This window comes from Psychrobacter maritimus (assembly GCF_029953575.1).
GTDB lineage: Bacteria > Pseudomonadota > Gammaproteobacteria > Pseudomonadales > Moraxellaceae > Psychrobacter > Psychrobacter maritimus.
In genome coordinates this window covers 1,787,815-1,845,485 of sequence record NZ_CP124526.1, presented here as the reverse complement: position 1 = coordinate 1,845,485, position 57,671 = coordinate 1,787,815, and the positions used below count along the sequence as shown (strand labels likewise).

Below are 57,671 nucleotides of genomic sequence, written 5' to 3'. Positions count from 1 at the left end.
TCTTCACCGATTTGGTCGCGCCATGCGGTCATACCACCGACGCGGCCGTTATGTAGAGTCGTCAAGATATTTGTCGCCTCACCGCCATATAACCAGTCATTATCGGTAAGATTTGGATAGCCTGCCGCACCTTTGGCGTTAGAGCCATGACAAACTGCACAGTTCTGTAAGAACAAGCGACTACCAACCTTCAATGCATTCGGGTTTTCAGCCAGCTTTTCTATATAAGGTGCCAACTCGGCCACTTTCTCGTCGATTTGAGCCTGTAGCTCTGCTGGTGGCTTCTCACTATGACGCAGGGTTGCTTGCATCTCAGAAAGCGTTGCTAGGGTTTTTGTTGCACCGCTCGCATCAGCCTTGGCCAAAATGTTTTGCTCAAAGTTATCGGTAAATACTTTGTTATTACTTTCAAGTTCGCTGTTCAACTCGTTATGAGAAGTCCATGGTAAGGTTTTGCCATCCACTTCTACGGTTGTAATACCTTCCCACTTTGATGGAAAGATAGCAGGGAAAAATATCCAGTATGCAACGGCCCAAATGATTGAGCCAAAAAATATCACTAGCCACCATTTAGGGAGTGGCTTATCGTATTCCTGAATGCCATCGTAAGTGTGACCAGTGGTACCGTCTTCCTCTACTTCTGGCTTGTACTTCAAAACCATTAGCAAAACACCGAGGATACCCGCCCAACACATAATACTTAGTATGGTGATCCAAGAACTCCAAAAAAATGTCATCGTTTATCCTTATTGCGCTGCTCTTCAGACAAAGATTCGATATCTTCGTCATCAAGCGCAAGTTGTGCATCTTCTTCGAAGCGTTTTTTGTTTTTTGGCGAATACGCCCACCATGCAACGCCTACGAAGGCAATAAAGGCAGAAACGGTCGCAATTGTTTGTAATTCACCAATACCCATTAGCGCTGTCCTTCCATCGCGGTACCTAACTGCTGTAAGTAGGCAACCAAAGCATCAAGCTCAGTGGCACCAAGTACAGCATCTGGTGCGCCTTCGATATCTTCTTCAGTATAAGGCACACCGAAGCGATCGCGGAATAGACGCATTTTGGCTTGAACATTGCTACCATTAACTTCATTGGTTGCAAGCCAAGGGAAACCAGGCATTACTGATTCAGGTACTAAAGAACGTGGCGCAATCAGATGCTGTTTTTGCCAGTCTTCAGAATAGCGTCCACCGACACGTGCAAGGTCAGGACCAGTACGTTTTGAACCCCATAAGAATGGATGGTCCCACGTTGATTCTGCAGCACGCGAATAAGGTCCATAACGCTCAACTTCAGCACGTAACGGACGAATCATTTGGGTATGACAGACGTGACAGCCTTCACGAATGTAGATGTCACGACCTTCAAACTCAAGTGCAGTCCATGGCTCCATGGCGGGAAGGGGAGCGTTCACCCCACCTTCTTCAGGACCCTTGTTATCATAAATCAGCGGTACGATTTCGACGAGCGTTGCAAAGCTAATGGCAATGACAATACCGATAACCAACAAGCCGGTATTTTTTTCAATAATTTCATGCGGTGTACCAGACATGATCGCTCCTTATACGTTAGCTGCCGAAGGTTTATCAACACTAGGTTCATGATCTGTTGGGTCAGCGATATCTACAGGCTTACCTTCTGGCATTTGCAGTGTTTTATAAACGTTATATGCCATAACAAACATACCCGATACATACAATAGGCCACCAAAAGCACGACCGATATATGGGAAATGTGAGAACTCAACCGTATCAACGAAGCTGTACACCAACGTACCGTCTGGGTTGGTCGCAAGCCACATCATGCCTTGGCCAATACCTGAAATCCACATAGAGACGATATAGAAGATAGTACCTGCTGTTGCCAACCAGAAATGCGTGGTGATTAAGCTGATTGAGTACATTTTTGGTTTGTTATAGATACGTGGTAACAGTACGTATAGCGAACCAATGGTAATCATACCAACCCAGCCAAGCGCACCTGAGTGTACGTGACCTACAGTCCAGTCAGTGTTATGAGATAAGGCGTTGACGGTCTTAATAGACATCATTGGACCTTCAAACGTCGACATCGCATAGAACGACAATGCCACAATCATAAAGCGAATGATCGGATCGGTACGTAACTTATCCCAACTACCTGATAGCGTTAGTACCCCGTTAATCATACCCCCCCAAGATGGTGCAAATAGGATGATTGAGAATACCATTGCTAATGACTGTGTCCAATCTGGAAGCGCTGAATAATGCAAATGGTGACCACCAGCCCACATGTATGATGCAATCAATGCCCAAAAGTGAACGATAGATAAACGGTAAGAATAAATAGGACGACCAATCTGTACTGGAACGAAGTAATACATCATCCCAAGGAAAGCGGCCGTTAAGTAGAAACCTACCGCATTATGTCCGTACCACCACTGCACCATCGCATCAGTTGCACCGCCAAATAACGAATAAGATTTAAACGCACTAACAGGGATAGCCATACTGTTTACGATATGCAGTAGAGCAATCGTAATAATAAAGGCCGCAAAGAACCAGTTAGCCACATAAATATGTGAGGTTTTACGTTTGATTAGCGTACCGAAGAAGACGATGGCGTAAGAAATCCACACCAAGGCAATCAAAATATCGATCGGCCACTCAAGCTCGGCGTATTCTTTGGTAGACGTTAACCCTAAAGGCAGGGTGATAACGGCGGCGACGATAACCGTCTGCCAACCCCAAAAGGTGAACCAGGCCAAATAAGGCGCAAATAGCCTCGTTTTACAGGTACGCTGGACAATATAGTAAGACGTTGCGAACAGGGCAGAGCCACCGAACGCAAAAATGACCGCATTGGTGTGGAGCGGTCTTAGGCGACTAAATGTCAACCATGGAATGTCAAAGTTGAGTGCTGGCCATGCTAACTGTGAAGCAATGAACACACCAATACTCATGCCGACGATGCCCCATATCACGGCCATTATCGTAAAGAATCTTACGACAGTGATTTCATATTCACGGTCAACTGGGGCGACTGCTGTGTTTTGTAAACTCATTGGATGATTCCTTTACAGCCCGAATTATCAACAGAATTAACTAACTCTCCGCGGCAGCTGTCTTATAAAAATTTATAAGCAGACAATGATTGCGGTACATGCTATTTTTTGACTACTCTTATCAGTCTTGCCATTATTAACTATCAACTTCGCTAGTTATCAGCTATCGCTGATGAGTAGAGGACGGCGATAAAAACGCACTGCGCTCACAGCTAGTCGATAGTAGGATTGTTAATAAACGGTCATATTTGATAAGAGAACGTGCCTTCCTTGAGCATCAAACATCTATTGAGGCTGAGTATGTATCTTAATTATTACTGATAAAAACAGTATGAACGAAGATAGATACTGATATTCAACTGGCGCTAAAAAGCTTATGCACCATCAATGTATGCTAGCGGCGGCTGACAAAAAAACATGTTTACGTAATGTTTAGTTAAAACTCCCGACTCTGTTTAAGGGTATTGTAACGCAAACCTAATCAAATATCATCAGAACTATGCGCCAAAATACAAACTCTTTGGTAAAAATACGCGCCAACAACTTAATATTGCAGCATTATGCTCCCATTTTATACCCAATTTCCCTACTATTCTAGGGGTGAAAAAACATAGTGCTAACATAGCAAAAATACAAACTTATCAGAAAAATTTGTAACCATGACGACATTGAACCTTTAAGAGGCTATAAATAAGTTTTACTTATTATCAAGTCGCATCTTATAATGGCGCTGAACAGTATTGCTGACAGGACGTTTTTATGCTTCTGTTAACAATTATTTTAATCATTGAAATAGCGGTCAGTCTTATGCCTTTAACGGCACAAGCTGTCCATACATAAGCTTTTTATACATGAATTTTTTATAAATGAGCTTTTCATAATAGGTATTAAGGATAATAATATGGCAGTTTTTTTGACAGACGAATGGTTTGAGCAAGTTGAGCAAATGGGTCAAGAAGCCGGTGAACTAAATCTACCACCAGCATTGGCTAATATGATTGTGAACCTAAAAGTATCTGATACTGAGCAAGATATCGAAGCCAGTTTTGCTAATGGTTTATTACATCGCGGCTTAAATGACGCAGCGACGACGACTTTATTGCTTGATCGCAGCATCTTACAATCAATCATCACTGATTTTGATACCAATGAAATCATGGGCGCCTTTATGGGTGGTAAAATCCGTGTTGAAGGCGATATGTCACAATTGATGGCAGTACAAACGGCGCGTCCTAGTGCTGAGCAAAAAGAGCTTTATAGTCGTATTAAGTCAATGACTACCATGGCTTAATGGTTTGTCTTGAGTTTTATAAAATATAACGCTTAATATAAAAAAGCCCTTAATATTAATTAAGGGCTTTTTTATTGACAAATTTAACAGTATAGGACTGTATTAAATTAGCTGGCTTTTGATTGTTGCGCGCTTGCTTGCGATTCTTGATTTTCTTTATAAATCGCTGCTTGTAACCAGATATTCGCCTGTACATAGTCATGAACTTGGATAGCAGCAGTGGTTGAAGTTTTAGGCGCACCAATACGGATTACAAATGGGTCAGCATCTTGCTCACGCAGTACCACCACATCAAATAAGATGATGGGCTTACCATTAAACAGCGTTTCTTGCTTACCAAGCACCTGACCTTGACACCAAGCTTCATCTTCTTGCCCTAAGGTATCACCAAACAGGTAAGCGCACATATGACCTAAGTTAATCTCAACCGGTGCCATTTGTTCTTTGGTCTCTGGCTGCCACGCTTTGATTTGCTCTTGTAAATCATCGGGCATTTTTCCATCGTTGGCGGCGACAATGTCGTTAAAAGCGCGATGGTAGCGAATGGCTTCTTGGTCTTCGACCATAATCACTTCGTCTTGTTCACTCAGCTTAATCTCATGCGCCCAAGCACTGAAATTCACATAATACGCCATATCCTGCTGATATAAATGACGGTTGGCCGTATAAAGCTGGTCAAAAGCATAGATGATGCTGCCATCAGCGGTGCGTAAGCGTAATACCGCATCATGGGTATTGTCATTGACAATCATACGTTCGATTTTGCACGTCAGCCCATAAGGGCTATCGACACAAGGGTAGGCATTGATAAAGCATTCAGGCTTGCCATCTTTCATCGCCAGCACTTGATTGATATGACAAGGCTGATCTTCAGATAGCAGCAAACAGCTGTCTTTGGCACTGACATTGCTGTTAAGCCCTTTCGGCATAGCAGCTTTTTCAATCATCTTTTGCAGCCATTCTGGCACGTCTTGACTCATGTCATCGGTCAAAATGCGCCAATGATCGGCGTGACCGGCAGACTGCTCGTCAGATAGAGTGATTTTGGTGGGGGATTGGATATTTTTATATTGATAATTAATGGTCATGAATATACTCAAACTTAAGTCAGCCATGAGGTTTGGGTCTAAAACTGTGATTGCTGACCATTATCCAATATGTGAGCGGATTGGTTTATGATAACCAGCAATGTCGTCAGTAAAGAGGCAACAAACAACAATGAGGGGTTAATGACAATTGTCCTTAGCATACAATATATAGGTATAGACGCAACTAATAGCAAGCCCCCTCATGAAAAATAATGTTAAAAGTTGAGTTTTTATTAAAAAATACCGGCAGTTTGCGCTAATGACTGGCACATATAAGTCAAATTGTGTCAAACTAGCTCCTTTTTGACAGCGGCATTTTGCTGGTCATAACCCCTGTTTTTGTGTTCGATTGATATGTTTTTGCGGCAACTGTCTTAGTCAATGTAATGCTACTAGGCGGTTGTTGCATCTGGTTTTATAACATAAATAAAGTCGCACGTGGATAAGATAAAGAGTTTGAATATGTTTCGTCCTTTAGCGTTATTTATCGGCTTACGGTACACCCGAGCAGAGCGTAGTAATGGTTTTATCTCCTTTATATCGCTGATTTCAATGATTGGTCTGACGCTTGGCGTGGCGGTATTGATTACCGTGCTATCGGTCATGAATGGTTTTGATCGGGAGCTAAAGACTCGTATTTTGGGTATGGTGCCACAAGCGACGGTGATCTCAACCGAGATTATCGGTGATTGGAAGCAGGTGGCAGATAAGATCAAAGAAGATCCAGAGGTCGCCGCCGTTGCGCCTTTTATCCAGCTGCAAGGTATGCTGACCTCCAACGGTCAAGTGGCTGGGATTATGGTCACCGGCGTCGATCCTGAATACGAGAAAAACGTCTCTATCATCAACGAGCATATGGTAGAAGGCAGTATTGATACCTTGCAAAACGGTGAGTTCAGTATTGTGCTTGGTGAAGAGATGGTGCAATCTTTGGGGCTGCGCTTAGGCGATAAAGTGACGTTGGTGTTGCCAGAAGCGTCGCCATCACCAGCAGGTGTGATACCGCGCTTTAAGCGTTTTACGGTGACGGGTATCTTTACCATCAGCCCTGAAGTAGATAGCCTGATGGCGTTTATTCCGATGGGTGACGCGGCAAAATTACTGCGTCTGCCAGAGGGCGCGCAGGGCATTCGTATGAAGCTTGACGATATCTTTAACGCACCGATGGCCGCCCAACGAGCTGCTGCCATTGCCCCTGAGCAGTTATATCCTAGCGATTGGACCCAAACGCACGGCAATCTGTTCGGTGCGATTCAAATGGAAAAAGCCATGGTTGGCTTGCTGTTATTCTTAATTATTTTAGTTGCGGCTTTTAATATTGTCTCAAGTTTGGTGATGCTAGTCACCGACAAAAAAGCCGATATCGCCATTCTAAAAACCTTTGGTGCTTCACCGCGTCTGATTACCCATGTCTTTATGGTACAGGGTGTGGTCATTGGTTTTATCGGTACGATTGCAGGCACGATACTCGGCGTTATCTTTGCCCTGACCGTCAGTGATATTTTGGGCTTTATTAATAATAGCTTTGGTTTGAATTTATTTGATGCTTACTTTGTGAACTATCTGCCATCGCAGCTGCGTTTGACCGATGTGGTGCTGATTACCAGTGCGTCATTTGTATTGAGCTTTTTGGCGACCATTTATCCAGCACGCCGAGCGGCTAAAATTCAGCCCGCGCAAACGCTACGTTATGAGTAATATATAGGCGTTAATGCCATGATAAATAAAATAAAGGAAGCGCTATGTCTGCGATTTTAAAAGCGACCAATATTAATAAAATTTACGATGAAGGGGCGGTGAGTACCCAAGTATTGACGGGCTTAGATTTGACCGTCAATGCTGGTGAACGCATTGCGATTGTCGGTACCAGTGGTTCAGGAAAAAGCACCTTGTTGCACTTGCTCGGCGGACTTGATACGCCAACCAGTGGTGAAGTCTGGCTACATGGGCAGCTGCTAAATACCATGAATGAGACTGAGCGCGGCGCGATGCGTAACAAGCACTTAGGGTTTATTTATCAGTTTCATCATCTATTGGCGGAATTTACTGCGGTTGAAAACGTCGCTATGCCGCTGCTGATGCGCCCAAAAATGTCGACTACTGAAGCGCGCCAACAAGCGATAGATATTTTAAACAGTGTTGGTCTTGAGCACCGTTTGGCGCACAGGCCAGGTGAGCTATCAGGCGGTGAGCGTCAACGTGTGGCGATTGCCCGCGCGCTGGTGACTAAGCCATCGCTTGTCTTGGCCGATGAGCCGACCGGTAACTTGGATTATGACAATGCTCAAAGTGTGTTTGGGCTGTTATCCGAGCTGCAAAGTACGATGCAAACGGCGCTGTTAATGGTGACGCATGACCGTAGTTTGGCAGCACTTGCTGACCGTCAGCTATTATTGCGTAATGGTCATTGGGAAGATTATTAAACCTTTAACCTTTCATTTTAAACAATGTACTAAATAATATTCTTAACCGTTTCTTCTAAAAGTTGCATGATTGCCGTTACTAAGCAGTAGCATGATAGGGTTAGAATTTTTATAAAAATAAGATAACAAATAGGCTGTATAGGGCAGCCTTATTCATTAAGTAAGGATGGATAGTATGAATAAAGACGATGACCCGATTGAAGCATTTGGCAGTATCGAAGAAGGTAATGAGCCCTTAAAGCCTTATATGGATCCAACGTTGTTCGACACCATTGATAAGCAGGCACAAATAGAGTTGCTAACGCCAGTTTTTGACTCGATTACTTTAGCGGGTGTCGATTACGACTTAAAGGCGCAAGATAGTGCGACTGGCAAGCGCTATACGCTGCTTAAAGATGAGAAGGTGATAGATGTCTTTGTGATGGATACCAATCTTACTGATAATATTCTCAATGCTATCGAAAAACATAAAGAGCAAGAAGGCGAATTATAACGCCGCCTAAAATTTGGGCAATGATTTTTATAAAATGCTGCTATTTTTATCGTATGACTGGTGCTGAATGAATCGTTATAAATGAGTAATAGTTGTTAGTGCTTAGGCGTTTCGTCAGAGGAGTTCTGCTGGCGTTTTTGCCAGCTGGTGACGGTCTTATAGCGCCAGATGGCTTTAAACGCCAAACCGCATACAATGCTGCTAACGATGGCTAAAATCGTGAGTCCTAAACAGAACGCCGTCAGAGATACCGTGCCTTTATAAGTAATAAAGGGATTAGCGCCATCTGACAATGCCCATAAGCTAAAATCAGCAATCATACTGCCGATAAGCCGCAAACTAATCATCGGTACGTCAAGGATTTTGGCACCGACATAGTAGCCAGCATAAAAGACCGGTAAGCTGGTCACTGGATTGGTAATCCAAGTCAGACCGAGCGCCATCGGGACATTGGCTCGAAAAATGAGCGCGCCGATTAATGCCAGTAACATTTGTCCTGGCAGCGGAAAAAACGCGCTAAGCACACCGATATAAACCGCTTTATTTAGACTATGGCGATTAAAATGCCACAAACGCGGGTCAGCAAGCTGCGGCGCAAACAGTTTTAATGTGCGACTGGCTAGGATTTTTTCAGGGGTAGGAAGTAGGTCTTTCAGACGTTTGTTTGGCACAGAATCGCCTTTACTCGTTATCTACAGCCCGCTCAATCATAATGATGGGCTGGTATGCAGTGATATTATTGATAAAAAATACAGGTAAGGATGTTATCAGAAAAGCAGGAAGATAATGTTGGATAATCACTATCGCAATATTTCTGCTCAGTATAGGGTAATAGCAGGATAAATGCCATCGCTTGACGGTTCGGTCTAACATTAAGGCTATCGTCAATCATCATTTATCATACAGCCTATACTTATCATACAGACTATCAAGCAAGGAGCGCTGGTGTACTGGTTAATTGGTAGCTTGATAATCATCGTTATGATAGGCGTTTTAGCCGTTGCTGATAGCATGCCGCTGCCTATTAGTCCGTTATTAGCAGACCTCAGTGCTACTGCGACATTGCCGCTATTATTAACGATACTTACTATTATTTTGTTAGTCGTCAGTCAATGTCGTATTTCATTTCCTCATTCCTTTAACGAAAAAACACCTCTTGCTCAAAACCCTTCTGTTAAAAATTCTACGAAAACCTCAGCGTATAGCTTGTCGTTACTTTCTAAGTGTGTCCGCTATTTATTATTAGCAGCGCTAGCACTGACGCTGATTAGTGGTAGTGGACTGCTCGCATTGATAAGTCATCAACAGGCGCAAAGTAGCGCCATAAAACAACCTTTGCGTGTACAGGCGCTGGTTAGCATCGAAGGCATAAGTGATAGTATTTATGATGTTGTAAGTGATAGTGGATATCGACAGGTTGCCACCATCAGTCAGATATCACCGTTATTGTCTGAATTGACAGCGCAGGATTTAGATAATCTTACCGCGGATTACGCTGCCAATTATAAAGAAGGGTTGAATAATAGCCTAAGCAAAGATAGCGAACATACAGCTAATTTAAACCATGATAATTCTGAAGATTTTGAAAGCTTTGAGAGAGCTGAATACCGCGTATTGTTAAACGCATATCCAAAAAAGCCCAAGCCTAAAAAACCTTCCAAAAAATATTCTACGAAACAAGCTAAAAACCCATTTAAGCAAACACAGATTATAGACTTAAATCATCTGCAGCCCGGTGATCAATTATTGATGACCTTAACGCTAGCGCCACTTGCTAACTCTGAGCAAGCGCTGAATAATCCAACCGGGTTTGATAGTTATCGGTGGTTACGGGGTCGGCATATCGATGGCGTTGCTAATATAATAGCGACCAGTACCTCGACTATTCCGTTTGATGACTCAGCAGCATCTAAAGCTGCTGAGTCTTATTTATACCGTTTGCGTAGCGTTATCGACCAAGGACGTTGGCAGCTGCGTCAACACTTTTATCAAGATTGGGCCGCACAAACTACCGCACAGCAGCAAGCAAAAGCGGTAACTTTAAGTTTGCTGACCGGTGATCGCAGCTTAATCAATCGCGATACCAAAGATTTATATCAGCTGGCAGGTATTTCACACTTACTGGCTATCTCAGGGACGCATGTTTTATTTTTAGCGATTGTGTTAGCGGGATTGGCTGTCGTACTGCTTAATCGTTTTTGTCCCTCTCTATATCGTCATATCCCGCGCTGGCAAGTGCGCTGGTGGGTTATGATTAGCGCGGCTTTTATTTATGCGTTGTTTACCGGGTTTGATGTTCCTGCTGCGCGTACCGCATGGATGTTATTAGCGATAGGTTTGATACGCTTAACACTCCTGCCGATTAGTACCATGCGTATATTATTGGCGCTGGCGGTATTGATGGCGTGGCTCGACCCATATGTATTGTGGCAGGCAGGTTATTGGCTGTCCTTTATAGCGGTGGCGTTGTTATTAAAGTACGAGGATAGCTCAGCACGGTCGATTCAAGCAGAACTTACCCAGCTAACGGCTTTTAGTCATGATGACAATACAAGCAAGCAGCTGCTTAAACGTATGTGGCTAGGCTTTAAAAGGCTGTTTAAGTTACAGTTTTGGCTATTTATCGCGCTATTACCCATTACCTTGTTATTATTCGGCAAGGCGTCATTGTTAGGACTTGTCGTCAATTTATTTGCCATTGTTTTGTTTGGCTGGGTGATTGTACCGCTGAATCTATTGGCAGGGCTCTGCTATCTTATCGTGCCCACGCTGGCAGATGCTATTTGGGCGCTGGTAATTGCCATTGTCGCTTATTTACACGAGCTGATTATGTGGCTGACGGCATTACCGATATTCTCAGGGGCATGGCTCTATACGCCAGTCAATATGGCTATTTTGCTGATGGTATTATTGGCAATGTTACCGTGGTTATTGCCGCGCGGGCTTATCAGTCGTTGGCTCGTGCTACCGCCGTTAACACTGCTAGTGATGACCGTATATGCCAATCAGCAGTCACTAACCACAATACCCACTCTTTATATTTTACCGACTGGCGACCAATATGTGAGTGCGGTTTTGCTGCACTATCCTGTGATAAATAATGAAAATGTGCATAAGGATAATAAGAAACGCGCAGCCGCTAGAAGGGTAAATAAGAAAAATGTCAGCTGGTTGTTTTTGGCCGACCATAGACCTGATAGTGTCCGTACGATGCCAAGCACGCTAACGGCTGATAAGTTTTCCGCGACCCTAGAGCAGCAATTACGTAGCTTATCCATTAAGCGCTTAGAGGGTATCGTGGTACAAAGTAGTAGCGCCGCATTGACTGCTACACTGTCAACATCATCGACTAGCAAAAGCAAATCTTTAAAGGCTAATAGTTTTAAGACAAATAATTCTGAGCCGAGTAACTCTGAATTACTACCCATGACAGTGGAGCAACTAAGTCAACGTTTCCCAACCGCTCAATACTGGCAAGCAGGGCGTAGTGAACGTTGGTCTGAGCGTCAGCGCGCTTATCAAGTAGCCAGTCAATCCAGTCAAGCTAAAACTCATGCAACCATTAGCGCCCAAGGTTGTGAGCAAGGTAAAATCTGGCAACTTGCCAATGGTGATTTAACTGTGCAAGCAATAACAGGCTGGAGCAAAATAAACGATGTTAGTGTCTGGGATTGTACGCTTGCGATTGATAGTCGACTGCCTATTCAAGTCATCAATTATAATGCTGCTGAGCCACTCAAATCATTACCTAGCAAATTACAAACGCTTCAGTCCGATATAGAGGCGCCAACCCCTCAAGCCAAAAATGCTCAATCACGTCTGATTCTGAATGCCGACACCCATCCGCGCGTTTGGCAAATGTGGTCGTTATTATGTTCGATTGAGTATAATGATAAAAATAGTAATTTAAACAACACCTTAGATAATGCCATAAATAGCACAACATGGCTTGGACACAGTACTTCGCATATCTCTACTGAGGTAATAAGCCAGCAACAAATCCATGAGATAATCACTTACGATAATAAGCCACTAGATGCCGCCTTAGCTTTTAATGCTGATACTAAGGATTCACCTTAGGCTTTACCTTAATAGTGCTATGCTTATAAAATGCCTCGCTTCTACTTATGAAATGCCTCACTGCTATAAGGTGTCGCCCTTATAATATCAAGCTATTTCACAGTTCTGCTATTGAACCATGAGCGAAATGGCATCATACTTAGTAGCTTATTTAACTTTTATGAAAGCGCTACAAAACGCACTTCTATAAGTAAATATACTTATTGCGGTTGTATTAAGTTTTTGCTCGATTAAGTTTTAAGACCCTCTCTTTTATTGTTTTACATTGTTTCTGACTTAGGAAGTTATATGCCCAACTGGCCACCAGACCCTAACAAACGTCCTAACAACTCGGCAAATCAGCCAACGCCGCTGCAGCAGTCAAATCAGCCGAGCGGACAAGAGTGGCGACTGATTGAAAATACGTTATTAGCCAGTGTGGTTGAGCAGCGCCGCGCCCGTCGCTGGAGTATTTTCTTTAAGCTATTGACCTTTGGTTATATATTATTGATATTTTTAACCCTCGGGCGTGGTTGCAGCACTAAAACACCCACCAGTCTCGATGGCATGGATACCAGTAAGCCGCATTTGGCTGTGGTTGAAATCCAAGGGACGATTAGTAGTGGTGATGTGGCCAATGCTTATGATGTCAATGAAGCCTTGACGCGCGCCTTTAAAAACAGCAATGCCAAAGCGGTGGCGCTCGATATCAACTCACCTGGTGGCTCACCTGTCCAGTCTGATGAAATCTGGCAGACGATGATGGATTTGCGTCAAGAATACCCTGATAAAAAGCTTTACGCGGTGATTGGTGATATGGGCGCTTCTGGTGCTTATTATATCGCGTCAGCTGCGGATGAGATTTATGTCAATCCATCAAGTTTGGTCGGTTCGATTGGCGTAATTATGCCAAGCTATAATATCGAAGGCTTAATGGATAAGTTTGGCGTTAAAGACCGTACTATTACCGCAGGCGAGTATAAAGATATCTTAAGCCTATCGCGTCCGCTCACGGCTTATGAAGAGCAGCATGTCGAAAAAGTGCTAGACAATACCCATAAGCACTTTATCAATGCGGTCAAAGAAGGTCGCGGCGATCGTCTAAAAAATCCTGAGCAAAATAAACTGTTTTCAGGGCTATTTTGGACCGGCGAGCAGTCTATTGAGCTTGGTTTAGCCGACAAAAAGGGCAGTATTTCAAGTTTAGAGAAACAGCTTAAACTTGATAACGTCGTCAACTATACGCCGAGCGACCCGTTTAGCTTATTTATGGATCGCTTTGCGGTTAAGTTAGGCGCAGGGCTTGGCTCAAGCATCAAGCTTGACGTACTACCGCAAGAAGAGGGTAACGCGCAGATGCGCTAAGCCCTTTATATTTTAGATTTAATGTGTATGATTGTTAAGGCTGAGCATATGACTATGCTCAGCCTTAATTGTATATAAATTTTGACTATTATAATAAACAGCTATTTAAATTACTGAGAGCTTGTCATGAGTGCCATTACCTTGCAGACCTTTGCGTCACTGCCCAAATCTAAGATAACCCAAAAGCCAGTTATTCATTTTGCTCATGCCAATGGTATGCCAAGTGCCGTTTATGCGCCGTTTTTTGCACCGCTTGCTGAGTTTTTTACCATTGAATATATTCCTATGTTAGGTAATACGCCCGATTATCCAGTCGATAACCATTGGCAGAGCCTGACGCAGCAGATTATCGACAGTGTTAAACGTACTTGTGAGCAGCATGGCGTTAGTCAGGTGGTGGGCGTCGGTCATTCGCTTGGTGCCATGTGTACTATGCAGGCGTTATACCGTGCGCCAGAACACTTTGCGCAAGCGGTACTGATGGATCCGCCTTGGATTTATGGCAAAGTCAGCCTGCTATGGCATTTGGCCAAAACCGCAGATAGATTACCGCTGATGAATAATCGCTTGATGGATAAGCTCTCGCCAGCGGGCGTCTCTAAGCATCGCCGTGATGTTTGGGATAGCCGCGAAGATGCTTATGATAAGCTGCGTCATAAAGGCTTTTTTAAAGATTTCGATGAGCGGAGCTTTCAGGGCTATATCGAGCATGGTTTACATGAGCGTGCTGATGGCAAGGTAACATTGGCTATCCCTAAAGCCAGCGAAGTTGAGGTTTTTCGTACCAATCCGTCATGGTATTGGCTGACCCCAAACCGTGCACCTAAACCGCCGGTGACGCTTATCATTGGTAAAGACAGTATCTTTCTTAAGCGTAGGTTCCCGCAGCAAATCAAATCACGGCTTAATATAAATTACGAAACCCACGCTGGTGGTCATATGTTCCCACTTGAGCATCCAGAATCGGTGGCGCTACAAGTGCTTGAGCTTATCAAAAAACAGTTACCAAAATAAGCTGATGCATTATTAATGCTCATAATAAATATCCTGTTGGCAGCTAGCACACCCCTTTGAGTGACAACTTTATGCTAAAAGATGCGACCACAAAACCTGTTATGATCCCATCTGTTATGACTAAAGCACCTAAGCCTGCACCGCTATTTTCGCGCTTGGGTGCGTTGCTGTTGGTCATAGGAATGGTAGTGATGTTTTTTATCAGTCAATTAATCGGCGTCTATATCGCCGGTAAACTGGTATTGCCGGCCACTAAAAATGCAACCATGGGCGATATTTTCTTTTTTGGTAGCAATGATGGCACGGTAGTAAGTCTTTCTATCATCATCGGCTGCATATTACTGGTGGCAATCAGCGTATTGTTGATTCGTGTGAGAGGCGGGAATGTAAAGCAGTATCTGGCGCTAAAGCCCTTCTCATGGACGGTGGGCATCGGCATGTTAGGATTGCTACTGATATTTATGATTGGTAGTCAGGCATTAACTTATCTGCTCGATAAATCGCCACTGGTCTTTGTCGACCCTTTATATCAGTCTGTCAGCTCTGTATGGCTATTGATATTTGCGATGGTGATTGTCGCGCCAATTTATGAGGAGCTGATATTTCGTGGGCTGTTGTGGTCGGCTATCGCTGAGCAATTCTCAGGCGCAACCTATGCAGAGCATCGCGGCGCAGTCGTCGCAAGTCTAGTGACCAGCGTGATATTTGCAGTGATTCACTTGCAATATGGCATTTATGAAATCAGCACCATTGTGGTATTGGCATTGATATTTTGCTACGCGCGTATTAAGTCAGGCTCGCTAGTGCTGCCGATGCTGCTACACATTATTAATAATGGGGCAGCAATGGGGCAGTATTTAGCAGAAGTTAGTTAAATGTTTATATATAAATGTCAAATAGCTAATTGATGAATACTTGCACCAATTAGCCGTTATTTTATGTTTATAATGATTGATGACTAAGCATCTGGATTTAAGGCTAAGACTTCTTCAGCGGCTCGTTTAATATCGCCAATCGTTAATTGCGGTTTACCACTCAATGCTTGTCGCCATTTGCGAGCGCCCATTAACCCTTGGAACAACCCTAAATAATGCCGCGTCATCGTTGATAGTGCTTCACCTTTAGCGACTTGTTCTTCTAAATATGGATACAGTTTTGCTAAAATATCTGAGCGCTTAGGAATCGGCGCACCCCATAAGCTATTAACTTCTGCCAACAAGTACGGGTTATGGTAAAACGCCCGTCCAATCATCACTCCATCGATATGCTGCAAATGCGCTTTGATATCAGCAACCGTTTCGATACCGCCGTTGATTTCGATATCAAGGGCAGGGAAATCCTGCTTAAGCCGGTAAACATCATCATAACGCAATGGCGGTATTTCGCGATTTTGCTTCGGGCTCAAGCCCTGTAGCCACGCCGTACGGGCATGGACGATAAAGCGCGTACAGCCTGCAGCTGCCACTTTTTCGACAAAATCTACCATAAACTCATAACTGTCAAAATCATCGATACCAATACGATGCTTGACGGTCACCGGAATATCGACCGCCGCCTGCATGTGCTTAACCAAATCAGCAACCGTGTGTGGCTCTGCCATGAGGCAAGCGCCAATCTTATTATGTTGGACGCGATCGGACGGACAACCAACGTTGATATTGACCTCATCATAGCCATGCTGCTGGGCAAATTCAGCGCATTGGGTCATCTCGCTAATATCGGCGCCGCCCAGTTGTAGCACCAGCGGATGCTCAAGCGTATCAAAGCGCAAATGCCGTGCGCGATTGCCATGTATCAGCGCACCGGTGCTAATCATCTCGGTATAAAGATAAACGTGCGGATTAAACAGCCGCGCAAAGTAGCGATAATCTGTCGTTGTCCAATCAATCATTGGCGCAACAGAGAGTCGTTTATTGGTCATATCAACCATTAGGGTTAAGCCTCGTTATTAAGTATAAGTACTTTTAAATGCATTTTTATATATATTAAAAAAATTAGTCGATAAAACGCCATGCCTGATAGAGGCAGGGCGCTTTTTTATCACTAAGGGTATATTGGTTAAACGATGAAAAAATCAATGGCCAAGCAAAGTAGGGCTAAATGACATGGCTACTATGACATAAATACTTCTCAAATAACCTCATTGATTTTTCTAAACTCTGGCAAATTATAAAAATAAATGCCCATGATGATGCCAATAAAGCCGATAAATACGATGTATAGGGCGGGCGAGAAACTGATATATAAAGTGGCGTAACCAAGCGCAAAAGGCACCAATACCCCAACAAGACCGTAAGATAGATTATAACAAAGCGCCATACCAGTGAGTCGTACATTGGTCGGAAATAGTTGCACAATAATGGCGGGTATCATGCCGACAATACCAGCGCAAAAACCTAAAAGCGCATACATAATGAGAATATAGTCGCCACTGGCTTGCAGGTGATAAAAGAAAGCAAGCATCTGCACAATCAATAATACAGAGCCAATCGCCAATACTTTACCAAAATTTTGATGATTGGATATGATGCCATAAAACACACAGCCAAAAATCATAAACACAATGCCAAGACTGTGTGAGAATCCAAACAAGTCATTATCTAGGGTAAAGCGCAATTCAATTAAATCCGGTAATAACAGGACGATAACGGTCGTGATACTAGCGACAATGAGGGTCAGAACCAAGCCGATAAAGATAGAATGCTTACAATGTTTAAAGAGTAGGGTAAAGGGTTTGACCACATAATCACGTGGTTTTGATGCTTTCATAGCGATAAAAAACGGTGACTCATCTATCCAGCGCCATGCCAACAAAGGCAAAACGCTCAAAAATGCTGCGATAAAAAATGGTATACGCCAACCATAATCAGCCAATTGCGCAGTGGTCAGTGCATTGGTCAGCCAAAGAAAAAAGGCGTTGGAAAATAACACACCAACATAGAAACTTGCGGTCACATAGCCACAAGCGACTGATAAATATTGGCGCGGCACGTGTTCTGAGACAAAAACCCAAGCAAGCGGTACAAAAACGCCAAATGCCATCCCTTGTATCAAACGTAAGGCAATAAATAAAGCGGGCGCAACCAAGCCCCATTGTGCATGCGTTGGTAAGCAGGCCATGGCTAATAAGCTTGCAGCAGTCACCAATATGCTGATTAATAAGAGCGGTTTTCGACCTTTAATATCACCAAAGCGGCCAAAGATGATGCCGCCAAATGGACGTGCCAAATACCCAATCGCAAAAAGCCCAAGCCCTTGCATACTGGCAACCGTAGAGTCAGCATTGGCAGGTAAAAAGGTAGCGGCGATGATATTTGCAAGATATAAATAAATCAAAAAATCAAAAAACGCGACCGCGCTGCTAAAGCAAATAAACAGTACGGCATTTCTATCTTTAGAGGACATCAGAGCATATTGAGAACGAGAAGGCATAATATATCACGCATCCACATAGGGAAGAGTTTGTTAAGCCAGTCACCATCTAGATAACCGGCCATAATAAAAAACGACAAATCATATAACTGGCTAATGATTTTCCGAAAAGATAGGGTCTTGCACTAAAAAATACTTCAAGGTTAAATTATCGGCTTAAGATATCTCGCTCAAGTTATTGTCGCTATAGACAATTTGTAAATAAGCGCTTATAAACAAAACTGATTCATTCAAGCTAAATGAGCTAACGCTTATAGTAACCAATCAATCGGTAACCATGACATGATGGTCAGCCACACATGGTCACTGATATCAACGCGTGGCTCTGAATCGTAAATGACCTTTTTGCCATCTTCTACGGTATGCCACTGCAAATTGCCATTTTCTAATAACTTGACTTCATAAGCTTGGCTTAATAGGTCATCGCTGAGCGCACCATGTAACTGCTTTGCAAGCTCATCATCATTGATAATCACGCCCATTTCGGTATTGATATTCGCGGAGCGCGGGTCGACATTATACGAGCCGATAAATACTTGATAGTCATCAACGGCAAAGGTTTTTGCATGCAAGCTGGTTGACGATTGACTGCGCGCTTTCCACAGTTTGTTTTCGCGTTTTTCTTCAGAAGCGGTAGATTTTAGCTCGTAGATTTTTACCCCTGCACGCAGCAGGTTAGGACGCCATTGACTGTAGCCAGAATGCACGGCGGTCACATCGGTGGCATCAAAAGAGTTGGTTAAAATCTTGATGTCGATGCCCGCTTCGGCCAGCGCAACCAACGTATTGACACCGTCTTTGGTAGGTACAAAGTAAGATGAAATAATAGTAAGGCGCTTGGTCGGGCTGCCCAATAAAGTGCGCAGCTGATGCACCAAATTGGTATCTGCTGGGACAGTTTTGGTGAGTTTACCAACATCATCACTTAAGAACTGCATGTCCGTCCAGCGAAAGGGTACGCGTTTATTGATTAAATCAGTATCAATAGACGAATCTTCGATAGCAGCTTTATAGACATCTAAGCTACTTTTGCTGTTATTTTTTTCATCAACTCTTAACTTATCCAAGCCCTCTAAAAAATCCGTAGTTTCGCCTTTATCAAGGGACGCTAGGGTTTGGATGTCAAATGAGATTGGTGCCGACCAGTAGCTTGCAAAGCTATTGTCAATATCAGCGACAACTTTACCTATCAGTAAAACGTCTAAATCCGCAAACTGGCTGTTTTTATCGTTACTTAAGTATTCATCACCGATATTACGCCCACCAATAATGGTGATTTGCTTATCAAAAATCATGCTTTTATTGTGCATGCGTCGATTGATTCGCGGTAAACCCGTCACAAAGTTTAAAGTTTGAAATTTACGATACATCAAAGGATTGATAATACGTACCGCGATATTCGGGTGACTGGCAAAACGTAATAAATGCTGATCGAATTTGGCATTGTTATTAAAATCATCGAGCAACAAGCGCACAATAACCCCGCGTTCGGCGGCATCCCATAAGTCTTTGAGCATCAGCTGTCCGGCTTGGTCATCGTGCCAAATATAGTATTGCGCATCGATATTGCGGGTGGCCATACTGGTCAAAATGCTGCGTGAGGCAAACGCATTGGCACCGGTCACAATCGGATGGTAGCCAGATAAATCAGGGTGAATCTCGCTTTGTTCACTAATCGCCGCCACCAAATCCGTATTGTCGATTTTTGGATTGGTATTTGGGCTATTTTCTTGGCTACTATATTGATTATTACTGCTTTGATTACTACTATTTTGATTATTATCGCTATCGCTTTCAATGCTATCGTCTTGTGGCTCATCATTTTTCTGATAGAGAGCGTCAACACGCGCTGATAAAGCTTGGCTTTCAGGCAAATGCGGCTGCTTTGGTAAAGTTTGGCAGCCACTAAGACTTAAGGTGAGTCCCAGTGTTAGACTCAGCGATAAGTTGCTTGGTTCTATACTAAACATCGACATAAATGAGATACCTTAATGAGCCTGAATGTAATGACATACTGGTGAATAATGGACTTAACTTTGCTTGCTGTTTTTACCGATGATAGCACTGATTATGAAGCGGATCATAATATCGCTCAAAGCAATACTCAAAGCGCGGCTAAGCTTAGCAGCTGTTGTCATCTGTGCCTATTATAAATACGTTATTTTTGTTAGATACGGCACGTTATTTGGTCATGATAACCACATCGTCCAGTCATCGTCTGCGCTTGCATCTTATCCTTATAAATGCATCGGTGTTTTTAGTATTAAGTCGTTAATAGTTAATTCTAAATATTTAATAATAATTTCTGAACACTAAGTGCTAAACCTCTAGTATTCAAAAATAATATTTAGCAAGCCTTTGAAACCAGCTGTTTGGAATAAGTTGCCATGCTATGATAACGCGAACAAATGCTGTTTATAGTCAAAATAAGCCGTATGTTTAATAATAACCAGTGCAATGGAAAATTTATGAGCCAGTCGCAAGTGCATGATGATAGCAATGCAAATAAAACAGAGACAAATAAAGTAGACCCTAACTGGCGCAGTGACGCGCTCAATCTAGAACTCGATTATGGTATGCAAACGATAGCAGTACGGGCAGGGCAGCATCGTACCGACGAGGGCGAGCATTCAGAAGCTATTTTTACCACTAGCTCTTATGTTTATGAGTCGGCGGCGGATGCGGCAGCACATTTCAACGGTGACAAGACGGGCAACGTCTATTCACGCCATACCAATCCTAGCGTGCGCACCTTTGAGCGTCGTTTAGCCGCGCTTGAAAATGGCGAGCGTGCGGTGGCGACCGCCTCAGGTATGGGCGCGATTTTGACCATGTGCTTAGCCTACCTAAAATCAGGCGATCATTTGCTCGCTGCCAATCAATTATTTGGCTCATCGATTGGTTTATTTAATAACTATATGGCAAAGTTCGGCGTTGAAGTCAGCTATGTCGATTGCTTCGATAATGACGCGTGGGCAAAGGCTGTACAGCCAAATACCAAAGTTATTTATTGCGAAAGCCCTAGCAATCCGTTGGCGCAAATCTGCGATATCGGCTATTTAAGTCGGCTATGTAAAGCCAACGATATCTTATTGGTCGTTGATAACTGCTTTGCCACGCCAGCATTGCAGCGTCCGTTAGATTTGGGCGCTGATGTGGTCATTCACTCTGCGACCAAGTACTTAGACGGTCAAGGACGGGTCTTGGGCGGCGCTTTAGTCGGTAGCGATAAGCTGATGCAAGAGGCATTTACCGTGGTGCGCTCAGGCGGTATCAGCATGAGCCCATTTAATGCTTGGGTCTTTACCAAGGGGCTTGAAACACTGAAACTGCGTATGCAAGCGCATTGCCAAAATGCCAATCAAGTGGCAGAATTTTTGGTCAATCATCCCAATGTCAGTACCGTGCATTTTTCAGGTTTGCGTAATCATCCCGCTCATGAGTTGGCGACGCGTCAACATCATATGAAAGGGGGTTATGGTGCTATCATGGGCTTTGAAGTTAAGCCGTCGGCTGGCACTGATTCAAGCAAAAGGGATTCAAAAGCCGCTGCTTGGCATGTGATTGATTCAACACAAATGGTCTCTATCACCAATAACTTAGGCGATGCTAAAACCACGATTACTCATCCGGCGACCACCACCCATTTTCGCCTGACGCCTGAGGCACGCGCAGAGGCAGGTGTTAATGATAGTCTCATCCGTTTGTCGGTCGGCTTGGAAGATGTGGAAGATATCATCAAAGATTTGGCGCGTGGTTTAGACAGTTTGTAAAGATAAAGGTATAATCGCGGTTAACATCAAGTTTACGTGATTAATGACGATTCATTATTATGCGCATTAAGACAAAATACAAAGAGGCAACTATGAATATTCAAGCATTGATGCAACAAGCACAAACGATGCAAAAGAAAGTCGAAGCAAACGTTGAAAACGCTAAGAAAGAATTGGCCAATAAAGAAGTTCAAGCCGAAGCGGGCAGCGGTCTGGTAAAAGTTACTATGACAGGTCGTCACGTGGTCAAGCGTTTGACTATCGATCCAAGCTTATTGGAAGATGAGCCAGATATGATCGAAGACTTAATTGCTGCTGCGATCAATGATGCGGTCCGTCAAGCAGATGAGTTATATGAAGAAACCATGGCTGGCGCGACCTCAGGTATGGGGCTACCACCAGGTATGCAAGGCATGTTCTAAATAGCAGGATTTTCAGCGCTAAGCTTTTAAAGACGAAACTTTTAAAGACTAATTTTTTAAAAATAAAGCTGTTAAATATTAAGCTTTTAAGCGCGAAAAACTGCTGATTGAACACAAAAATGGGGTTGTTATCGACACGATACGACCCCATTTTTATAGCTACGATTTATAAATTAAGTTAAATAAAGGAAGTTACTTTGCTGACAGCCAAATTTGATCAGCTGGTCAAACAGCTGCGTATTTTGCCGGGCGTGGGGCAAAAAAGTGCCCAACGTATGGCGCTACATCTGCTTACCAAAAAACGCCCCCAAGGCATGGCGCTCGCCCAAGCGCTTGATGAGGCGATGCGCGATATCGTCGAATGCCAGCGCTGCCATAGTTTTAGCGACGAGGCATTTTGTCCATTATGCCAAGATCCAAGGCGCGATAATGGCTTGTTATGCGTGGTCGAAACCGCCGCAGATGTGATGGCTATCGAGCAAACCGCAGGCTATCGTGGGCGCTATTTCGTTTTAGGCGGTCACTTATCACCGATAGACGGCATCAGTGCTGATGATTTAAATATTGATCAATTGGTTTGGCGGGTTAAGCAAGAGCCTGTTGAAGAGCTGATATTGGCAACTGGTACTACCGTCGAAGGTCAAACGACGGCGCACTTTATCAGTGAGGCGGTCAGTCGTCATGTTAATAAAGTCACTCGCTTGGCACAAGGCGTACCGATGGGCGGCGAGCTTGAGTACCTTGATAGTATGACTCTTGGACAAGCCATGCAAAATCGCTCTTTCTTATAGTATGCTGTATAGCAATTTCATAAATTCTCTATAAAAGCCAAGTCTTGTCCATTTTATTTGATGGAATTGTTATAATTGTTTTCTTATCCACTTTTATTAGGGTATGTCCTCATTTTAAAAATGGTGATAAAAATGAGGTAAATTGCAGTCAAACAAGGAAAATAGCGCAGATAATATATAGATATTACCTAGCTATTCGATGATGTTTGGCAAAATTTAACCATTTTTAGCCCATTTAGAGCCCTATCGGTTGAATTGAGGACATGCCCTAAGACGCAATTTAGCGTTTTATTTTTTCCTATTTATGCAGGTATCTGCCCGTGTCCAACCATGCTTCAACAGCTTCAACTGCTGCCACCCAATCAAACCTCTCAGACAATACTGCTGCTACTGATGATGAGCCCTCAAAACCATCAGTCAATAATGAGGTAGCGCCCACAGATTTGCCACCCGAGCCAGATATCGATGCACTGCTAGATATCGCCGATGAAGCTGCGGTCACTTGGGTACGTCAGCAAGATGGTTTAAAGGAAGTTATCGATGCCTTGGCAACTTGCGGGCGGGTAGCGTTAGATACCGAGTTTATCAAGCGCGATACCTATTATCCACGCTTGGCACTGGTGCAGTTAAATGTGGGTGATCATATTTATTTGTTAGATGCCCCGCAACTGCAATTGGCTGAGCTGTGGCAAGCGCTGATGAAAGTGGATGTGGCGATTTGGCATGCCTGCGGCGAGGATTTGGGGATTTTTTATCTACTGTCTGGTTGTCCGCCATTGACCAATATCTTTGATACGCAAATTGCCCTGTCTTATTTAACCGGCCAATTGCAAATGGGCTATCAGCAGGCGCTTGATGACCAATTAGATATGCACATCGATAAAGAACAAAGCCAATCAGACTGGCTACAACGCCCGCTATCAGATGAGCAAGAGCAATATGCGATTGATGATGTGCGCTTTTTGCCAGCGCTTTATTTAAGTCTTGAGTACGAGCTGAAAAAGCAAGGTCTGTTTGGATATGTATGGGCGGACTGCCAGCTCTATGCCAGTGATTTATATGACGCGCAGCATGTTGAAGACGAGGCGATGTATCTCACGATGGCAGATTATCGTTATACCTCTGAGCAAATGGCGATACTACAAGCAGTGGCAACGTGGCGCGAAGAGCTGGCGCGGGCGACCAATCAGCCGCGTACCTTTGTCATAAAAAAACAAGCGGTACGTGAGATTATCACCGAAAAGCCAAACAATATGCGTGAGCTGGCACATAAAACCACGATGCACCGTAGTATGCTGCGCCTATATGGTGAAGAGTTGCTAAAGGTGATTAAGGAAGCAAAAAATCTGCATCCTGCTGAACATCCAGACTGCCTATTACCACCGTATCGCTCAAAAAACAAAGTACTGTCAAAAGCGGTACAACACGCGATAGATAAGCAAGCAGAAAAAATAGGCGTGCCAGCTAATGTATTGATGCGTAAAAAATGGCTCGCACAGCTCTATGAAGTGATTGCCTTTGATAAAGATTTAAGCGAATTACCAGAAGGGTTAAAAGGTTGGCGCAATGAGTGGGTGATGCAAACCTTGATTCCAGTGATTAAGGAACATAAAACCGAGTTGCAGCAGGGTATGGGTATCAATGTTCGATAAGCGATAAAGAGTAGCGTTTATAAGTGCTTAGCATTTATAAGTGCTTAGTGTTTATAAATGCTTAAGCTCGCTATGGTCAAACTGTCCATGTTGTAAAAAATGCTTGGTTTGTGCGGCCACTGTTTTATCGACCAGCATCCCAGTGTGCGATACTGGTAATACGATATGGTCAGTGGCTGCCTCTATTCTGGTTTCTTCTATATATACTGTGCCATCATGTAGTAGATGTTCTACTGATGGCAGGTTGTCTGCCCGACGCAGTTTGCGATTATGATACTGCAAAAATAACTGCCCTAAGCCATAAGGGCGATTACCTGCAATTACGCCTAAGGTAATATGCTCCGGTAAGGGCGCGACCGTGCCATCTAGCGCATCGACGTACGAGCGCCCCACCACAGCTGGCGTCAAGCGCCAAATATAATCTGCACAAACACTACCTAAATGCGGTGTCCCAAGCGTTACGCAGCGTCCAATTTGCCACTTGGGATACTGAGTGACAAAATCACGAATAATCAAACCGCCCAAACTATGACCGACCAAATCGATTGGCTGGTCAGGATGATGATTATTTTCTAGCCAGTCATTTAATCGGGCGCTATTGGTTTTGATGCCGTCACGCATACTGCGATAGCCATATTGGTGGGTATCAAATCCTGCTACTTGCAAGCGTTTGGCCAATGGCCGCATAATCCAAGCGGTTTGATGCAGACCATGAATCAGAATGACGCGGCTTTTTTGTTGCATGTTATTTTCCAAAAGTTATTTTACTGATGTTTTATTATATTAGACTCTAGCCACTAATTTAAACGCTAATCACATGACCTTTTAAATTACTAGCCCAGAATAGGCAAAATAAAAACCTCCAAATCAGCTACTGACTTGGAGGTTTGTTTTTATATGAACTGTTTATAGTTGTTTGAAAACTACATATAGTTTTCGATGCTTGGGCAAGAGCACATAAGGTTCTTATCACCATAAGCATCATCAACACGTGCCACACTCGGCCAGAATTTATGGGCACGAATGTAAGGCAGCGGGAAGGCAGCCGTATCACGGCTGTACGGATGCGACCATTCGCTGCTGGTAATCATCGCCGCAGTATGCGGTGCATTGACCAATGGGTTGTCTTCTAACGTCCAACCATCGTCGCCAGCTTTGGCTTTCATTGCTTCGGCTTTGATAGATTGTAGCGCACTGATAAAACGATCTAACTCTTCTTTAGACTCAGACTCAGTGGGCTCAATCATCAAGGTGCCCGCTACTGGGAAACTCATGGTTGGTGAGTGGAAACCATAATCCATCAAGCGCTTAGCAATATCGCTTTCAGTGATGCCAGTTTCTTCCTTCAATGGGCGAATATCGATGATACATTCGTGAGCGACGCGGCCGTTTTTGCCGGTATAAAGAACAGGGTAGTGGTCTTTCAGCTGGCTGGCAACATAGTTGGCATTTAATAGCGCAAGCTCAGTTGCTTTTAGCAGACCATCACGGCCCATCATGGCGATATACATCCATGAGATAGGTAAGATGCTTGCTGAACCATAAGGTGCTGCTGATACGGCTGAGCAATCATTTTGCGCATTATGCACAGGGCTCAACGTATGGTTGGCCATAAATGGTGCTAAGTGTGCTTTCATGCCGATAGGGCCCATGCCTGGACCGCCGCCGCCATGTGGGATACAGAAGGTTTTATGCAAGTTCATATGCAGTACGTCTGCTCCAACATCAGCAGGCTGCATCATGCCGACCTGCGCATTCATGTTGGCGCCATCCATATAGACTTGACCGCCATGTTTATGAATCAAATCACAAATATGACGAATGCCTTCTTCAAACACACCGTGCGTCGATGGATAAGTAATCATTAAGGCACCTAGATTGGCGCTGTGTTCTTCACATTTAGCGGTCAAGTCGTCGATGTCTACGTTGCCGTTGTCATCAGTTTTGACCACGACTACTTTCATACCCATCATCATAGCGGTAGCAGGGTTGGTACCGTGCGCTGACATTGGAATCAGGCAAACATCACGATCCGTTTCATCCAATGACTCATGGTAACGACGGATTGCTAATAAACCAGCATATTCGCCTGAAGCGCCAGAGTTTGGCTGCATAGACACTTCATCAAAACCTGTGATGGCTTTCAGTTGCTCTTGCAAGCTATCAATCATCGCAATGTAGCCGGTGACTTGATCGCGCGGTGCAAATGGATGTACATTGGCAAATTCAGGCCATGTAATCGGTAGCATCTCACTGGTCGCGTTCAATTTCATGGTACAGCTACCAAGTGAAATCATACTACGGTTCATCGCCAAATCTTTGTCTTCAAGCGATTTTAAGTAGCGCAGCATTTCATGTTCGGTATGATGCGAGTTAAATACTGGATGGCTCAAGATATCATCGGTACGCAAGTGGGCGCTATCAAGTGATACGCTAGCCGCTTCAGGTAAATCATGTGATTTACTAACAAATAGCTGAGTTAAGACGTTAAAGTCCTGCGCATCGCTGATTTCACTGAACGCAACGCCAAGCTTACTGTCGCCCAAACGCCATAAGTTATAGCCAACATTGTCCGCATTTTCAAAAATCTGCGTCGCCAGCTTCTCTGAACCACAATCAATAACAACCGTGTCGAAGAACTGCTCATGTACCACATTTAGATTGCTGTCGTTAGCTTGTTTAATAACATTTGCAAAGGCAGTCGCAAACGCATGGATACGAGTCGCGATACGCTTCACGCCACCTGGACCATGATACACCGCATACATACCCGCTAGATTAGCAAGCAAGACTTGTGAGGTACAGATGTTTGAGTTGGCTTTTTCGCGGCGGATATGCTGCTCACGAGTTTGTAATGCCATACGTAATGCAGTATTGCCTTGTGAGTCTTTTGAGACACCGATGATACGACCAGGTGCTGAGCGCTTGGCTTTATCAGAGAAGGCAAAGTAGGCGGCGTGTGGACCACCAAAGCCCATTGGAATACCAAAACGCTGCGTGCTACCCAATGCGACGTCTGCGCCCATATCGGCTGGTGATTTTAATAGCACCAAGCTCATGATATCGCTGACAACGCTGACGTAGGTTTTGTTTTTCTTCACCGCCGCGATAACGTCGGTTAAGTCTTTTACATCGCCCTCAACACCGACATATTGGAAAATAGCACCAAAATAATCGCCTGATTTGGCGGTTTCAAAATCACCAACAACCACTTCCCAACCGAAATATTTGGCACGAGTATTGATGACGTCTAAGGTTTGTGGATAAATGCGGTCATCAACAAAAAACTGATTTGATTTGCTTTTACTGACACGCTTTGACATCGCCATCGCTTCTGCCGCAGCAGTTGCTTCGTCAAGTAATGACGCACCAGCCATCTCCAAACCAGTCAAATCAATACAAACTTGCTGGAAGTTTAGCAATGCTTCTAGACGACCTTGGGCAATTTCCGCTTGATAAGGGGTATAAGCGGTGTACCAACCTGGATTTTCAAGCACATTACGCTGAATAACCGCTGGCATGCGCACAGGCGAGTAACCCTGACCGATATAGCTCTTATTAACCGTGATGTCGTCTGCCATGGTACGTAATTTAGCAAGCGCGGCATGCTCACTCATCGCCACAGGCAAATCTAGCTCTTTATGCAAGCGCACAGGCTCAGGCACGGTATCGTTAATGAAGCTCGCCATGTCTTTATAGCCAACTGCGCTGAGCAGGTCAGCTTGCTTGGTCTCATTTGAGCCTAGATGACGATAGACAAATTCAGCTTCGTTGAATAAACCTTTAAAGGTATCAAACGTTGGGTTTTGAGAAATAGTCATGAGAGTCCTTGGTTAAGGGAGTAATAAAGGGATGGCTAAAATAACTAATAACTAATAACTAGTAACTAGTAACAATAACGGCTTACAGTTTTAGACGTAATGGACAAATTGCTCTTGGTTAAAGCGGAACTGGGTGTTGTAGACGCCATTATCAGCGCGCTCACCAGCACCAATCATCATAATGATATGTTGATCGTTACTTAAATTTAATAAGCGTTTCATAGCAGGCTCATCAAAGCCGCCCATCGGACAGCTATCAAAACCGTGCGCGCGTAGGGCGAGCATTAAGTTTTCAGCGGCAAGGGCGGTATTGTTGGTGGCCCAGTTTTTGGTGTCTTCAAAGGTATAATAAGGGGACTTAATTGGACCTTTTACGCGTCTAAATACTTGAGTTGCACTCCATTTTGCCGCAGATATTACGTTAACTGGTCCGCGTAAAAAGTCCATGGCTACGACTTTGGTGTAGTAGTCTTTGACTTTTTTGGGTACGGGTGTATCAGGGTATTCGCGCAATATCTGCTGAGCGTGATCCTGCCAGATATCGGTACGCGCAACGACCGCAATCAAGCGTGCGGCGGTTTTTGCTGCGTTTTGATTCATGCAGTTCTTTACCGCGCGTTTGCGATTGTTCGTATCATCAATCACATAAAATTCCCACGGCTGTAGATTGCTCGAGTTCGGCGCGAGCATGGCCAAACGCAGACAGTCTGCTAACACATCGTCAGGTATCTTTGTATCGGTAAAGCGACGAACGGAACGACGTGATTCAACCACTTCGCGAAACGCTTGCAGCTGCGGGGTATGAGTAGGCGTCGCAGTATTGTCTTTAAGGTCAGTGCTAGAGGTCATATTAGAATCCATACTGGGGATTGAATGATCAACTTAGGTCAGTATTGAGTGCAACTTTTCAATAGTGTCTGACAAGTGGTTAATACGAGTAAATCGAATAGCGGTTGGCAGTAGTCAATTGAGCGATAAATAGGTTAAAAAAGGCGTACAGATATCAGCTGACGCCAATATCTGTCATAGCAAGTTACATTTTTCAAGCGACATTTTTAAGATTGCAGATAGCGATATTTCATTTCAGTCAAATAGCGCTTTTCAGCAAGCGAGCAAAGCTGATATTACAGCTCGTTTTCGTACTCATCAGCAGTTAGCAGCGCTTCGTAGTCAGCGATGTTGTCAGGCTTCATTCTAAAGAACCAACCTTCACCGTATGGGTCAGAGTTGATGATCTCTGGATCATCTTCTAATGCTTCGTTGATGGCAACGACTTCACCTGAGAGAGGCGCGTAAACGTCAGAGGCTGCTTTTACTGATTCTACGACTGAGATTTCGTCATCAACGGCGATGATGTCACCCACGTCTGGCAATTCAACAAACACCACGTCACCCAATAGGTCTTGAGCATGGTCAGTGATACCAACAGTGATAGTACCGTCGTCTTCTAGGCGTAGCCACTCGTGGCTGGCGATGTATTTTAGTTCTGCTGGGATATTGCTCATGGTCTCTCTCCTAAGTGATAGAGGATGGTTAACAAAAATAGTGGAAGCTAATAATAGAATTTATAATGACTAAGAGTCAAACTGCTGCTTGCCATTACGGACAAACGGTAGCTTAAGCACACGTACATCGACAAACTTACCTTTGCCGCGCAAATCGACCTGAACGCTATCGTCATCTGATAAACTGGCAGGGACACGGGCAATGGCAATCGAATTTTTTAGGCTAGGGGAGAAAGTGCCACTGGTAATGAGACCAGTTTGCTCATTGTCCGTGCCTTGATTGATGGTGACGGTCATGCCTTCACGCAATACGCCGCGCGTCGTCAATAGTAAGCCGACTTGTTTCATGGCGGTGTTGTCGTCTTTTGCTTGCTGACGCTTACTTACTAAGGCTTCACGACCGATAAAATCACGTTCGTCTTTTAGCGCCAGCGTCCAGCCCATGTTGCACTCATAAGGGCTGGTTTCTTCATTCATATCATGACCATAAAGGTTCATGCCCGCTTCCATACGCAAGGTATCACGCGCGCCAAGGCCAGCAGGTTTGACGCCATTGGCTTTTAATTGCTCAAAGAACGCTGGAGCATCATCGCCATGCATAATCACTTCGACGCCATCTTCACCAGTGTAGCCGGTACGAGCAACGAACCAATCTGTGCCTTCGATGTCTGTTAAATCAGCACCAACGAAAGGCTTAAGTCCCGCCAAGGTATCCGCCCAGCTCGGTTTAACTTGCGCCAGTTTTTCAACCGCATTTGGTCCTTGTACGGCAATCATCGCAAGCTCTGGACGCTCGGTGATGGTAATGTCAAAGCCTTTAGAGACTTTTTCAAACTGTACCATGTCTTTATCGTGAGTAGCAGCGTTTGAGACGATACGGTATTCGGTGGCGTCTGCATTCATCAGGTAAACGATTAAGTCATCGATGATGCCGCCTTGCTCATTGAGCATGCCAGAATATAGCGCCTTACCGACGGTTTTTAATTTATCAACATCATTGGCAAGCAGCTTTTGTAGCCATGCTTTAGCGTCAGCGCCTTTAACATCAGCGACGACCATATGTGAGACATCAAACATACCGGCATCGGTACGTACCGCTTCGTGCTCTTCGATTTGTGAACCATAATGGATTGGCAATTCCCAACCAGAAAAATCCACCAGTTTGCCATCACTATCAACGTGAGACTGGTAAAGAGGCGTGCGTTTAGGGGCTGAAGTACTTGCGCTTTGAGGGCTGGCGTTTTGAGAATTGGTGCTTTGAGTGTCGGTCATAACAAATCCTTATGTGTACATCAGTCGTACTCGGTAGAGTAATGAGCGATGTGCAGTATCATAGTAGCGAGAAGCAATATTGCAGGGTGCAAGCATTGCAACCAAGGGTAGCACAGAAAAAAAAGATAAAGCAGTAAGCCAAACCAGCGTTGAACGTCGGTTTAAGCAAAAGCCCTATCTGTCCTGTAACCTGAGATTTTCAACACGAACCATCATTTTTTTAAGCATCTATTTGCAAAAAAATAGCAATGATGTCGCATTTTCTCCCCTTCGGTGGGCAAGGCGTCGTCCGTCCTTACCGCTCTCCAGATTTGTTATGCCTTGTGTTTGGGTGTGCTACGCGATTGACGGTAGACAGCGAAACAGCCATGACATGTGTTTTTCAGTCCTTTTACCTGAGCGATTGGCAGGGTATATGCGCCTTCGGTGGTCTTATTACAACTATCAACGCAACTCATTAAATAAGTGCATCTGACATCGTGCCCAAGACTCTCTCCTGAAAAACGCTTTTATTATGAAAGGTTAATGGTTTTTTTACAAGCCACCGCATGGATTAAAGTGAATAATTTAACCAAAATGCGCTTTTTTAGAGATATTTAGGCAAATAAACTGCTAAAAAAGCCAATTTTTTGCGCCTGTACAAAGCAACATAAGGCAATCAAAAGCCATCTCTTTAAAGCCTGCTACGCAAAGCCACTATTGAAAGTCGGACAAATTATGCTAGGCTAGCAACCATTATTCCCATATTCCTCATTCATTTCATTTAAGCTATTTAATACAGGCTATTTAATACCAGTCATTTGATAACTGTTTTAATTGATGGTTTTTAACCTTTCGTGCTCAATAGGTGCCCTTTATGCATTGCGATATTTACAAATTTCCCAAACACAATGATATGTACGTCTATATTGCTCGTCCTGATTATCCTAACGATACCGACGAGATTAAAGACTGGCTTGGCGTATTACCAAAAGACTTCCGTGCAGGCTTAGGGCGCAGTCAGTTTGTCATGCATCTAGATTTGGCAACTACGGCAACGCTTGCGCGTGTTGATAAAGAAGAAGTGTTGGCGAAATTACAATCACAAGGCTATTTTGTACAAATGCCGCCGCAAGATGTCATGCGCCGCCAAGCCGAGTTGCGCGCCCGTGAAGCACAAGACAATATCTACGATTAATGCGCTTGTTTTAAAGTATTTCTTTTAAGTTTTATGGCAAGCTTCTTTTATAATGTGTCTTATTTTATAAAGCAACTAACGGCAACTGAAGGTAAATATAGGTCAGCGGCCAAGTGGCAGCAATTCATAAACACTCATAATCGGTGTTAATAACAAGCCAACTGGCGATGCGACCAATTGATAAAAAACGTTACCAAACAGTGGTCAGCATGCACTTTATTTAGAAGTCGTGATAAACTAGCAGCCTATTCAGTACAGATGTCGATGATGTAGTCGGCCCCATTTTTAGTACGACAGAACGTACCCTATACCGCTAGACACATAACGTGTCGCCGGTGATAAATGCAGGTAACCAAACACGTATGGACTGGTTTAAAAGTATCTTACACAGCTTACCATTGGAAGCCATCAGTGACATTCTCGGCGAGATTGCGATTTGGTGGGGGCAGCTGGTAAAAGACGTTCCAGCCGCAGACCTACCCATGTATGCGTATTTGGGCGGTGTCATCATCGTCTTGATACTTTGGCTACTGGTTGCTCGGGTCTTGCCGCGTCCACTCGGCGGTATGAGTTGGATGATGCTCTTTGCTGTTTTACTAGCTCCCGGTACAGCGCTTGGTGACCCTAGCGTGATTGCACCAGCCAGTATTAGCGTTGTCTATGCCATTATGATGAAAGACACGGCTGGCGCGATTGCTAATATGTTGCCGATATTGGTGGTATTGGTCGTCGGCTTGTTTGTGGGTTTTGTTTGGCAACTGATTCGCGGCGCGTTTGAGTCGAGCTTAGATAAAGCCCGCAGCCGAACGGCAGAAGATACGCAAGCGACGATGCAGCTAACCACGGGTAATTACTTAACAGACAATGCGAGTTTAGCAGAGTCATCCGATGACTCAGTATTAATGTCTAAGTCTGAAATAACCAAACCTGAAATGGCTAAGACGGAAATAAATAAGCCTGAAGCTGAAGTCAGTTTAAAAAAAGACAATAAGCCATTGAAGCAAGCGGATAGTAATAAATCTAATAAGCTTTAAAGTAGAATTAAGCTTTATTAGCTAAAATAGAAGACACCGTGTGTGTCTTTTTTTATGTAAAAGCATTTTTATGTAAAAGCATTTTTTGCCGATTGAGGATATAAGCAATTAATGACTATTAAAACGATATCAGTAATATTTGTTAGCAACTGCGAACGCATGAGTATTTTGGCAATTAAGGCAGCTGTGCTAGTCTAATTCATTATTTCTTATTCACCACTTGCCCCTTAATCCCTTTAATGTATAACAATAACTGAGACTTAGTTTATGACAAACACGACCGATAAAACCAAGAAAACCTTTACCGGTACAGAAAGCTATATCGCTACCGACGATCTGCAATTGGCAGTCAATGCGGCGATGACGTTACAAAAGCCGCTGCTTATCAAAGGCGAACCGGGCACCGGTAAGACGTTACTGGCTGAAGAAGTAGCAGAGAGTCTGGGTATGCCGCTGATTACATGGCATATCAAATCAACCACCAAAGCTGAGCAAGGTTTGTACGAGTATGATGCGGTATCGCGCTTGCGAGATTCGCAAATGGGTGATGATAAGGTTTATGAGATTGGTAACTATATCAAGCCGGGCAAGTTATGGGATGCCTTTACCAGTAAAGAGCGCAGTGTGTTATTGATTGATGAGATTGATAAAGCTGATATCGAGTTTCCCAATGACTTGCTACATGAGCTGGATAAGATGTCATTTTATGTTTATGAGACGGGCGAGACCATCACTGCTGAGCAGCGTCCTGTAGTCATTATCACTTCAAACAATGAAAAAGAGCTGCCAGATGCGTTTTTGCGTCGTTGCTTCTTCCATTATATCGACTTCCCAGAAGAAGCAACCATGCGTCAAATCATTGAGGTGCATTTCCCTGATATCCAAGAAAAGCTGGTCAATGATGCATTAGATATCTTTTATAAGCTACGTAATGTTCAAGGGCTTAAAAAGCCACCCTCAACGTCAGAATTGGTTGATTGGTTAACGTTATTATTGGCCGATGATATGGCACAAGAAGAATTGGAAGAAAACTTGCGCGGCGAAAAGTCTATCCCGCCATTATATGGTGCACTGCTTAAGAATGAAGCCGATGTCAACTTATTGCAGCGTTTTGCCAATATGATGCGTCGCTAAGCGACAGACCATTTGTCATGATTAAAGCCAATGAAACGGCTTCACTCGTAACCATATCAGCAACGTCGCCAGATAATAATGTCAGCCAATAAGTGATACGTGTCTTATGTTTATCAAATTGTTCTATACCCTACGTACTTACGGCGTACCCGTCAGTACCCGTGAGCTGCTTGACCTAAACGCTGCGTTAGATCAAGGGCTGATGATGCAGCCGCATTCTGAGGATCCAGAGCTGTCTACCTTTGCCAGTCGCGAGGATATGTATCGGCTGATTCGCCTCTGTATGGTCAAAGATGAGCGTCACTTTGATAAGTTTGACCGCGCCATGGCAGACTATTTTGAAGGGGTGGATAGCCTTGATATGGACGAGCTGTTGGCCAAGTTAACGGACGTCCCAAAAGAATGGCTCGATTTAAAGCTCGACCCAAAAAATCTGACCGAAGAGCAGCGGCGCTTGCTAAAAAAATACGGCTCGCTAGAGGAGTTGATGAAAGCGCTTGAAGAGCGTCTGAAAGAGCAAAAAGAGCGTCATCAAGGCGGCAGTAAATGGGTCGGTACAGGTGGGACATCACCATTTGGTGCCTATGGCGACCATCCAGAAGGGGTGCGCGTCGGCGGTGAATCACGCAAACGTAGCGCTGCCAAAGTTTGGGAGCAGCGAAAATATCGCAATCTCGATGATGATAATCAGCTTGGTACGCGCCAAATTCAAATGGCACTGCGTAATTTGCGCCAGTTTGCGCGTACCGGTAGCGCGGATGAGCTAGACATTCATGAGACCATCAAGCGCACCGCCAAAAAAGGCATGCTCGATATTCATATGCAAGCTGAGCGCCGTAACCGCGTCAAGGTGCTGATGTTGTTTGATGTCGGTGGTAGTATGGATATCCATGTGGAAGCATTAGAGAAACTGTTTTCAGCGGCGAAGAATGAATTTAAAACCTTAGAGTTTTTTTACTTTCATAACTGTTTATATGATTATGTTTGGAAGGACAATAATCGTCGTCATAGTGCACCGATGCCTACCTTTGAGCTGCTCAATAAATACGGCCGAGAATATCGCGTGATATTCGTCGGTGATGCATCGATGTCGCCCTATGAGCTGATGACAGTTGGCGGTAGTGTTGAGTATATGAATAATGAGGCGGGCATCGTTTGGCTTAAGCGGGTGCTGGCGCATTTTGATAAAGTCGCTTGGCTCAATCCTGAAAACCCTGCGTATTGGAATTATACCCAAACCATCGTCGAGATTAAAAAACTGTTCGATAATAAGATGTATCCGATGACTTTACATGGTGTGGAAGAGATGACCAACTATATGGCGCGCTAACGTCTAACTATAGATAACGATAAGAATCCTTTACTTTATTTCTTATTGAAACACGCATAAAAATAGCCGTTATAAAATATAGCGGCTATTTTTTCTTTCTGTTTTCTCGTTTTTACCTTTTCTTTTCTAGTTTTTTGTTTCTATCAGTCCAATCATAACGCCCATCTCTTTTTTATCATGCTTATCGATAGTCGGTGCATACAATGCCGAAGCAATGCCGCCATCTAAAAATAATGCATTTGGACAGTTTAAATCATCCTTAAACAGGGTGGCAAATTGATAAAAGCTCACAGGCTCTTCGCTATTGACAAATTGTAGGCTGCCATCGCTGCAAACACCGGCACCATTACGCAGCTTAATCGAGGTACTGTCAGGATTGAACTGCGGGTGAATCTCATTATTGATGACCAGCATAGGGCCTGATTGCGTCGCATACCAAGGCTGTGCTGTACCACTTTTGAGCTGCTTATCTAAAGCATTGCTTTCAGTAATTTGCACCTTGCCAGACTTATCCCACCACATAACGCCATTGGGCAATAAGTGAAAGTTGCCGCCGCCTGCTTTAATATTTAACGCCCGCAGCTCTTTACCTTCGATAACCGTATAGCCAATCGGCGCATAATTTTCATTATACATACCGGCGTTCATGGCAAAATACAGCGTTTGCTCAGACGGTAATGTCGCTAACAAAGTATCGAAAGTCAGCAGCGGCTGGGTGTTATTAGCACTGTTATCCGCTTGCTGCCAAAACAGCTGTAAAGAATAGCGAGGGTCTGATAACGTCTGCGCGTCGATACGACAAGCGCTATAAGTAAAGGGCGCGTTTTGCGACTGGCATGACCAATGCTTTTTGCCATTATCAGCGCTGCTATCATTTGTGTGGTCTGTCGGCTGACAGGCGCTGATGCTTAATGCAATCAGCGCTGCCGTCAAAAGAGTTTGGGATAAAGTAAAAAGGGAGATTGGCATCAATGACTTGCCTTGTGGCAGGTGGATAGAAGTTATCTATTGTAATGCTTCTACCATATTTTGTCGCTTATTTGCTGCTTCGCTTATCCATTTAGTCATCTGTATGGGGTAAGTCGCGAAAAGTATTATTGACGTTGCCAATTAACATGCCACCATCGATGATGTCTACTGAATCATCGGGGTGTTTCGTGGTCGGCGCGCTGGTTTCTTTACCTCTATCGCGCGAGTCTTTATTATAAGCAATCAGCGCATCGTTATTGGCAAGGAAGCTATCGGGATTTGCCATGACCCACATTTGGTTAAAGACGTCGGCGCGAGCGTTTTGCGCAAGTAATGCGCCTTGGTCAGCAAAGTAGAAGAACTTCGATAATAGCTTGATTTGTCCGTTATCTAAACGGCGCGCAATATGATAAGGCTGTAATTGACTTGGATGCTGGAGGCCAACCGCGCCAACGATGCTGGCCAGTGATTTCAGGGTGTTTTTATGGAAGCTTGCCACGCGCTCCGCTTTACTTGGCACATCGAGCGCTTTTTGGCGATACGGGTCTTGGGTCGCAACCCCCGTCGGGCAAGTGTTGGTGTGGCACGAGCGTGATTGAATACAACCAACGGCAAACATAAAGCCGCGCGCTGAGTTACACCAGTCAGCGCCAAGCGCAATCATGCGCGCAATATCGAAGCCTGAGACGATTTTGCCACTGACGCCAAGCTTGATTTTGTCACGGATACCGGCGCCAACTAAGGTATTGTGTACCAATAAAAACCCTTCAACCATTGGCATACCGACGTTGTCCATAAATTCAACGGGCGCTGCACCTGTGCCGCCCTCTGCGCCATCGATCACGATAAAATCAGGATAGTTGTTGGTTTCAATCATGGCTTTAACAATCGCCATAAACTGCCAAGGTTGACCTACGCATAGCTTAAAGCCGACAGGTTTGCCGCCTGATAAGTCACGCAGCTGCTGCCAAAAAGCAACCAACTCTCGCGGCGTGCTAAAAGCGCTATGTGAAGAGGGCGAAACGCAATCTTGACCGGTTGGAACTTCACGGGTATCAGCGATTTCTTGGGTGATTTTTTCGGCGGGTAACACACCGCCTTGACCGGGTTTGGCACCTTGTGAGAGTTTAATCTCAATCATTTTTACTTGCGGGTCAACAGCTTTTTCCGCAAACGACTGCGGATCAAAATTACCCTGAGCATCACGGCAACCAAAATAACCGGTGCCCAGCTCCCAAATCAAATCACCACCAAATTTACGGTGATAAGGGCTAATCGCACCTTCGCCGGTGTCATGGGTGAAGCCGCCCATTTTTGCGCCTTGGTTGAGCGCCATAATCGCATTGGCAGATAAACTACCAAAGCTCATCGCCGAGATATTAAATACCGACATATCATGCGGCTGCTTACAACGATCGCCACCGACCACGATGCGAAAATCTTTGTTTTCTAGCGGCTGACTGACGGCGGATTGTAAAAACCACTCTTTATCATGGGCGTATAAATTGTCTAGCGTACCAAAGGCGTTGGTGTCACTGACGTTTTTGGCACGTTGATAAACCAATGCGCGCTGCTGGCGTGAAAACGGCACTTGTTCTTTATCGTTTTCCAATAAATATTGGCGAATTTCAGGGCGGAAGTCTTCGAGCACGTAGCGGATGTGGCCGGCAACCGGATAGTTTCTCAAAATAGCGTGCTTTAACTGTGTGATATCGTAAATCCCCAAGCACACACCGAAGCCGCCAAGAATGATTAGCCACCAATTCGTCAGTAACAGTCCGGCTAAAAACAGCAAGACCGCCGCAGCAAAGGTACTATAGCGCAAAAATACGCCGACTAAATAAGGAGAACTGGTTTTTGATTCTGGATTCAAATTGGTACGAGATTGGGGCATAACGATACTCAACAGTAAAACATTGGAATTAAAAATGCGGCAGAAAGTTATTTCGTAACTTTGCCGCTATTCATTATTCAGTATAAAAGGATTGGATAATACTCATTAAAACAAATTAAAGCGCCACCAACTTAAACACTGACAATAAAGGCAGGGGCTCAAATTGATGGCGTACATCATACGCCTATAATATCACGGCTCCATATTAATTGAGTAACGGCTTGCTAATAATGACGTGATAACGCCGTTTTTAAAGGTTTTAGCATGGCATAAACGGCTTATTAGCCAAATAAGTGCTTAAATACCGCGCCCAATCTTTTCTGCCAGCGCCTGCAACTTAGGTACAATCGTCGCCGCATATTCATCTGCTTGCCAGTTAGCACTTGGCACACTGGCATTGAGCGAATACGCATGCTGTCCAGTGGCAACATCAAAGACGCCAACGGCCACAGCCAATATATCGGTAGAAAACTCACCATCTGATACCGTATAGCCATGCGCTCTATAATGCTCTGCAGCGTCAGATAAAGCCAACTGCGCGTGCTTATAATCTTCTGTAGATAAGTGCTGTTGTAAATTACTAAGAATCACACTCTGTCTTGCTGGCGAGCTGGCGGCATAAAAAGCGCGCCCAATAGCAGTACGGGCGACGGGCACTGCCGAGCCAACTTGCAAATTGACTGACAGGCGAGCAGGGCTACGACAACAAGCGTGATAGCGCATTTCTCCTTCGACCTCGGTTGCTAAATTCACCGATACTTCATTGCTACTGGCAAACTGTCGTAGCAACGGCTCAGCTGCCGCTACCATGTCGTGACGACTCCACGCCGTTGCGCTGAGTCTCACCGCGCTACTGCCGAGTTGATACTGTCCATGCTCGGTCATGCGTAAAAATCCAAGCGTCATCAAAGTATGAATAAGACGGGTGATGGTCGCTTTTGGCAAGGAAGTTATTTGACACAATTGCTGGTGGCTGAGCTGCTCATGCTGCTCAAAGGCTGCCAATAAAGTCAGTCCACGCCCTAATGCAGTGACAAACTGCCGGTCGTTATCGTCCTTACTTTGCTCAAGAATAGTGGTCATTCGATCCAGTAGTGGCAGAGCTGCCGATACATTTTTTGTCATTTTATGCTCATTTTTTTTGATAAAGGTTTACAGCGCGGTAAAACTTTGCTTAAATAGATTTAAATTATGAAACTAAGTTTCGCACAGCGGAATAAGCAAGTCAATAACCTGTGCAGTCAATTTACTTATTAATCACTACTCGTCGGTCAGGAAGACTGATATCAAGGAGATCCACATGGCAACATCTACGCGTCCAAGTTTCGATTGGGAAGATCCGTTTTTATTACGCAACCAGTTGACTGATGAAGAGCGCATGGTCACGGACAGCGCCCGTCAGTTTTTTCAAAAAGAGTTGATGCCTGGCATTTTAGAGGCTAATCGTAACGAGAACTTTGACCGTAATATCATGCGTCAAATGGGTGAGATGGGCTTGCTTGGCGTAACGATTGAAGGTTATGGCTGTGCTGGTTTATCAAGTGTCGCTTACGGTCTGATTGCCAAAGAAATCGAAGCCGTTGACTCTGGCTACCGTTCAGCGATGAGCGTGCAATCAAGCTTGGTCATGCATCCTATCTGGGCGTACGGCACCGAAGAGCAAAGAGAGAGATATCTGCCTAAGCTTGCTACTGGCGAATATGTTGGCTGCTTTGGTCTGACTGAGCCGGATTCAGGCTCAGATCCTGCCTCGATGTCGACCCGTGCGCGCGCGGTTGATGGCGGTTATGAGCTGACAGGTAATAAGATGTGGATTACCAACAGCCCTATCGCTGATGTATTTGTCGTTTGGGCAAAGGACGATGCCGGTGAGATTCGCGGTTTTGTTTTAGATAAAGGTATGAAAGGGTTATCAGCGCCGAAGATTGAAGGTAAGTTTTCACTACGTGCTTCAGTTACCGGTGAAATCGTTATGGACAAGGTGTTTGTCCCTGAAGCCAATGCTTTCCCAGATATCCGCGGTCTAAAAGGGCCGTTTGGTTGCTTAAATAAAGCCCGTTACGGTATCGCATGGGGCGCGATGGGTGCGGCTGAATTCTGCTGGAAAGCAGCACGCCAGTACACGTTAGACCGTAAGCAGTTTGGTCGTCCGCTCGCCGCAACGCAGCTCGTACAATTGAAGCTTGCCAATATGCAAACAGAAATCACCTTGGGTCTACAAGCGGCGCTACGTGTTGGTCGTCTAATGGATGAAGATAATGCGGCGCCTGAGATGATTTCACTGATTAAGCGTAATAACTGTGGTAAGGCGCTCGATATTGCGCGTATTGCTCGTGATATGCATGGCGGCAACGGTATCTCTGATGAGTTCCACATTATTCGTCATGTGATGAACTTAGAAGCGGTTAATACCTATGAAGGTACCCACGATATTCATGCGCTTATCCTAGGTCGTGCGCAGACTGGTATTCAAGCGTTTTATTAATAAGTGCTAGCTAGTCAATGCTAGCTAGTTTTAGACCATTAACGTACGTTGCTGTTTGGCTTTTTATAAGCTGTTATAAACAGGAACGTACGTTTCTGAGTTTTTAAGCATTTTTTAAGCACTGTTCTTATACATTGTTCTTATGCATAGTTCTCATACATTGTTTTCATCCATCGTTGTTATGCATCATTTATTTAGCAGTGTCTATTCTTAAAAGGTATTCAGGCATTAAAGAAAAGACAGTAAAAGCTAAATGATACATGGCAATTTTTTATCAAATTTTTATCAAAGAATAAGTTACATAATAAGGGAAGATTATGACTGATATGGCAAAAGGTGCATTACACGGTATCAAGGTGCTCGACTTATCGAGAGTATTGGCTGGTCCTTCTTGTACTCAAGTGCTTGCAGATTTGGGCGCTGAAGTCATCAAGGTAGAGCGTCCGCATATTGGCGATGAGACGCGTCATTGGGCGCCGCCAAAATTCAGCGATGATACCTCCGCTTATTACGCCACTATTAACCGCAATAAAAAATCTCTCACTGTTGATATCACCACGCCTGCCGGACAAACCATTATCAAGCAGCTTGTTGCCGATAGCGATATCGTCGTTGAAAACTTTAAAGTTGGCGGTCTAAAGAAATACGGCTTAGATTATGACAGTCTAAAACAAGACAACCCGCGCCTTATTTATGCGTCATTAACGGGTTTTGGTCAAACAGGTCCAGACGCTAAGCGCCCCGGTTATGATTATATTATTCAAGGCTTGTCAGGACTGATGAGTATTACTGGTCCAAGCGATGGTGAAGCGCATAAGGTTGGTGTGGCAGTCGTCGATTTATTCGCCGGTTTGCAGCTGACCATTGGTATTCAAGCGGCCTTATTAGCGCGTCAAAATACGGGACTTGGGCAGCATGTCGATGTGGCATTGCTTGATAGTGCGCTTGCGATGCTCGCCAACGTCGGTATGAATTATTTGGCATCAGATAAAGTCCCGCCAAGACTCGGCAATCAGCATCCCAATATCGTGCCTTATCAAGTGTTTGCAGGGCAGGGTGACGTGCACTTTATCTTAGCCTGTGGTAATGACAGTCAGTTTGCCAAACTTTGCACTGTGTTGGGCGTTGATTGGCATAGTGACAACCGTTTTGCGACCAATCCACAACGCGTTGCCAATCGTGAGCTACTTTGTGATGAGTTAGCTAAGAAGTTTGCCGAGCAACCTCGTACTTATTGGTTAGAGGTTTTAGAGAACGCAGGTATTCCTTGTGGGGCGATTCATAATATTGCTGAGGCATTGGCCATGCCGCAAGCGCTAGCACGTGAGATGGTGGTTGATTTTGCCGAACAAGGCAGCCCTGTTCGTGCCCTTGGGAATCCGATTAAATTGTCCGCCTCACCGGTTACTTATCGTACGCCGCCACCGCAATTGAGCGAGCATACCGATAGTACGCTTGCTGATTTGGGCTATGACAGTGACATGATAGCCAAGCTTAAAGCCGATGGAATTGTTTAAGCTTATTTTTAAATCATAGATATCAGTAGCGGACGTTTAATAATATTTATTGCTATCTCAGTTTTAAATACTCGGCTTTAAAACCCAAACGCTGCTCAATTTGCTCTGCCAATTCAATCAGTACCGCACTGACCTCAGCTCGCTTGGACTCATATTCTGCTTGCAAAAAGCTGACCGCCATACCGGCAACCGCGTTGCCTGACGCATTGCGAATATAAGTGCCTAAGCAATACATGCCCTCGCGCAGTTGTCCATCGTCAAGGGAGATGCGACTATTTTGAATAGCCGTCAGCTCGGTAGATAAGTCATTAAAGTTATCGACACCGTGTTGGGTAATGGGCGTAGGGAAACCGCTGGCATAGATGGACTTTATGCTGTCCATAGAAAAGGTGGAAAGCATGGCTTTACCAGTGGCAGAAAATACTGCTGGTACGCGCACACCAGCGCGGAAAGTAAAGCCAAGCGGAGCCGGCGCTTCATGGCAAGCCAAAAACACCACTTCACCAAAATCGAGCTTGGATAAAGTCACCGTATGTTGAAGTAGGGTTGGATACTGGACAATAAGGTCTTTAAATAGCTGAATGACGCCTTGCTGCTGCTCATATTTGCCCGCCCAATACATCAAATACGAGCCCAAATGAAAGCGGCTATCGCTGTCTTTATAGATGACATGCTTGGCCAAAAGACTTTGCAAAATGTTGTGGGTTGAGCTGCGCGGCAGGTTAAGCTCTTTGGCAATATGAGCTGCCGTTAAGGGTTGAGCGCTGTCGGTTATCAAATCTAAAATCTGAAAGGTCTTGTCCAAAGCAGGAACGGCAGTGGTGCTCATAAGGAACCTATAAAAGTCGGTAAAATTAAAAAAAACATCAAAATAAAGTGATAAATCATCACAAAGTTGATAATAGGGGTTGCAAATATGCGTCCATCATTCTTATAATGATGTCTCGTATATAGAATATATGTTCAGTATATTGAACAAATAACAAGTTATCAATAATTATTTAAGTCATAACCTTTTACTTATTGTTAGTTATTTATCGCTATAAATCTGCAAACCCTATCTGCAAAATAACATTGACAAGGAGTGTCAACATGTCACAACTGCCACATACGCTAGAGCTATCAAACCCAGACCTACTCAAACAGCAGTGCTTCATCAAAGATGGCTGGCATGGTGCTAGTGATGACGCGACTATTGACGTCAGCAATCCTTTTAACGGCGAGATTATCGGTAGCGTGCCAAGCCTGACGACCGACGATGTCAATGATGCGGTTGCGGCTTCTCATGAGGCGCAAATCACGTGGGCGGCCAAAACCCCAAAAGAGCGCGCTGAGCTACTACAAAAGTGGGCCGACCTTATCGATGCCAACAAAGAAGATTTGGCCATCATTATGACCGCCGAGCAAGGCAAACCTTTAACCGAGTCACGCGGGGAAGTTGGCTATGCCAATAGCTTCATCCGCTGGTTTGCTGAAGAAGGCAAGCGCGTATACGGTGATGTTATCCCTGCCAATCAAGCACAGCTGCGCCATGTCATCCTAAAACAGCCTGTTGGTGTTTGCGCGGCTATCACGCCTTGGAACTTCCCAGCAGCGATGATTACCCGTAAAGCAGCACCTGCCCTAGCGGCAGGCTGTACTATGATTATCAAACCTGCAACCGAAACGCCATTTTCTGCCTTTGCACTGGCTGCCTTGGCTGAGCAAGCGGGTATTCCTGCAGGCGTCATCCAAGTCGTAACTGGCAAATCATCAACCATCGGCGATATCCTAACCGGCGATGCGCGCATTCATAAGCTGTCATTTACCGGCTCTACCGAAGTCGGTCGTACCTTGATGGCCCAATGCGCCCCAACCATCAAAAAACTGTCATTAGAGCTCGGTGGCAATGCGCCATTTATCGTCTTTGATGATGCTGATCTTGAAAAAGCCGCTGAAGGCTTAATCGCCTCTAAATATCGTAACGCCGGTCAAACTTGTGTTTGCGCCAACCGCGTCTACGTGCAGGACAGTATCAAAGACAAATTCCTAGACGTATTTGTGAAAAAAGTCGCTGAGCTTAATGTCGGTAATGGCATGGACGAAGGCGTCGATATCGGTCCGTTGATTAATAAAAAAGCTTTAGAGAAAGTACAAGCACTGCTAAAAGACGCGTTAGATAAAGGCGCAACCCTTATCACGGGCGGCAGCACCAACGGCGCATCAGAGCTGACTTATAATCCAACGGTGATTACCGATATCAGCAGTGATATGGATATCGCCCACGAAGAAATCTTTGGTCCTATCGCTACTATCTTTACCTTTAAAGATGAAGCCGACGTCATCCGTCAAGCTAACGATACTATTTATGGTTTGGCTGCATATTTCTACAGCGGCAGTTATGCACGCTCATGGCGCGTTACCGAAGGTTTAGAGTACGGCATCATCGGTCATAATACCGGTCTAATTTCTACCGAAGTCGCACCATTTGGCGGCGTTAAGCAATCAGGCTTTGGCCGTGAAGGCTCAAAATACGGCATCGAAGAATATGTCGTGACCAAATACTGGTGCTCTGATGTTAGCTAATAGCTGGAGCCAATAGTTAGCTATTTCGTATTTTAACCGTTTAATTTTCACTCAGTATTTAACGGGATTCAGCAGCAGGAATCCCAACTATCACTAAAACTTACTCTATAAACCGCCATCACATCACTGGCATCTACGTAAAGAAGAAAGAAAAGGATATTCTTATGACTACTACCAATCAATCATTACTTGAGCGCCGTAAAGCGGTTTTGCCAACAGGACTTGGCGTTGCCTTTCCTATCTTTGCCGAAAAAGCAAAAAACTCGGAAGTTTGGGATATTGAAGGCAATCGTTATATCGACTTCGTCGGCGGTATCTCAGTATTGAATACCGGTCACAGCCATCCAAAAATCACTCAGCGTGTGCATGAGCAGCTAGACAAATTTACCCATACTGCCGCGCAAATGATTAACTATGAATGCTATGTTGAGCTTGCTGAAAAGCTTTGCCAAAAAGCCCCTATCAGCGGTGATACCAAAGCGTTCTTTTTGACCACTGGCGCTGAAGCCGTTGAAAACTGTATCAAGATTGCTCGTGCAAAAACCGGTCGTCCGGGTGTCATCTCTTTCGTTGGCGGTTGGCATGGTCGCACGCTAATGTGCATGAGCCTAACGGGTAAAGTATTGCCATACAAAAAGAACTTTGGTCCGATGCCAGGCCCAGTCTTTCATGCGCTATTCCCAGCTGAAGAGCTAAATGTTACTGAAGCACAAGCATTGCATAGCCTTGAGATGATTTTCCAAGCGGATATCGACCCAAGTGAAGTGGCGGCGATGATTATCGAGCCAGTACAGGGCGAGGGTGGTTTCCATCAAGTCACGCCATCGTTTGCCAAAGCCTTGCGCGAGATTTGCGATGAGCATGGCATTGTGCTGATTTTTGATGAAGTACAGTGTGGTTTTGCCCGTACAGGCACGTTGTTCGCCAGTGAGCAGTTGGGCGTTGAGCCTGACCTAATGACCAGTGCCAAGAGCTTGGCGGGTGGTTATCCTATCTCTGCCGTTATCGGCCGTGCTGATATCATGGATGCGCCGCAAGTAGGCGGTTTGGGTGGTACTTATTCTGGTAACCCGCTGGCTTGTGTGGCAGCTTTAGCAGTCATGGAAGTCATCGAAGAAGAGAATCTACTTGAGCGTAGTGTTGAGATTGGCGATAAAATCGAAGCTTTCTTAAAGGGTTTAAACTTAAGCAGTATCGGTCATATTCGTCATAAAGGCGCGATGTTAGCGTTTGAGTTAATCGACAGTGATGGCAAGCCTGATGTTGAAGCAACGGCCAATTTAAAAGCCAAAGCATTTGAGCAAGGTCTGTTATTAGCCTCTTGTGGCATGTTCGGTAACGCCATTCGCGTGATGGTGCCGCTAACGGTTGAAGATGAAGTGCTACAAGAAGGCCTTGATATTATCAAAGGTATTTTGACTGCTTAAAGGCGTTAAGATTTAACAATAATGGATGCTTAAGGTTTGGATGATGACAGTCCTGCTTTGAGCGGTGGTTTTACAACGGCGCCTTGCAAGTCAAGACGCTGTTGTTGTCTCTGCTATCGATATATAAAAACATTATCAAGCTTCTCAGTCGAGAAGTATGGAAAGATAAACATGAGGGGCGATGCCCTGTTATATAAATCCTGTTATACAAAATACATGTCACTCTAGGTGTAATGAGCAAAAGATTCACATGGATTAAACACGGACAAGGAGTAGATTATGTCTGAATTAAAAAAATCTTTAGGGACGCTAGACGTTATCGCGTTGGCATTTGGTGCGATGGTCGGTTGGGGCTGGGTCGTCTTAGCGGGCGGTTGGATTTTGTCTGCTGGTACGTGGGGTGCGATGCTGGCATTCTTGATAGGCGGACTGGCAGTGATACTGATTGGGGTGACTTATGCTGAGCTTGCCGCATCGATGCCAGTCACCGGCGGTGAGCACACTTATACCCATCGCGCATTAGGGGTCAATGTCTCCTTTATCTGCTCATGGAGTATTCTATTTGGTTACTTCTCAGTGGTCGCGTTTGAGGCGGTCGCACTCCCGACAGTGGTAGAATATTTTATCCCCAATTATAATCAAGGTTATCTCTGGACCATCGCTGGCTGGGATGTCTATGCCACTTGGGTCGGGGTCGGTATGCTGGGCTCCGTCATTGTAACTTGGCTCAATATCCGCGGTATGGAAGTCAGTGCTTGGTTCCAAAAAACGGCCGTATTGGGCATTTTATTCGTCGGGACGTTACTGTTTATCGGTGCGGTACTGTTTAATCCTGAAAGTTCAAACTCAGTACAAGCGCCAGCATTTATTGGTGGTATCGGCGGTATAATGGCGGTTATTGTTATGGTGCCGTTTATGTTTGTCGGCTTTGACGTTATCCCGCAGGCAGCAGAAGAGATTGATTTAACGCGCCCCAATATCGGTAAATTTTTGATTATCTCGATTATCGTTGCGGTGATGTGGTATGTGGGTATTGCGTGGAGTGTGGGCACGACTTTACCACTGGTACAAGCAGAGAGCTCAACCCTCGCCACGGCTGATGCCATGACCAATGCATGGCAAGGCAAATGGGCGGGTATTTTGTTAGTGATTGGCGGTGTGCTGGGTATTTTATCGAGCTGGAACGCCTTTTTAATCGGCGGCAGTCGTCTGCTGTATGCGATGTCCAGAGCACATATGTTGCCAGCCTTTTTAGGTAAATTGCACCCAAAATATAAAACGCCATCAAACGCCATTTTATTAATTGGCGGTTTGGCGACGCTTGCGCCGTTATTTGGTCGCAAAATGTTGGTTTGGATTGTCGATGCCGGTGGTTTTGGTATCGTTATCGCTTACACCTGTGTCGCTATCTCATTCTTAGTACTGCGCTACCGTGAGCCTGATATGGTTCGTCCGTTTAGAATACCAGCAGGTAAACTGGTCGGTATGCTGACGATTGTGCTAAGTTTTGGTTTATTGATGCTCTATATGCCAGGTATGCCATCTGCGTTGACCGCTGTTGAATGGTGGATTTTCTTTGGCTGGACGGTCTTAGGTATCGTGTTATATAGCTATGCAAGGATAAAATATCCTGGTATCAGTGAAGCGATTATGGCAGAAGAGCTACGCGAATTAAAAATTGTCAATCAGCTATGGTTAAAGGACAATCCAAAGAAATAGCTTCTATTTTGAACTGATTATAGTAATAAAATTCCGCTGCAAAAAAAGCCTAACAGTAAATGTTAGGCTTTTTATTATTCTCAAAATCAATCAATCGATTAAGATTTATCACGAATCAATTTATAATTTAAAAACTCAGTGATACCAAGCGTACCAAGTTCGCGGCCAAATCCTGAGCGTTTGACACCGCCAAATGGCGTGTTTGCTTCACTACCAGAAGGAGCATTGATAGTAACCATACCGACTTCTAGTTTGTCAGCAATATCAGCAGCTAGGGCAGCATCTTGCGTTTGGATGGAAGCCCCAAGGCCGAAAGGCACGTCGTTGGCTATCTTAATCGCATGCTCAATATCACGCGCCTTATAGACGACTGCGACAGGACCAAATAGCTCTTCACGGTAGACATCCATAGACTCATCAACGTCTGTCAGTACGGCAGGCGCAAACCAAGCACCCGGCTTGTCTTTGACCATGCCACCTTTGACCAATACCGTTGCGCCGGCTTGAACGGCACTGTCTAGCTGCTCTTGTAAATTAACTGCCGCCGCTTTTGAAGACATTGGACCGATAAAAGTACCTTCATCAAGCGGATCAGCCAATGTCATGTTACGTACGGCATTGGTAAAGCCTTCGACGAATTTATCATAGACCGATTCAACGACGATAAGGCGTTTGGCCGCATTACAAGCTTGCCCTGTATTACCAAAACGACCTTCGATTGCGCCTTTCACAGCTTGTTCGATATCGGCATCGGCTGCGACGATAAAGGCATCTGAACCACCAAGCTCTAGCACTACTTTCTTCAGCGCGCCGCCTGCAACTTTAGCAACCGCCTGACCTGCGCGCTCAGAGCCTGTTAATGAGACGCCTTGTACGCGGCTGTCTTCGATGATGGTCGCTGCTTGCTCATTGGTGGCAAATACGTTGTTATAGACGCCCTCAGGTAAGCCTGCCTCTTTTAGGATATCAACGATGGCTTCGGCAGTCTTAGGGCACTGCGGCGCGTGTTTTAGGATAATGGTATTGCCCGCCATAAAGTTTGGCGCGGCAAAACGTGCTACTTGATAATGCGGATAGTTCCACGGCATGATACCTAATAGAGCACCTACAGGGAGTTTTTCTACAGAAGCAGAACCACTATCAACATCGATGCTATGCGGTGCTAGTAGCTGCTCAGCGTTGTCTGCGTAGTAGCGATAAATCTCAGCAACCAAGCCAATCTCGCCTTTTGCTTGGGCGACAGGTTTGCCCATCTCATTGGCCACAATACGAGCCAGCTCATCTTGGCGTTCAAGATAAATATCGGCAATTTTATGCAGCAAGGCACTGCGTTCAGTGAGTGAAACCTGACGCCAGTCTTGATAAGCGCTGTGCGCTTGTTCAATAGCGTTTTGGATGTCTTGCTCAGTTGCTGTCGGGTAGGTGCCTTCTACTTCGCCAGTTGCTGGGTTGTTTACTTGATAATCGCTCATCATTATTCCTTAGGGTTAGATTCAAAATCCGTTTATGTTTTTTTCTATGCCTTTCTTTCTATGTGTGTATTCCTATACTTATCTATCTATACTTATCTATCTATACTTATCTTTCTGTGCTTGTCTGTTTAAGTTTATCTTTTTAAGCAGATAATGTTGGTTGCTGCTGAGTAACGTTATGAGTCTTGCTACCAGCAAAAACGATTTGTCTTATGCGTACATCCATAACCTGATGCTAAAGAAAGTCTATTTCAAGTGCTACAAAGGCTTCATTTAGGCATCGCTTATCATTTAGCCATGAGTCAGTAACGTGCCATACATTGATGGACGGCGATCACGGAATACGCCCCATTGGCGGCGCGCGATAGCCAGTTCATCTAAATCAAAAGTAGCAGTAAGAACTTCTTTTTTATCCTTCGATGCTTCTTGGATAATCTCGCCGCGACCATCGGTGATAAACGAGCTACCGTAGAATTCTAGCGTGCTGTCATTGCCATTTTGACTGATGGTTTCTGTACCGATACGATTCGCCGCGATAACTGGCATAAGGTTGGCGGCGGCATGACCTTGCATACAGCGCTGCCAGTGACCTTTTGAGTTAATGCCCAATGTCGGCTCATCACCAATCGCTGTCGGATAAAACAGTAGCTCTGCACCCATCAGCGCCATGCTGCGCGCGCACTCAAGAAACCACTGATCCCAGCAGATACCGACGCCGATTTTGGCATATTTGGTATCCCAAACCTTAAAGCTAGTGTCGCCTGGGGTAAAGTAAAACTTTTCCGCATAAGGAATACCATCTGGAATGTGGGTTTTACGATACGTGCCCCGTATCTCACCATCGGCATCAATCACGGTGACACTATTAAAAAATGTATTGCCAGACTTTTCATAAAAGCTGATGGGCAATACTATGTCTAACTCTTTGGCCCATGCTTTAAAGTGGTTGATAGCGGCATTGTCGGCAACTGAAGTCGCCAGTTTAAAGTAATCAAAATCATGAACTTGGCAGAAGTAGGGGGTTTCAAACAGCTCTTGTAGCAAGACAATATTGGCACCCGCTTTAGCAGCCTTGGTCACTAATTCAGTGGCGGTATCGATATTTTGTTGTTTATCCCAACCGCACGCCATTTGGGTTGTCGCAACGGTGACAGTTCTCATTATCTAATTCCTTTTAGTTATTGAGAGAGGTGGGCGGTCTTCTGAGAAGACTATCTATAGGTAATAATTGATAAAGTATTTATCCATAGATAGCGCTCATTTTGAATGCTTGCAATAGTCCAAATTAAGCCATCATATAACCCAAGCCTAAGAACGTCACGACGGATAAACCCGCGCCGAGCATGGCATAGGGGAACTGAGTAAAGGCATGTTGCATCGGTGAACAGCCAGCGCCTTGGGCAGCCAGTAACGATAAATCACTAAAGAAACAGGCATGACTACCAAATGAAGAAGCCGACAATAAAGCCCCAATCATCAGCGGCGTGTTGACACCAAGCGCTAACGATATTAGGAATACAATTGGCATGGCAAGGACATATAGTCCCTAGCTTATGAGGTGGCAAAAGTTAGGAATGCCATGACCGCAAAGATAACAGCAGGGAAGATGACAATCGTCATATATGGCGTGATAGCCTCAACTTGAGTCTCAAAGCTTAAAATCCCTTGTATCCAATGCACCACAACCGTGACAAAACAAGTTAATAGCGCGCCACGTAATAAATCAATTTCAAAATAAACCGTTGAAACAATCAATAAAATCATTGGGAAGGCAAAGTTCATGATATTGGCTTTAAACGATAGCTTACGTTTGGCTTGAACGTTTGAAACCAATTGCTCTTTTACAAAGGCTTCAGGGACAGGATTACCCGCTTTGGCGCGAGCCTCTGCTTTTTTCATCGGACCCCAATCACCCAAAATGCCATAAGCTACTAAGAATACAATCAAAAGTGCAAACCAAGCATAAGTCATATAAGGAATAGCACTGATATAAAGCCCGATACCTTATTATCTTCTAATAGACCGGCAAAGTAGACCGCCCAAGTAGAGATAGGAACGATGATACACATAGGTGCGGCGGTTGAATCGACAATATAAGCGAGTTTCTCACGCGAGACGTTATAGACATCAGTGAGCTTTTTGACAGAAGTGGATACCGCTAGACAGTTTAAATAATCATCAATAAAAACCACGACGCCTAAGGCAAAAGTAGCTAATAATGATTGACGGCGTGATTTGATAAGATTTGATAGAGCTGAGCGAGCCCAGCAGTAAAGTGTCTTTAAAGCAGGTATATAATTGTAGCACCACCAAAAATCTTGGGTTTTTGATTGAGACTTATCAGCCAAATAGCTCGACGGAAGAAAAAATCGCTCATGAAGGTGAAGAGATTGGCACTGTCATTGAAGGCAAGGTATTAATTCGTATTGAAGAGACGACTTATCTGCTGAATGAAGGTGACAGTTATGTGATTGATACGATTAAACCGCACACCTTTATCAATCCTACTGACGGCGTAACTCGTATCGTAAGTGCGCATACGCCCACGACTTATTAAGTTAATGTTAGAGCTTAATTAACGTTATTGGGTATTTTAAAAGAGTTTTAGAAATTATTTATTATCATGTAAAGCGCTACGTCTAAAAATAGAAGCAGCGCTTTTTTGTTAAAAATGAGGACTTGTAAGCATGCTATTCGGTATTGTCTTGAGTTGCTTTTGAATCATCAGCTGGTTTGGTTATTTGTGTAATTTTAGGCTCTAATACTTTAGTATCTGTCGCTTTCATGTCTGCGGTTTTAGCCTTTAGCACTTTAGTCTCTAGCACTTTAGCATCGGTCGTTTTAGTAGTGTCTTTAAGCAGCCTGATTTTGGTGATTTTATCCGCTGGTTCGATTTTTACATAAGGAGATTCAGGAATAGATTTAGATGCCTTACTAAGGCCTTTCTTAATTTTTTTAATCGCCGCTGCATCCGCCTGCGCTTGTTCTTCTGCAAGCGATTGGTCATATAACCCTTGATAGACGAGTAGCGTTTGTTCAATCATTTCACGCATGGTGAATTTATTGGTCATCTCAGGACGGGTAACACTCTCTAGCTGGTTACGCACCGCTTTACAGAGCGCTTTGGCATTATATTTTTTCACCAATCCTTGCGGATATAAGGGTTGTAAAATTTCGCTAAATGCCGCTTGATCCCAGCCAATGACTGGCGTACCTAAATGAATAGCTTGCAGGGCATTGATACCGATAGATTCAGGCTCGTTAGCAAGCGCCATGACGATATTGGCGGCTGACAGCCACTCGCGCATGTCGTTACGCTTACTACCGACATAGGTAATACGCTCAGAAAGCCCTAACGTATTGCTACGTTGGCGAAAGTCTTCATGCGCGACGTCGCCCTCGCGGTAATCTCCATCCATAATAATGGCGTGAATATTGGGAAACTGTTCTTGTAGATTGCCCAGAATATCAATCAGCCATTCTTGCCCATATTCATTGCCAATGATGGTCGGAAAGACCAGCCATTTTTTGTGCTCAAGCTCAGGATATTCAGCAAAAGTGTGCCGCAACCAATAAACAGAAGGATTATGCCGATACGGATAACGGCGCGTATCGACACCGCGATAGATACGCTTAATGACCTTGGGTTCTAGATCTTCACGGCGCAGGCCTTTTTTTAGATAATTGGTGACGCTATCAGAGACCGTGATGATGGTATCGACATCAAGCAACGCTTGCGAGTATTTATTAATCGGATAAAAGCCATACATGGTCGAGACCAGTTTTGGTCGGCGCTTGACGCGCGCGCGGCGCAGTGCCAAATGCAGTATCCATGCGGGTGTGCGTGAATGCACATGAATGACGTCGGGGTCGTATTTTTCAATCAGGCGGCGCAGCGGGGCAACTTGTAGCAGTGACAGCCAAGATTTTTTATTCATATAGAGCTGATGGTAAATATTGCCGTCACGCTTTAGACGTTTGACCAAGTCATTTTCTTCATCAGCGCTAGAGATAATGATGGAAGTATGCTCATTTTTAACCAAAGCGCGTCCAAGATGAAAAATACCGCGCTCGGATTCATCATGCTTTAAAGACGACAGTAAGCGCATAACTTTCATAATAGCGTCGGTCACCAAATAAGATATCAAGCTGCTATTGTCAGTTAAAAGCGCCGAAAACTCAACCACCAAGATAAAAAGATAAGGTCAGATTTGCCATGCTTTTTTTAGCTAATATTAATCATTTAACGAAAGTTAACCTTAGTATTAATCTTAAGAAGCTAGCGACGTTTTTGTAGATGCTCAGCATTAGGTAGCACTTGCTTTTCACTGAGATATTTCCAATAGCGCTGCGGCAGATATTGCTTATGCAGCCGTGGGTTTTTACGCTCTTTGATATTGACGTTGGTAAAGTAACCTTGCCAAAACTTTTGATAGAGCTGCTCATCTTGACTATGGATACTAGCAGGATTGCGCAGTACTGCATCATCTAGGTCAGTGATGGTTTGCAAGGCAGCAGGGCGCATGGGCGTGCTTTTACTTTTGTCATAATAAATGCCATAGCCGCGCGCCACATCATAAATCGCCCAATGCTGATCTTGGTAGCGCTGACGAAAATGCTCACCAATTAATGGCAACACATTAAAATCAGGCTCAACGCGGGCAAAGTAAATATCATCAGTGGTATGCTCAAAGCGCACAAAGGCTTCCATGCAGTGCTTTTCACGAGCGACAGACTTGACGGTTTGTACCAACTCCAAAACATTCAGGTTACCCAAATCTTCCATAATAGCGCGGCTAGGGTAGTCGATGGCATATTTAACTACCTGAAATAAAGTGGTGCCGATATGGTCTTTTTCTGATAAAAATCCCCACAGAATATTGCGCATACCTGAGCGACCTAATAATTTATGCAGCTTTGTTAGTACACGTTCGGCATGATTTTCATCTGTAGCAACGCTCGTCGCTTGAGCGATTAACGAGGGCACATAGCAGTCTTGAGCAATTAACTGTAAGGATTCATCATCTTGTAAGCGGTTGGCATAGACATAAAATACCGCACTCAGCCAACCTTCAAAACTTGGCTCATAAAGCACAATACTGGGCGTTAAGTGACCGATAATATAGTCATGGTTTTGCATCAGTGGTGACATTTATGTTCCTATTGGATTAAAACAGCGCCAACTGCCCATTACGTTGGTCTTTATACTTGGTCTGCGTTTGCGCCAGTACGTATTGACGGAAATTACCACGCGTTAAATGCGCGAGATGTTCGTTCTTACCCGTCGTAGCGATAAAGTACTTGGCACGATTGACCGCCGCACCCATTTTCTTCAAATGGTAAAGCGTTAACTGATTAAACTTACGTGCCTTTACTATTTTTCTAGCCGTTTTGGTACCGATACCGGGAATACGCACAATCATCTCGTAAGTGGCGGTTTGAATATTAACGGGAAAATACTCACGATGGCGAATCGCCCAAGCGAGTTTTGGGTCGCAGTCTAAGTCTAAAAATGGCGAGTCTGGCTCAACGATTTCGTGCGCGCCAAACCCATAAAAGCGCATTAGCCAATCGGCTTGATACAGACGGTTTTCACGTATCATCGGCACAGGCGTTCCAATCGCTGGCAGGCGACTATCTGCCAACATCGGCACATAGCCAGAGTAATAGACGCGCTTCAAATCATACTGTTTATAAAAATGACTCGATAGCTGTATGACTTGCAAGTCCGTCTCATTACTGGCGCCAACAATCATTTGACTGGTTTGACCCGCTGGGGTAAATTTTGGTGTTTTTCTATGCGTTTTACGGCTTTCACGGATAGTGATGATTTCTTCTTTTACTGTTTGCATTGGTGCTTTTAATTGCTCATGCGACTTTTCTGGTGCCAGTAAAGCCAGACCAGACTTAGTAGGAATCTCAATATTGACGCTAAGACGATCAGCATATAATCCCGCTTCTAATAACAATTCCTTTGAAGCGCCGGGGATGGTTTTTAGGTGGATATAGCCGTTGAAGCGTTCACGGGTACGTAATATTTTGGCGATCTCGACCAAGCGCTCCATCGTATAATCCCCACTTTTAAAAATACCTGAGCTGAGAAAAAGCCCTTCGATATAATTACGGCGATAAAACTGCATGGTTAAATCAACGACTTCTTCGACACTAAAAGCGGCGCGCGGGGTGTCATTACTTTTGCGCGAGGTACAATAAGCACAGTCGTAAATACAATGATTGGTTAAGAGGATTTTGAGCAAGCTAACGCAGCGACCATCTTCAGTATAGCTGTGGCAAATACCGGTTGCGGATGCATCGCCAAGCCCACCGCCTTGGTTTTTACGCGTACCAGCCGAAGAGGAACAAGAGACATCATACTTAGCAGCGTCCGCTAAGATATTAAGTTTGCCTTGTAGTCGTTCATAATTGATGGTTGCCATAAGCGATATTTACCAATGCATTAATGAAAGGCTATTTTAACAAAATTAACGTTAAGTCATTGTATTTATAGAAGAATATTAGAAATAACACGACAGATGGTGTCGTTAGATGCCAATAATTTATTATCGAGAAGTTATAGCTGAAAAATTACTATCGAAAAGTTATTATTAAAAAGAGTTTTGTCGTTTATATTTTCTACAAACAAAAAAGCCCTGCATTAGCAGGACTTTTAGAGCAGTTATTTAGCAAATATGTTTTTATACGCGGTAGTCGTTACTGAACTTTAGCGCGTATAACAACCGTTTGCGGTGCGTTAGCAGGAAGGTCAACCAAGTTCCATTTTAGTCCAGAATAGTTTTCCGTAACGACTACAGTATTGCCAACTTGTTGAATAGTTTGATAGCTATCGCCACCGGTGGTCGCAAACGTTGGTAATGGACTGTTTAATGATACCAATTGCACGCCATTTGGCAATGACACCATCGCATTGATATCAGTGACAGGCTGCGCGGTGGTATTGGTATAAGTGGTATGATATTCGATGACGTCGCCAGGCGCGATATGATTCGCTGGTACGGCCACTTCACGACCGTCTTTGTTTTTTAATATCTTCATGACTTTGGTTTTTGCATTGACCACGCCAGGCGTACTAAAGATTGGGTTCAGTTGCAGAGCGTCTAAAGAGGTAGATACGATTTGCGTCGTTGCAGGTTGGTTCGTCACTACGGTTGTCGTTGGCGCATTGAGGACTGGCAATTGGGTAGCCGTCGTCACAGGCAAGACTTCTGTCACGCTAGTCGTCGGCACGGCTATGACATCAACTCTGCTGGTTTGATTGGTCATCTGGTTGGTCACAGGCACGCTCGTCACCGTGGCACTGCCTTGGGTGACGACGGTATTGCTAATACCGTTACTGGCGACTTGACGAACCGTATAGCGCGGCACATTGGTCACTTGTGTTACCGCAAACGGCATGCCATCTTGCATGGTGATGCTATTCGGCGTTGCGGTGATGACCGCCGTTTTACCATCAGAATATTGCTCAACCACCGTGGTGCTACCAA

At 44.5% G+C, this 57,671-nt stretch carries 48 protein-coding genes, 1 pseudogene and 2 riboswitches (2 of these 51 only partly in view); of the genes and pseudogenes, 22 read left to right on the top strand and 27 right to left on the bottom strand.

Annotation, left to right across the window (positions count from 1 at the left end; translation table 11 throughout):
* The 4 genes in view from ccoP to ccoN are tightly spaced (at most 9 nt apart) and all read right to left on the bottom strand, a layout consistent with a single transcriptional unit that may run on beyond the window.
* Nucleotides 1-737: the 5' portion of a cytochrome-c oxidase, cbb3-type subunit III gene (ccoP, locus tag QJS82_RS07695; protein ID WP_281490099.1), read on the bottom strand. 424 nt of this gene lie to the left of the window's left edge; 737 of the gene's 1,161 nt are visible here — the first part of the coding sequence; its start codon is at nt 735-737; the stop codon falls past the left edge of the window.
* Nucleotides 734-916, bottom strand: coding sequence for a cbb3-type cytochrome oxidase subunit 3 (locus tag QJS82_RS07690; protein ID WP_191690612.1), 183 nt, complete (start codon nt 914-916; stop codon nt 734-736). Before QJS82_RS07690 ends, ccoP begins: the two co-directional genes overlap by 4 nt.
* The gene (gene ccoO, locus QJS82_RS07685) at nt 916-1,554 is read right to left on the bottom strand and encodes a cytochrome-c oxidase, cbb3-type subunit II (RefSeq protein WP_183618776.1); all 639 of its coding nucleotides are present in this window, start codon (nt 1,552-1,554) and stop codon (nt 916-918) included. The genes QJS82_RS07690 and ccoO overlap by 1 nt, the downstream gene beginning before the upstream one ends.
* A 9-nt stretch (nt 1,555-1,563) precedes the next feature.
* Entirely contained in the window at nt 1,564-3,045 is a 1,482-nt protein-coding gene (gene ccoN / locus QJS82_RS07680; protein ID WP_281490098.1) for a cytochrome-c oxidase, cbb3-type subunit I, read from the bottom strand.
* Nucleotides 3,046-3,946: 901 nt separating this feature from the next.
* On the opposite strand from ccoN, the gene QJS82_RS07675 reads away from it, so the two are divergent.
* Nucleotides 3,947-4,336 (top strand): SCP-2 sterol transfer family protein, encoded by a 390-nt coding sequence (locus QJS82_RS07675; protein WP_201618767.1) that lies wholly within the window; start codon nt 3,947-3,949, stop codon nt 4,334-4,336.
* A gap of 107 nt (nt 4,337-4,443) precedes the next feature.
* Here QJS82_RS07675 and QJS82_RS07670 read toward each other — a convergent pair whose 3' ends face one another.
* Complete coding sequence (locus QJS82_RS07670; RefSeq protein ID WP_281490097.1) at nt 4,444-5,424, bottom strand: hypothetical protein; 981 nt, start codon at nt 5,422-5,424, stop codon at nt 4,444-4,446.
* Nucleotides 5,425-5,886: 462 nt separating this feature from the next.
* Here QJS82_RS07670 and QJS82_RS07665 point away from each other — a divergent pair, with 462 nt between their 5' ends.
* The 3 genes from QJS82_RS07665 to QJS82_RS07655 all read left to right on the top strand — a co-directional run bounded on the left by QJS82_RS07665 (nt 5,887) and on the right by QJS82_RS07655 (nt 8,340).
* Nucleotides 5,887-7,122: a lipoprotein-releasing ABC transporter permease subunit gene (locus QJS82_RS07665; RefSeq protein ID WP_281490096.1), complete on the top strand. Its 1,236-nt coding sequence runs from the start codon at nt 5,887-5,889 to the stop codon at nt 7,120-7,122.
* A 44-nt stretch (nt 7,123-7,166) separates the two neighbouring features.
* Nucleotides 7,167-7,847 carry a lipoprotein-releasing ABC transporter ATP-binding protein LolD gene (gene lolD, locus QJS82_RS07660; RefSeq protein WP_201565678.1) on the top strand — a complete coding sequence of 227 codons (681 nt, stop codon included), beginning with the start codon at nt 7,167-7,169 and terminating at the stop codon, nt 7,845-7,847.
* 175 nt (nt 7,848-8,022) lie between these two features.
* A complete protein-coding gene (locus QJS82_RS07655) occupies nt 8,023-8,340 on the top strand; it encodes a hypothetical protein (protein ID WP_201565677.1) in 318 nt (105 codons plus the stop codon).
* 95 nt (nt 8,341-8,435) lie between these two features.
* Here the strand turns inward: QJS82_RS07655 and QJS82_RS07650 are convergent, their stop codons facing one another.
* Nucleotides 8,436-9,011 carry a DUF2062 domain-containing protein gene (locus tag QJS82_RS07650; RefSeq protein WP_281490095.1) on the bottom strand — a complete coding sequence of 192 codons (576 nt, stop codon included), beginning with the start codon at nt 9,009-9,011 and terminating at the stop codon, nt 8,436-8,438.
* A gap of 274 nt (nt 9,012-9,285) precedes the next feature.
* Between QJS82_RS07650 and QJS82_RS07645 the strand changes: the two genes are divergently transcribed.
* The 4 genes from QJS82_RS07645 (at nt 9,286) to QJS82_RS07630 (ending at nt 15,653) form a co-directional block, all read left to right on the top strand.
* Nucleotides 9,286-12,420, top strand: coding sequence for a ComEC/Rec2 family competence protein (locus QJS82_RS07645; protein ID WP_281490094.1), 3,135 nt, complete (start codon nt 9,286-9,288; stop codon nt 12,418-12,420).
* A 288-nt stretch (nt 12,421-12,708) separates the two neighbouring features.
* Nucleotides 12,709-13,764, top strand: coding sequence for a signal peptide peptidase SppA (gene sppA, locus QJS82_RS07640; RefSeq protein ID WP_281490093.1), 1,056 nt, complete (start codon nt 12,709-12,711; stop codon nt 13,762-13,764).
* Between the two features lie 126 nt (nt 13,765-13,890).
* Entirely contained in the window at nt 13,891-14,778 is an 888-nt protein-coding gene (locus QJS82_RS07635; protein WP_281490092.1) for an alpha/beta fold hydrolase, read from the top strand.
* Nucleotides 14,779-14,849: 71 nt separating this feature from the next.
* Nucleotides 14,850-15,653 (top strand): CPBP family intramembrane glutamic endopeptidase, encoded by an 804-nt coding sequence (locus QJS82_RS07630; protein WP_438656687.1) that lies wholly within the window; start codon nt 14,850-14,852, stop codon nt 15,651-15,653.
* A gap of 83 nt (nt 15,654-15,736) precedes the next feature.
* Here QJS82_RS07630 and dusA read toward each other — a convergent pair whose 3' ends face one another.
* The 3 genes from dusA to QJS82_RS07615 all read right to left on the bottom strand — a co-directional run bounded on the left by dusA (nt 15,737) and on the right by QJS82_RS07615 (nt 20,186).
* Nucleotides 15,737-16,708 carry a tRNA dihydrouridine(20/20a) synthase DusA gene (gene dusA, locus QJS82_RS07625; protein WP_281490091.1) on the bottom strand — a complete coding sequence of 324 codons (972 nt, stop codon included), beginning with the start codon at nt 16,706-16,708 and terminating at the stop codon, nt 15,737-15,739.
* Nucleotides 16,709-16,908: 200 nt separating this feature from the next.
* Nucleotides 16,909-18,210 (bottom strand): MFS transporter, encoded by a 1,302-nt coding sequence (locus QJS82_RS07620; protein WP_201628902.1) that lies wholly within the window; start codon nt 18,208-18,210, stop codon nt 16,909-16,911.
* Nucleotides 18,211-18,461: 251 nt separating this feature from the next.
* Complete coding sequence (locus QJS82_RS07615) at nt 18,462-20,186, bottom strand: phospholipase D family protein (RefSeq protein ID WP_281490090.1); 1,725 nt, start codon at nt 20,184-20,186, stop codon at nt 18,462-18,464.
* 492 nt (nt 20,187-20,678) lie between these two features.
* Here QJS82_RS07615 and QJS82_RS07610 point away from each other — a divergent pair, with 492 nt between their 5' ends.
* The 4 genes from QJS82_RS07610 to QJS82_RS07595 all read left to right on the top strand — a co-directional run bounded on the left by QJS82_RS07610 (nt 20,679) and on the right by QJS82_RS07595 (nt 24,848).
* Nucleotides 20,679-21,983 carry an O-succinylhomoserine sulfhydrylase gene (locus QJS82_RS07610; RefSeq protein WP_281490089.1) on the top strand — a complete coding sequence of 435 codons (1,305 nt, stop codon included), beginning with the start codon at nt 20,679-20,681 and terminating at the stop codon, nt 21,981-21,983.
* Nucleotides 21,984-22,075: 92 nt separating this feature from the next.
* Nucleotides 22,076-22,405 (top strand): YbaB/EbfC family nucleoid-associated protein, encoded by a 330-nt coding sequence (locus QJS82_RS07605; RefSeq protein ID WP_025651278.1) that lies wholly within the window; start codon nt 22,076-22,078, stop codon nt 22,403-22,405.
* Nucleotides 22,406-22,602: 197 nt separating this feature from the next.
* Nucleotides 22,603-23,196 carry a recombination mediator RecR gene (recR, locus tag QJS82_RS07600; RefSeq protein ID WP_281490088.1) on the top strand — a complete coding sequence of 198 codons (594 nt, stop codon included), beginning with the start codon at nt 22,603-22,605 and terminating at the stop codon, nt 23,194-23,196.
* A 320-nt stretch (nt 23,197-23,516) separates the two neighbouring features.
* Nucleotides 23,517-24,848 carry a ribonuclease D gene (locus tag QJS82_RS07595; RefSeq protein WP_281490087.1) on the top strand — a complete coding sequence of 444 codons (1,332 nt, stop codon included), beginning with the start codon at nt 23,517-23,519 and terminating at the stop codon, nt 24,846-24,848.
* Nucleotides 24,849-24,899: 51 nt separating this feature from the next.
* Here the strand turns inward: QJS82_RS07595 and QJS82_RS07590 are convergent, their stop codons facing one another.
* From QJS82_RS07590 to gcvT, 5 genes are all read right to left on the bottom strand, one after another.
* Nucleotides 24,900-25,592: an esterase/lipase family protein gene (locus QJS82_RS07590; protein WP_281490086.1), complete on the bottom strand. Its 693-nt coding sequence runs from the start codon at nt 25,590-25,592 to the stop codon at nt 24,900-24,902.
* Between the two features lie 179 nt (nt 25,593-25,771).
* Nucleotides 25,772-28,669, bottom strand: a complete 2,898-nt coding sequence (gcvP, locus tag QJS82_RS07585) for an aminomethyl-transferring glycine dehydrogenase (protein ID WP_281490085.1) — start codon at nt 28,667-28,669, stop codon at nt 25,772-25,774.
* Between the two features lie 90 nt (nt 28,670-28,759).
* Nucleotides 28,760-29,518 carry a nitroreductase family protein gene (locus QJS82_RS07580; protein WP_281490084.1) on the bottom strand — a complete coding sequence of 253 codons (759 nt, stop codon included), beginning with the start codon at nt 29,516-29,518 and terminating at the stop codon, nt 28,760-28,762.
* Between the two features lie 275 nt (nt 29,519-29,793).
* Nucleotides 29,794-30,174, bottom strand: coding sequence for a glycine cleavage system protein GcvH (gene gcvH / locus QJS82_RS07575; RefSeq protein ID WP_144297111.1), 381 nt, complete (start codon nt 30,172-30,174; stop codon nt 29,794-29,796).
* Between the two features lie 69 nt (nt 30,175-30,243).
* Nucleotides 30,244-31,446 (bottom strand): glycine cleavage system aminomethyltransferase GcvT, encoded by a 1,203-nt coding sequence (gene gcvT, locus QJS82_RS07570; RefSeq protein ID WP_281490083.1) that lies wholly within the window; start codon nt 31,444-31,446, stop codon nt 30,244-30,246.
* 168 nt (nt 31,447-31,614) lie between these two features.
* A riboswitch (glycine riboswitch) is annotated at nt 31,615-31,765 on the bottom strand.
* Nucleotides 31,766-31,819: 54 nt separating this feature from the next.
* A riboswitch (glycine riboswitch) is annotated at nt 31,820-31,955 on the bottom strand.
* A gap of 347 nt (nt 31,956-32,302) precedes the next feature.
* Here gcvT and QJS82_RS07565 point away from each other — a divergent pair.
* The 4 genes from QJS82_RS07565 to QJS82_RS07550 all read left to right on the top strand — a co-directional run bounded on the left by QJS82_RS07565 (nt 32,303) and on the right by QJS82_RS07550 (nt 36,121).
* Entirely contained in the window at nt 32,303-32,623 is a 321-nt protein-coding gene (locus tag QJS82_RS07565) for a YcgL domain-containing protein (RefSeq protein WP_201565121.1), read from the top strand.
* 362 nt (nt 32,624-32,985) lie between these two features.
* The gene (locus QJS82_RS07560; protein ID WP_281490082.1) at nt 32,986-33,657 is read left to right on the top strand and encodes a hypothetical protein; all 672 of its coding nucleotides are present in this window, start codon (nt 32,986-32,988) and stop codon (nt 33,655-33,657) included.
* 267 nt (nt 33,658-33,924) lie between these two features.
* Complete coding sequence (locus QJS82_RS07555; RefSeq protein WP_201628936.1) at nt 33,925-34,791, top strand: AAA family ATPase; 867 nt, start codon at nt 33,925-33,927, stop codon at nt 34,789-34,791.
* Nucleotides 34,792-34,897: 106 nt separating this feature from the next.
* The gene (locus QJS82_RS07550; RefSeq protein WP_281490081.1) at nt 34,898-36,121 is read left to right on the top strand and encodes a vWA domain-containing protein; all 1,224 of its coding nucleotides are present in this window, start codon (nt 34,898-34,900) and stop codon (nt 36,119-36,121) included.
* A gap of 126 nt (nt 36,122-36,247) precedes the next feature.
* On the opposite strand, the gene QJS82_RS07545 is transcribed toward QJS82_RS07550, so the two are convergent.
* From QJS82_RS07545 to QJS82_RS07535, 3 genes are all read right to left on the bottom strand, one after another.
* Nucleotides 36,248-37,090, bottom strand: coding sequence for a phosphodiester glycosidase family protein (locus QJS82_RS07545; RefSeq protein ID WP_281490080.1), 843 nt, complete (start codon nt 37,088-37,090; stop codon nt 36,248-36,250).
* 91 nt (nt 37,091-37,181) lie between these two features.
* Complete coding sequence (locus QJS82_RS07540) at nt 37,182-38,984, bottom strand: FMN-binding glutamate synthase family protein (protein ID WP_201618750.1); 1,803 nt, start codon at nt 38,982-38,984, stop codon at nt 37,182-37,184.
* A gap of 297 nt (nt 38,985-39,281) precedes the next feature.
* Complete coding sequence (locus tag QJS82_RS07535) at nt 39,282-40,109, bottom strand: IclR family transcriptional regulator (protein ID WP_281490079.1); 828 nt, start codon at nt 40,107-40,109, stop codon at nt 39,282-39,284.
* A gap of 175 nt (nt 40,110-40,284) precedes the next feature.
* Here QJS82_RS07535 and QJS82_RS07530 point away from each other — a divergent pair, with 175 nt between their 5' ends.
* Nucleotides 40,285-41,469 carry an acyl-CoA dehydrogenase gene (locus QJS82_RS07530; protein WP_271133941.1) on the top strand — a complete coding sequence of 395 codons (1,185 nt, stop codon included), beginning with the start codon at nt 40,285-40,287 and terminating at the stop codon, nt 41,467-41,469.
* 317 nt (nt 41,470-41,786) lie between these two features.
* Nucleotides 41,787-42,986: a CaiB/BaiF CoA transferase family protein gene (locus tag QJS82_RS07525; protein WP_281490078.1), complete on the top strand. Its 1,200-nt coding sequence runs from the start codon at nt 41,787-41,789 to the stop codon at nt 42,984-42,986.
* A 52-nt stretch (nt 42,987-43,038) separates the two neighbouring features.
* Here QJS82_RS07525 and QJS82_RS07520 read toward each other — a convergent pair whose 3' ends face one another.
* Nucleotides 43,039-43,815 (bottom strand): IclR family transcriptional regulator, encoded by a 777-nt coding sequence (locus QJS82_RS07520; RefSeq protein ID WP_201588946.1) that lies wholly within the window; start codon nt 43,813-43,815, stop codon nt 43,039-43,041.
* A gap of 263 nt (nt 43,816-44,078) precedes the next feature.
* Between QJS82_RS07520 and QJS82_RS07515 the strand changes: the two genes are divergently transcribed.
* The 3 genes from QJS82_RS07515 to QJS82_RS07505 all read left to right on the top strand — a co-directional run bounded on the left by QJS82_RS07515 (nt 44,079) and on the right by QJS82_RS07505 (nt 48,697).
* On the top strand, nt 44,079-45,551 hold the full coding sequence (locus tag QJS82_RS07515; protein WP_281490077.1) for an NAD-dependent succinate-semialdehyde dehydrogenase: 1,473 nt from the start codon (nt 44,079-44,081) through the stop codon (nt 45,549-45,551).
* Nucleotides 45,552-45,715: 164 nt separating this feature from the next.
* Nucleotides 45,716-46,978 carry a 4-aminobutyrate--2-oxoglutarate transaminase gene (gabT, locus tag QJS82_RS07510; RefSeq protein ID WP_201628946.1) on the top strand — a complete coding sequence of 421 codons (1,263 nt, stop codon included), beginning with the start codon at nt 45,716-45,718 and terminating at the stop codon, nt 46,976-46,978.
* Nucleotides 46,979-47,257: 279 nt separating this feature from the next.
* Nucleotides 47,258-48,697, top strand: coding sequence for an APC family permease (locus tag QJS82_RS07505; protein WP_201618743.1), 1,440 nt, complete (start codon nt 47,258-47,260; stop codon nt 48,695-48,697).
* Between the two features lie 98 nt (nt 48,698-48,795).
* On the opposite strand, the gene QJS82_RS07500 is transcribed toward QJS82_RS07505, so the two are convergent.
* From QJS82_RS07500 to QJS82_RS07480, 5 genes are all read right to left on the bottom strand, one after another.
* Nucleotides 48,796-50,169: an NAD-dependent succinate-semialdehyde dehydrogenase gene (locus QJS82_RS07500; protein WP_281490076.1), complete on the bottom strand. Its 1,374-nt coding sequence runs from the start codon at nt 50,167-50,169 to the stop codon at nt 48,796-48,798.
* A 291-nt stretch (nt 50,170-50,460) separates the two neighbouring features.
* On the bottom strand, nt 50,461-51,330 hold the full coding sequence (aguB, locus tag QJS82_RS07495; RefSeq protein WP_281490075.1) for an N-carbamoylputrescine amidase: 870 nt from the start codon (nt 51,328-51,330) through the stop codon (nt 50,461-50,463).
* Nucleotides 51,331-51,454: 124 nt separating this feature from the next.
* The gene (locus QJS82_RS07490) at nt 51,455-51,697 is read right to left on the bottom strand and encodes a Na+/H+ antiporter NhaC family protein (protein WP_281490074.1); all 243 of its coding nucleotides are present in this window, start codon (nt 51,695-51,697) and stop codon (nt 51,455-51,457) included.
* Between the two features lie 23 nt (nt 51,698-51,720).
* Nucleotides 51,721-52,140: a hypothetical protein gene (locus QJS82_RS07485; RefSeq protein ID WP_281490073.1), complete on the bottom strand. Its 420-nt coding sequence runs from the start codon at nt 52,138-52,140 to the stop codon at nt 51,721-51,723.
* Nucleotides 52,137-52,361, bottom strand: a complete 225-nt coding sequence (locus QJS82_RS07480) for a hypothetical protein (RefSeq protein WP_281490072.1) — start codon at nt 52,359-52,361, stop codon at nt 52,137-52,139. Before QJS82_RS07480 ends, QJS82_RS07485 begins: the two co-directional genes overlap by 4 nt.
* Nucleotides 52,362-52,414: 53 nt before the next feature.
* Between QJS82_RS07480 and QJS82_RS07475 the strand changes: the two genes are divergently transcribed.
* The gene (locus tag QJS82_RS07475) at nt 52,415-52,726 is read left to right on the top strand and encodes a cupin domain-containing protein (protein WP_281490071.1); all 312 of its coding nucleotides are present in this window, start codon (nt 52,415-52,417) and stop codon (nt 52,724-52,726) included.
* Nucleotides 52,727-53,128: 402 nt separating this feature from the next.
* Here QJS82_RS07475 and QJS82_RS07470 read toward each other — a convergent pair.
* From QJS82_RS07470 to QJS82_RS07455, 4 genes and pseudogenes are all read right to left on the bottom strand, one after another.
* Nucleotides 53,129-54,287, bottom strand: a pseudogene (locus QJS82_RS07470) (glycosyltransferase); the annotation flags it as partial.
* A gap of 161 nt (nt 54,288-54,448) precedes the next feature.
* Nucleotides 54,449-55,321, bottom strand: coding sequence for a TIGR03915 family putative DNA repair protein (locus tag QJS82_RS07465; RefSeq protein WP_281490069.1), 873 nt, complete (start codon nt 55,319-55,321; stop codon nt 54,449-54,451).
* A 16-nt stretch (nt 55,322-55,337) separates the two neighbouring features.
* Nucleotides 55,338-56,606 (bottom strand): putative DNA modification/repair radical SAM protein, encoded by a 1,269-nt coding sequence (locus QJS82_RS07460; protein WP_281490068.1) that lies wholly within the window; start codon nt 56,604-56,606, stop codon nt 55,338-55,340.
* A 274-nt stretch (nt 56,607-56,880) separates the two neighbouring features.
* Nucleotides 56,881-57,671, bottom strand: partial view of a hypothetical protein gene (locus QJS82_RS07455; protein ID WP_281490067.1) — the 3' portion only. It continues 139 nt past the right edge of the window; 791 of the gene's 930 nt are visible here — the last part of the coding sequence; its start codon lies off the right edge, out of view; it ends in the stop codon at nt 56,881-56,883.

Coding starts and splice junctions, on each gene's coding strand:
- QJS82_RS07515 (WP_281490077.1), top strand. CDS start 44,079: ATGTCACAACTGCCACATACGCTAGAGCTATCAAACCCAGACCTACTC.
- QJS82_RS07530 (WP_271133941.1), top strand. CDS start 40,285: ATGGCAACATCTACGCGTCCAAGTTTCGATTGGGAAGATCCGTTTTTA.
- sppA (WP_281490093.1), top strand. CDS start 12,709: ATGCCCAACTGGCCACCAGACCCTAACAAACGTCCTAACAACTCGGCA.
- ccoN (WP_281490098.1), bottom strand. CDS start 3,045: ATGAGTTTACAAAACACAGCAGTCGCCCCAGTTGACCGTGAATATGAA.
- QJS82_RS07665 (WP_281490096.1), top strand. CDS start 5,887: ATGTTTCGTCCTTTAGCGTTATTTATCGGCTTACGGTACACCCGAGCA.
- QJS82_RS07490 (WP_281490074.1), bottom strand. CDS start 51,697: ATGCCAATTGTATTCCTAATATCGTTAGCGCTTGGTGTCAACACGCCG.
- QJS82_RS07670 (WP_281490097.1), bottom strand. CDS start 5,424: ATGACCATTAATTATCAATATAAAAATATCCAATCCCCCACCAAAATC.
- QJS82_RS07465 (WP_281490069.1), bottom strand. CDS start 55,321: ATGTCACCACTGATGCAAAACCATGACTATATTATCGGTCACTTAACG.
- QJS82_RS07460 (WP_281490068.1), bottom strand. CDS start 56,606: ATGGCAACCATCAATTATGAACGACTACAAGGCAAACTTAATATCTTA.
- QJS82_RS07590 (WP_281490086.1), bottom strand. CDS start 25,592: ATGCAACAAAAAAGCCGCGTCATTCTGATTCATGGTCTGCATCAAACC.
- QJS82_RS07620 (WP_201628902.1), bottom strand. CDS start 18,210: ATGCCTTCTCGTTCTCAATATGCTCTGATGTCCTCTAAAGATAGAAAT.
- QJS82_RS07655 (WP_201565677.1), top strand. CDS start 8,023: ATGAATAAAGACGATGACCCGATTGAAGCATTTGGCAGTATCGAAGAA.
- QJS82_RS07565 (WP_201565121.1), top strand. CDS start 32,303: ATGCATTGCGATATTTACAAATTTCCCAAACACAATGATATGTACGTC.
- QJS82_RS07610 (WP_281490089.1), top strand. CDS start 20,679: ATGAGCCAGTCGCAAGTGCATGATGATAGCAATGCAAATAAAACAGAG.
- QJS82_RS07690 (WP_191690612.1), bottom strand. CDS start 916: ATGGGTATTGGTGAATTACAAACAATTGCGACCGTTTCTGCCTTTATT.
- aguB (WP_281490075.1), bottom strand. CDS start 51,330: ATGAGAACTGTCACCGTTGCGACAACCCAAATGGCGTGCGGTTGGGAT.
- QJS82_RS07525 (WP_281490078.1), top strand. CDS start 41,787: ATGACTGATATGGCAAAAGGTGCATTACACGGTATCAAGGTGCTCGAC.
- QJS82_RS07560 (WP_281490082.1), top strand. CDS start 32,986: ATGGACTGGTTTAAAAGTATCTTACACAGCTTACCATTGGAAGCCATC.
- QJS82_RS07520 (WP_201588946.1), bottom strand. CDS start 43,815: ATGAGCACCACTGCCGTTCCTGCTTTGGACAAGACCTTTCAGATTTTA.
- QJS82_RS07505 (WP_201618743.1), top strand. CDS start 47,258: ATGTCTGAATTAAAAAAATCTTTAGGGACGCTAGACGTTATCGCGTTG.
- gcvT (WP_281490083.1), bottom strand. CDS start 31,446: ATGACCGACACTCAAAGCACCAATTCTCAAAACGCCAGCCCTCAAAGC.
- QJS82_RS07485 (WP_281490073.1), bottom strand. CDS start 52,140: ATGACTTATGCTTGGTTTGCACTTTTGATTGTATTCTTAGTAGCTTAT.
- QJS82_RS07500 (WP_281490076.1), bottom strand. CDS start 50,169: ATGAGCGATTATCAAGTAAACAACCCAGCAACTGGCGAAGTAGAAGGC.
- ccoO (WP_183618776.1), bottom strand. CDS start 1,554: ATGTCTGGTACACCGCATGAAATTATTGAAAAAAATACCGGCTTGTTG.
- QJS82_RS07630 (WP_438656687.1), top strand. CDS start 14,850: ATGCTAAAAGATGCGACCACAAAACCTGTTATGATCCCATCTGTTATG.
- gcvH (WP_144297111.1), bottom strand. CDS start 30,174: ATGAGCAATATCCCAGCAGAACTAAAATACATCGCCAGCCACGAGTGG.
- gcvP (WP_281490085.1), bottom strand. CDS start 28,669: ATGACTATTTCTCAAAACCCAACGTTTGATACCTTTAAAGGTTTATTC.
- lolD (WP_201565678.1), top strand. CDS start 7,167: ATGTCTGCGATTTTAAAAGCGACCAATATTAATAAAATTTACGATGAA.
- QJS82_RS07545 (WP_281490080.1), bottom strand. CDS start 37,090: ATGCCAATCTCCCTTTTTACTTTATCCCAAACTCTTTTGACGGCAGCG.
- QJS82_RS07555 (WP_201628936.1), top strand. CDS start 33,925: ATGACAAACACGACCGATAAAACCAAGAAAACCTTTACCGGTACAGAA.
- QJS82_RS07675 (WP_201618767.1), top strand. CDS start 3,947: ATGGCAGTTTTTTTGACAGACGAATGGTTTGAGCAAGTTGAGCAAATG.
- gabT (WP_201628946.1), top strand. CDS start 45,716: ATGACTACTACCAATCAATCATTACTTGAGCGCCGTAAAGCGGTTTTG.
- QJS82_RS07535 (WP_281490079.1), bottom strand. CDS start 40,109: ATGACAAAAAATGTATCGGCAGCTCTGCCACTACTGGATCGAATGACC.
- QJS82_RS07605 (WP_025651278.1), top strand. CDS start 22,076: ATGAATATTCAAGCATTGATGCAACAAGCACAAACGATGCAAAAGAAA.
- QJS82_RS07540 (WP_201618750.1), bottom strand. CDS start 38,984: ATGCCCCAATCTCGTACCAATTTGAATCCAGAATCAAAAACCAGTTCT.
- QJS82_RS07615 (WP_281490090.1), bottom strand. CDS start 20,186: ATGTCGATGTTTAGTATAGAACCAAGCAACTTATCGCTGAGTCTAACA.
- QJS82_RS07635 (WP_281490092.1), top strand. CDS start 13,891: ATGAGTGCCATTACCTTGCAGACCTTTGCGTCACTGCCCAAATCTAAG.
- QJS82_RS07580 (WP_281490084.1), bottom strand. CDS start 29,518: ATGACCTCTAGCACTGACCTTAAAGACAATACTGCGACGCCTACTCAT.
- QJS82_RS07550 (WP_281490081.1), top strand. CDS start 34,898: ATGTTTATCAAATTGTTCTATACCCTACGTACTTACGGCGTACCCGTC.
- dusA (WP_281490091.1), bottom strand. CDS start 16,708: ATGGTTGATATGACCAATAAACGACTCTCTGTTGCGCCAATGATTGAT.